Source organism: Bacteroides sp. K03 (assembly GCF_019734355.1).
Classification (GTDB): Bacteria; Bacteroidota; Bacteroidia; order Bacteroidales; family Bacteroidaceae; genus Bacteroides; species Bacteroides nordii.
The window spans coordinates 1-52,765 of the sequence record NZ_JAASHC010000038.1 but is presented as its reverse complement, the minus strand read 5'-3'; the positions used below and the strand labels follow the sequence as shown (position 1 = coordinate 52,765).

General features: G+C 44.2%; 49 protein-coding genes. 20 read left to right on the top strand and 29 right to left on the bottom strand.

Annotated features, from left to right (window positions below):
• Nucleotides 1–83 precede the first annotated feature (83 nt).
• The 4 genes from HCG69_RS18685 to HCG69_RS18670 form a co-directional block, all read right to left on the bottom strand.
• Complete coding sequence (locus HCG69_RS18685; protein ID WP_221651281.1) at nt 84–1,556, bottom strand: hypothetical protein; 1,473 nt, start codon at nt 1,554–1,556, stop codon at nt 84–86.
• 29 nt (nt 1,557–1,585) lie between these two features.
• Nucleotides 1,586–3,517: a hypothetical protein gene (locus tag HCG69_RS18680; protein ID WP_221651280.1), complete on the bottom strand. Its 1,932-nt coding sequence runs from the start codon at nt 3,515–3,517 to the stop codon at nt 1,586–1,588.
• A 16-nt stretch (nt 3,518–3,533) separates the two neighbouring features.
• A complete protein-coding gene (locus HCG69_RS18675) occupies nt 3,534–4,205 on the bottom strand; it encodes a hypothetical protein (RefSeq protein ID WP_007486928.1) in 672 nt (223 codons plus the stop codon).
• Nucleotides 4,206–4,487: 282 nt separating this feature from the next.
• Entirely contained in the window at nt 4,488–5,174 is a 687-nt protein-coding gene (locus HCG69_RS18670; RefSeq protein ID WP_221651279.1) for a helix-turn-helix domain-containing protein, read from the bottom strand.
• A 116-nt stretch (nt 5,175–5,290) separates the two neighbouring features.
• Here HCG69_RS18670 and HCG69_RS18665 point away from each other — a divergent pair, with 116 nt between their 5' ends.
• From HCG69_RS18665 to HCG69_RS18620, 10 genes are all read left to right on the top strand, one after another.
• Nucleotides 5,291–5,485, top strand: coding sequence for a hypothetical protein (locus HCG69_RS18665; protein ID WP_221651278.1), 195 nt, complete (start codon nt 5,291–5,293; stop codon nt 5,483–5,485).
• A gap of 17 nt (nt 5,486–5,502) precedes the next feature.
• Nucleotides 5,503–6,393, top strand: coding sequence for a hypothetical protein (locus HCG69_RS18660; protein ID WP_221651277.1), 891 nt, complete (start codon nt 5,503–5,505; stop codon nt 6,391–6,393).
• The gene (locus tag HCG69_RS18655) at nt 6,329–6,931 is read left to right on the top strand and encodes a DUF6633 family protein (protein WP_221651276.1); all 603 of its coding nucleotides are present in this window, start codon (nt 6,329–6,331) and stop codon (nt 6,929–6,931) included. Before HCG69_RS18660 ends, HCG69_RS18655 begins: the two co-directional genes overlap by 65 nt.
• 146 nt (nt 6,932–7,077) lie before the next feature.
• Complete coding sequence (locus HCG69_RS18650) at nt 7,078–7,539, top strand: hypothetical protein (protein WP_221651275.1); 462 nt, start codon at nt 7,078–7,080, stop codon at nt 7,537–7,539.
• Nucleotides 7,540–7,979: 440 nt separating this feature from the next.
• Nucleotides 7,980–8,906, top strand: a complete 927-nt coding sequence (locus tag HCG69_RS18645; RefSeq protein ID WP_221651274.1) for an Rpn family recombination-promoting nuclease/putative transposase — start codon at nt 7,980–7,982, stop codon at nt 8,904–8,906.
• Between the two features lie 542 nt (nt 8,907–9,448).
• Nucleotides 9,449–12,874, top strand: a complete 3,426-nt coding sequence (locus tag HCG69_RS18640; RefSeq protein WP_221651273.1) for a T9SS type A sorting domain-containing protein — start codon at nt 9,449–9,451, stop codon at nt 12,872–12,874.
• Between the two features lie 421 nt (nt 12,875–13,295).
• Nucleotides 13,296–13,775, top strand: a complete 480-nt coding sequence (locus tag HCG69_RS18635) for an HU family DNA-binding protein (protein ID WP_221651272.1) — start codon at nt 13,296–13,298, stop codon at nt 13,773–13,775.
• Nucleotides 13,776–13,781: 6 nt separating this feature from the next.
• A complete protein-coding gene (locus HCG69_RS18630; RefSeq protein ID WP_221651271.1) occupies nt 13,782–14,132 on the top strand; it encodes a hypothetical protein in 351 nt (116 codons plus the stop codon).
• Nucleotides 14,133–14,176: 44 nt separating this feature from the next.
• Nucleotides 14,177–14,641: an N-acetylmuramoyl-L-alanine amidase gene (locus HCG69_RS18625; protein WP_221651270.1), complete on the top strand. Its 465-nt coding sequence runs from the start codon at nt 14,177–14,179 to the stop codon at nt 14,639–14,641.
• On the top strand, nt 14,611–15,096 hold the full coding sequence (locus HCG69_RS18620; protein ID WP_221651269.1) for a hypothetical protein: 486 nt from the start codon (nt 14,611–14,613) through the stop codon (nt 15,094–15,096). Before HCG69_RS18625 ends, HCG69_RS18620 begins: the two co-directional genes overlap by 31 nt.
• 106 nt (nt 15,097–15,202) lie before the next feature.
• Here HCG69_RS18620 and glmM read toward each other — a convergent pair whose 3' ends face one another.
• The 11 genes from glmM to HCG69_RS18565 all read right to left on the bottom strand — a co-directional run bounded on the left by glmM (nt 15,203) and on the right by HCG69_RS18565 (nt 26,865).
• Nucleotides 15,203–16,591, bottom strand: a complete 1,389-nt coding sequence (glmM, locus tag HCG69_RS18615) for a phosphoglucosamine mutase (RefSeq protein ID WP_221651268.1) — start codon at nt 16,589–16,591, stop codon at nt 15,203–15,205.
• Nucleotides 16,592–16,637: 46 nt separating this feature from the next.
• Nucleotides 16,638–17,348 carry a DUF4827 domain-containing protein gene (locus tag HCG69_RS18610; RefSeq protein ID WP_221651267.1) on the bottom strand — a complete coding sequence of 237 codons (711 nt, stop codon included), beginning with the start codon at nt 17,346–17,348 and terminating at the stop codon, nt 16,638–16,640.
• A 222-nt stretch (nt 17,349–17,570) separates the two neighbouring features.
• On the bottom strand, nt 17,571–18,608 hold the full coding sequence (locus HCG69_RS18605; RefSeq protein ID WP_221651266.1) for a bifunctional oligoribonuclease/PAP phosphatase NrnA: 1,038 nt from the start codon (nt 18,606–18,608) through the stop codon (nt 17,571–17,573).
• Nucleotides 18,609–18,769: 161 nt separating this feature from the next.
• Nucleotides 18,770–20,878: a ComEC/Rec2 family competence protein gene (locus HCG69_RS18600; RefSeq protein ID WP_221651265.1), complete on the bottom strand. Its 2,109-nt coding sequence runs from the start codon at nt 20,876–20,878 to the stop codon at nt 18,770–18,772.
• A 3-nt stretch (nt 20,879–20,881) separates the two neighbouring features.
• Complete coding sequence (rpe, locus tag HCG69_RS18595; protein WP_221651264.1) at nt 20,882–21,532, bottom strand: ribulose-phosphate 3-epimerase; 651 nt, start codon at nt 21,530–21,532, stop codon at nt 20,882–20,884.
• 68 nt (nt 21,533–21,600) lie between these two features.
• Entirely contained in the window at nt 21,601–21,774 is a 174-nt protein-coding gene (locus HCG69_RS18590; protein ID WP_002562562.1) for a hypothetical protein, read from the bottom strand.
• A 78-nt stretch (nt 21,775–21,852) separates the two neighbouring features.
• Complete coding sequence (locus tag HCG69_RS18585) at nt 21,853–22,446, bottom strand: RNA polymerase sigma factor (protein ID WP_002562563.1); 594 nt, start codon at nt 22,444–22,446, stop codon at nt 21,853–21,855.
• Between the two features lie 367 nt (nt 22,447–22,813).
• Entirely contained in the window at nt 22,814–23,782 is a 969-nt protein-coding gene (gene fmt, locus HCG69_RS18580; protein WP_221651263.1) for a methionyl-tRNA formyltransferase, read from the bottom strand.
• 150 nt (nt 23,783–23,932) lie between these two features.
• Nucleotides 23,933–25,723 (bottom strand): chloride channel protein, encoded by a 1,791-nt coding sequence (locus HCG69_RS18575; protein ID WP_221651262.1) that lies wholly within the window; start codon nt 25,721–25,723, stop codon nt 23,933–23,935.
• Between the two features lie 8 nt (nt 25,724–25,731).
• On the bottom strand, nt 25,732–26,301 hold the full coding sequence (locus HCG69_RS18570) for a sugar transferase (protein ID WP_221651261.1): 570 nt from the start codon (nt 26,299–26,301) through the stop codon (nt 25,732–25,734).
• Nucleotides 26,302–26,865 carry an L-threonylcarbamoyladenylate synthase gene (locus HCG69_RS18565; protein ID WP_221651260.1) on the bottom strand — a complete coding sequence of 188 codons (564 nt, stop codon included), beginning with the start codon at nt 26,863–26,865 and terminating at the stop codon, nt 26,302–26,304.
• A 79-nt stretch (nt 26,866–26,944) separates the two neighbouring features.
• Between HCG69_RS18565 and HCG69_RS18560 the strand changes: the two genes are divergently transcribed.
• The 9 genes from HCG69_RS18560 to dnaG all read left to right on the top strand — a co-directional run bounded on the left by HCG69_RS18560 (nt 26,945) and on the right by dnaG (nt 39,788).
• A complete protein-coding gene (locus HCG69_RS18560) occupies nt 26,945–27,394 on the top strand; it encodes a thioesterase family protein (protein WP_221651259.1) in 450 nt (149 codons plus the stop codon).
• Between the two features lie 787 nt (nt 27,395–28,181).
• Nucleotides 28,182–29,900, top strand: coding sequence for a single-stranded-DNA-specific exonuclease RecJ (recJ, locus tag HCG69_RS18555; RefSeq protein WP_221651258.1), 1,719 nt, complete (start codon nt 28,182–28,184; stop codon nt 29,898–29,900).
• A 127-nt stretch (nt 29,901–30,027) separates the two neighbouring features.
• On the top strand, nt 30,028–31,929 hold the full coding sequence (locus HCG69_RS18550) for an ATP-dependent DNA helicase RecQ (protein ID WP_221651257.1): 1,902 nt from the start codon (nt 30,028–30,030) through the stop codon (nt 31,927–31,929).
• A 174-nt stretch (nt 31,930–32,103) separates the two neighbouring features.
• Nucleotides 32,104–33,063 carry a tetratricopeptide repeat protein gene (locus HCG69_RS18545; protein ID WP_221651256.1) on the top strand — a complete coding sequence of 320 codons (960 nt, stop codon included), beginning with the start codon at nt 32,104–32,106 and terminating at the stop codon, nt 33,061–33,063.
• A 548-nt stretch (nt 33,064–33,611) separates the two neighbouring features.
• Nucleotides 33,612–34,460, top strand: a complete 849-nt coding sequence (locus HCG69_RS18540) for a prephenate dehydratase (RefSeq protein WP_221651255.1) — start codon at nt 33,612–33,614, stop codon at nt 34,458–34,460.
• Entirely contained in the window at nt 34,435–35,619 is a 1,185-nt protein-coding gene (locus tag HCG69_RS18535; protein WP_221651254.1) for a pyridoxal phosphate-dependent aminotransferase, read from the top strand. The genes HCG69_RS18540 and HCG69_RS18535 overlap by 26 nt, the downstream gene beginning before the upstream one ends.
• Nucleotides 35,620–35,721: 102 nt before the next feature.
• The gene (locus tag HCG69_RS18530; RefSeq protein WP_221651253.1) at nt 35,722–36,783 is read left to right on the top strand and encodes a bifunctional 3-deoxy-7-phosphoheptulonate synthase/chorismate mutase type II; all 1,062 of its coding nucleotides are present in this window, start codon (nt 35,722–35,724) and stop codon (nt 36,781–36,783) included.
• Nucleotides 36,784–36,887: 104 nt separating this feature from the next.
• The gene (locus tag HCG69_RS18525) at nt 36,888–37,661 is read left to right on the top strand and encodes a prephenate dehydrogenase/arogenate dehydrogenase family protein (protein WP_221651252.1); all 774 of its coding nucleotides are present in this window, start codon (nt 36,888–36,890) and stop codon (nt 37,659–37,661) included.
• A gap of 111 nt (nt 37,662–37,772) precedes the next feature.
• Nucleotides 37,773–39,788, top strand: a complete 2,016-nt coding sequence (gene dnaG / locus HCG69_RS18520) for a DNA primase (RefSeq protein WP_221651251.1) — start codon at nt 37,773–37,775, stop codon at nt 39,786–39,788.
• Between the two features lie 95 nt (nt 39,789–39,883).
• On the opposite strand, the gene folE is transcribed toward dnaG, so the two are convergent.
• The 14 genes from folE to HCG69_RS18450 all read right to left on the bottom strand — a co-directional run bounded on the left by folE (nt 39,884) and on the right by HCG69_RS18450 (nt 51,713).
• Complete coding sequence (gene folE / locus HCG69_RS18515; protein WP_002562578.1) at nt 39,884–40,465, bottom strand: GTP cyclohydrolase I FolE; 582 nt, start codon at nt 40,463–40,465, stop codon at nt 39,884–39,886.
• A gap of 7 nt (nt 40,466–40,472) precedes the next feature.
• Nucleotides 40,473–40,919 carry an SPOR domain-containing protein gene (locus tag HCG69_RS18510; protein ID WP_221651250.1) on the bottom strand — a complete coding sequence of 149 codons (447 nt, stop codon included), beginning with the start codon at nt 40,917–40,919 and terminating at the stop codon, nt 40,473–40,475.
• A gap of 219 nt (nt 40,920–41,138) precedes the next feature.
• Complete coding sequence (gene tpiA, locus HCG69_RS18505) at nt 41,139–41,894, bottom strand: triose-phosphate isomerase (RefSeq protein ID WP_221651249.1); 756 nt, start codon at nt 41,892–41,894, stop codon at nt 41,139–41,141.
• A 65-nt stretch (nt 41,895–41,959) separates the two neighbouring features.
• Complete coding sequence (locus HCG69_RS18500) at nt 41,960–43,408, bottom strand: BT_3928 family protein (protein ID WP_221651248.1); 1,449 nt, start codon at nt 43,406–43,408, stop codon at nt 41,960–41,962.
• A complete protein-coding gene (locus tag HCG69_RS18495; protein WP_007486889.1) occupies nt 43,398–43,940 on the bottom strand; it encodes a DUF1599 domain-containing protein in 543 nt (180 codons plus the stop codon). The genes HCG69_RS18500 and HCG69_RS18495 overlap by 11 nt, the downstream gene beginning before the upstream one ends.
• Nucleotides 43,941–44,049: 109 nt before the next feature.
• Nucleotides 44,050–44,931, bottom strand: a complete 882-nt coding sequence (locus tag HCG69_RS18490; RefSeq protein ID WP_221651247.1) for a M23 family metallopeptidase — start codon at nt 44,929–44,931, stop codon at nt 44,050–44,052.
• Between the two features lie 18 nt (nt 44,932–44,949).
• Entirely contained in the window at nt 44,950–45,414 is a 465-nt protein-coding gene (ndk, locus tag HCG69_RS18485) for a nucleoside-diphosphate kinase (protein WP_221651246.1), read from the bottom strand.
• Nucleotides 45,415–45,634: 220 nt separating this feature from the next.
• Complete coding sequence (gene recG, locus HCG69_RS18480; RefSeq protein WP_221651245.1) at nt 45,635–47,731, bottom strand: ATP-dependent DNA helicase RecG; 2,097 nt, start codon at nt 47,729–47,731, stop codon at nt 45,635–45,637.
• On the bottom strand, nt 47,724–48,386 hold the full coding sequence (locus HCG69_RS18475; protein WP_221651244.1) for a 2-C-methyl-D-erythritol 4-phosphate cytidylyltransferase: 663 nt from the start codon (nt 48,384–48,386) through the stop codon (nt 47,724–47,726). Before HCG69_RS18475 ends, recG begins: the two co-directional genes overlap by 8 nt.
• A 4-nt stretch (nt 48,387–48,390) precedes the next feature.
• Nucleotides 48,391–48,942, bottom strand: a complete 552-nt coding sequence (locus tag HCG69_RS18470; RefSeq protein ID WP_221651243.1) for a DJ-1 family glyoxalase III — start codon at nt 48,940–48,942, stop codon at nt 48,391–48,393.
• A 68-nt stretch (nt 48,943–49,010) separates the two neighbouring features.
• The gene (locus HCG69_RS18465) at nt 49,011–49,850 is read right to left on the bottom strand and encodes a TonB family protein (protein WP_221651283.1); all 840 of its coding nucleotides are present in this window, start codon (nt 49,848–49,850) and stop codon (nt 49,011–49,013) included.
• Nucleotides 49,850–50,269 (bottom strand): biopolymer transporter ExbD, encoded by a 420-nt coding sequence (locus tag HCG69_RS18460; protein WP_221651242.1) that lies wholly within the window; start codon nt 50,267–50,269, stop codon nt 49,850–49,852. Before HCG69_RS18460 ends, HCG69_RS18465 begins: the two co-directional genes overlap by 1 nt.
• A gap of 8 nt (nt 50,270–50,277) precedes the next feature.
• Complete coding sequence (locus HCG69_RS18455; protein WP_221651241.1) at nt 50,278–51,000, bottom strand: MotA/TolQ/ExbB proton channel family protein; 723 nt, start codon at nt 50,998–51,000, stop codon at nt 50,278–50,280.
• Nucleotides 51,000–51,713: a pyridoxine 5'-phosphate synthase gene (locus HCG69_RS18450; RefSeq protein WP_221651282.1), complete on the bottom strand. Its 714-nt coding sequence runs from the start codon at nt 51,711–51,713 to the stop codon at nt 51,000–51,002. Before HCG69_RS18450 ends, HCG69_RS18455 begins: the two co-directional genes overlap by 1 nt.
• Nucleotides 51,714–51,816: 103 nt before the next feature.
• Between HCG69_RS18450 and HCG69_RS18445 the strand changes: the two genes are divergently transcribed.
• Complete coding sequence (locus HCG69_RS18445) at nt 51,817–52,689, top strand: NAD kinase (protein WP_221651240.1); 873 nt, start codon at nt 51,817–51,819, stop codon at nt 52,687–52,689.
• Nucleotides 52,690–52,765 lie beyond the last annotated feature (76 nt).

The window sequence follows — 52,765 nt, the reverse complement described above, 5'->3', positions numbered from 1 at the left end:
CGCCCAGCGGCAAGGGGCGGGACCACCCGTCCCGACGAGCGTTGGTTTTCAGTGTTTACAAACATAGTAACTATTATGTTTGTTTATATTCTTACCACGGTACATTTCTCTTCTTTGAATTGTGGCATGGCCTCTCCTACGCGTGCATTGATATACGTCGGATCACACACCACATATTTGGTTCCGTCAACCGTCAGATAGTCTCCTTTCACATCCGATTTGAACCGGACAGCCGTAGCCAAATGCCCCGGATAATGCAGCAGAACGACATCAAGTCCCATCAATTCACGCACTAAAATTGAAAAGAGGATGGCTCTGTCCTCACAGTCACTGGATGGATAAAAGATCGTTTCATCTCCAAAAAGAGGGCGTTCATATCCAAACTGCTCTTCGTCCGTTGCGTATTTAAAAGCTGTCTGCACCAGATTCAGGATCCGGTTCGCTATTTCAGACTCTGATCTTCCTGAAAACTCTTTCTTCAAGGCCAGATACAGATCCTTTTTCACCTCTTCGCTCAACGAGGCCCGCGCATACGTATCCCAGTTGCTATTGAGCGGATAGGTGTTATAGAAGTCTATCAGGTTTTTATTGGTTCGTACATCTACCTTTATCATCGGATAGGCCTCGGAGGTCAGCATACGCTGTCCGGTAAGGTGAACTGCCAACCGGGGTTTCTCATTGATGGCAACAGAGAACAGTTGCTCTTTTGGAAAAGCATGGTCGAAGACAAAGACATCTTCTTTCACAGACGAGTCAATAAGGTAATACTTCACTCCTCCCATACGCAGGAAACCATACCGGTAAATATCAGATTCGGAAGGTAACAGCAATACTAACTTCTTATCCATAGAACGTGCTATGCGCACTTTATATCCCGATTGCGTAAGAATGAACATCTGCATGACAACTGCTTCATTGGATTTTACCGAACCAAAATAGCTCTCCGTCAATTGCTGTAACAGTTTCACGTATGCCCAATCACACAAAGCGAGTTGTTGCCGAAGCTCGAGACAGTCATTTACAAGCACATTATAATCGCTTGCCGACAAGCGTTTCCAGGCATTGGCTACCGCTTTCTCGTCCGCTGACGACAACGTATACTTTTGCCCGGCAGACAGGTGTACTTTGCAGGGTGTATGATAGAAAGCGAATGAAAACAGTTCTCCCGTTAACTTTTCGGGCAGGGGAATGGGCTCTACCGGTTCAGGAGCAGGGCGCGGAGCGGGCAATGACACTACCTCCGCATAAGGCAATTCCCGAGGCGGAATAGTACCGGTTTCGGGTTTCTTCACCTGAGGCTTTGGCGGCTCCGGCCTCACCGGAACCGGATCGGGAGGCAGCACTTCCGCCGCTTGCCAGGGTTCCTGCATGAATTTCCCGTATTCGGCATTTGCCCGGTCACGGAAGTTTGCATATTCTTCCCGGGCCTCCCGGGCAAATCCCTGATATTCGCTTTGGACCTGCTTCCGGTATTCATCGAGTGAATCCTGGGCACAGGCAGCAGTAGCCATGCAAAACACAATCAAAAGCTGCGACAATCGTTTTATTTTTATCATCCTTCTATAAACGGTTCGGCGGTTTATCATCAGTTTCCTCCCAGACGGAAGCGGTTAAGAAATTTATCGAGCGATGCATCATCACTTTTCTCCGGAATCCAGGCACGGACACGTATCATGGGGTATTCTCCCCGCATATCGAGCATTAACATCAGATAGCCCGTATCGGCATAGTTGTCCGAGAAATAGCTCTGTTTTATCTGAATACCGTAGGACTCTCCGTCAATCACTCCATTGGTATTTATCTTCTTGATGGCATTGTCTTCAAACACGAGATGGATAAAGTCTTTACTGGCAAAACTCCGTTGCAGTTTGTCAATATATTCTCCTTTGGTATAGCGATTGTAGCGCACAGTGGGAGCTTTACCGCCCGGCAAGGGATCGGCTCCTTCCTGAAAGAATCCCTTACCTACCGCCTGGCATACCACACCGGTGATGATAATGGCATCGTCCGAGAAGATGCTTTTTATGTAATCAATCCGCTTCAGGGCATAAGCCGTCTGATAATCTTCCATAAAGCTCATAATGGCATACCGGGAGGCTTCGCCCCATTTGGAGGCAGCTTTGAAGATGTCGTCTTCGGCGCGTTTGGTAAGTGTGAAGGCTACAGAAGCAATCTTATGTTCTTTGTTGAATCGGAAGGCGACATCTTCCATAAAGGAGTTGCCACGCCCTTTGAACTTGAAGTTCAGTGGCAGCGACTTACCTATTATATAAGGGCCGCCACTATCATAAAAGGTATATACAGGTTCTCCCACTACGGATACGTTGCCGATACTCAACATCTGGTCAAACAGTTCATAGCCTTCGGAAGTAAAAAGCGCCCGTACTTCGCCGAGGGTCCCGTTCCGTACAGCCGTTTCTACCTGTTTCATGATACCTGCAAAGTCGGCACTGTTTGCCAATGGTTTCAGTTTGAGGTGCACCACGTCCGGTGCCACGATGGGAGGGGCAATGGAGGCTACAGCAGCTTTGGAGGCGGCATTCACCCGGGCCTCCAACATTCTGACCTGTGCCGAAACAACCGGCTTGTTCTTATCGTCTTTCACCGGCAGGCTGACGGAGGCATTAGGGAAGTTCTGCGGATCGACCGTCTCCAACACTGCCCGCAGTTCGGGGTCGAAGTTCTTTGCCTGGTTCTCGAACTTATAGTCGTAACGCAAACGCAGTTCGCGTTGGGGCAGACGTTCGAAGTTGAGTATCGCCATGCCTTTGTGAACTTTGCACGGACCTACGTAGCGTTCGCCGTTGAAGTAGTGGAAGTCCAGATCGGACACTTCCTGATCCATGTATGAGAAGTGCAGGCAGAGGTCATACCGGTCAATGGGATTATCGGTTTCCGTACACTCCCCTATCCCGACTTTGAGCGTATTGAAGATATTGTTTATTTTAGTATCCAGCCACACTTTCAGATTGGTACGTTTCCCATCTATCTCTTGATACACAGATTTAGGATGGGCTATGAGCAGGGTCAGTGCCCAGTTATAATAACGCAAGGCCACATCAATCTGCAACCTCTTCTCTCCCTCCATGCCCGATGCAATGAAGTCGAGTATCTTGTTTTCGCGTTCCTTGAAGATCCCTTCGAGTTCGGCCACCTTTACATAACGAAACACACAGACTTCATCGGGATTGCTTTCGTCGATAATCTGCCCTACGTTGGGTAAAGTTCCAAAAGAGAAGGAACGCACCCGGCTGTCAATGTTGCGTTGGTAATCGGTCCGGTCTCCGCTGTCAATCTGTGACTCGCTCTCGGAGAACGAGGCACTGACGGATACGGAGATCTGGCTGACCAGGTTTTCGAGTGCTGCACGGTCCGCCTCTTCGTAGGAAGAAGCACAGGCTTTGCCGCACTTGTAAGACGAATCGTCCTGATAGCGCTTCATCTTTTCGGAAACACTCTGCCCTTTCACTGCTACAGGTAGCCAGCAAATGATCAGTACATAGAGAAGATACTTCATGAATAGGGGCTTTGAGTTAGTTGGCAGGAGTCTCTTTCTTGAATCCGTCTTTGATAAACTTTGACATGCTGTCCGCCACCTCCTGCGACAGTTTGGCTTCGGCCGCCGCATGCTGCAAAGCTTTGATGCGTGCCTGAGAAGCCCTGTCTGCATCCAGCCAGAAGTAAACACGTACTTCATACTTTCCGTCTTTCATGGGGCGGTAGATGGTATATGACTGACGCAGATCGCCGTCAAACTCCTGCATCACCATGGTTTCATAGGTGGCCACAAAAGCTTCTGCCTGTTCATCGGAGATGGACTTTGAAGAGTCGTTGATACGTCCTTTTACAATGGCTTTGTTCATGTCGGCATATTGGGTACGTGCATCCGAACGTGCCATACGCCCTCCCAATGTGATGTTTTTCACGGCTTGTGCGTTTCCTACATATTCTTCGCCTGTGCCACCATAATTATCAGTTTTCAGCAGATGATGCATGATAATGATCTCCAGCGGTTCTGCACTGTCCGTCATCCATCCTTCTTTCTTTAAAGCCTTGGCTCTTGCTTTTCCGGCTTTCTCCGCTGCTTTGGTTTGTGCTTTGGTGGGCACCTGGGTTTGTGCCTGGGCTTGTGCATAGGCAGGCATCGCGCCACATGTGACAATAGCAAACATCCATGTTGCCAACAAAAACTGAATCTTCCTCATAGGTCTTTTGTCTGTTTTTATCCTCCGTGAATTTCCCGGAAAAGAGGTAATCCTTAACTATAAGCGGGGAAACTATATGCCCTCAAAAAGAGGTATATCGCTCTGTTTTGCATGTATTATATACTTACAGCAAAAGTACTACATAAGACCTGAAAAGAGAAAGGGATTGATAACGTTTTTTAGCGTCTGTTTAAATTGGTGTTTATTGGGTAGAAAAAGCTGTTTATTTGGTAAAATAAGGCACATGAAAATAATACGGCCATTATCTGATCCTGGGTTATATTATTCTGCTTCCCCCTTCAGCAGCTCTATTTTATATTCAAGCTTGCCTATTTCACGAGACAACTCCATGATCATTTCGTCTTTGCGACGCACTTCTTCCCTCAGGCGGGCGCACTCTGCTGCCTCCGGGCTGACAGGGTTGGGCTCGCATTCCTTATAATAAGAACCGGCATCTTCGGCAATCCGGTTCGTTGGCTCTGCTTCGAGTTCGATTTTCTCCGGATCGGGAGACGTTACAACTTCATCGCTCTTTGAGTACGCCTTCCAGATAGTTTTGCCCAACAGAGCTGCACCGGTCAGGCCAAGAAAACCCGGGACCAAAGCTGCGCCCCCTACTACCGCCGCTGCCATCCCTCCGGCAAGAGCGCCACCAAGACCGCCCAGTGCCATGCCAGCTGTAGAATGCCCAGTCTTAGCAGCTTGCCGTATCACCTCTACCTTCATGTCATGTAGTGCAGCCAGCACCTCAGGAGTCAATTTGGTATAAAGCAACAAGTCTGCAGGGATGTGAAATACTCCTGTCAGTTTTTGCACGGTATCCAGATCGGGCATACTGTTTCCGTTCTCATAATTGGAGATCGTATTGGGCTTTACCCCTAACTCTCCGGCCAAGTCCGCCTGCGTCATTTGGTTCTTCTTTCGGAGAAGCACAAGATTCTGAGCTAAGAAAATCAAGGTTTCCGACATTTTCTTTGTTTTAATCAATTAACTTGTGTTACTTTGTAAACCAGAAGGGTTTTCAGCCTATTAGCTCTCCCTTCCAAACGACAAAGATAACCATTAATTCCTAAAGCACAAACATCATGAAGAAAAAAGTCAAGCAGCAAGAACTTCTCCCCCTCCCCTCGAAAGGCTGGAAAGAACGCGTGGCCCAAGAAGCCGGAGTGTCCGTAAAGACCGTTTACAACACCCTGAGCGGGCGTATCATCGGCCCTAAATCTCACTTAGTCATAGATGCCTACCGCAAAATATGCAAAGAAAGAGACACCATGAACTAACTAAAACACAACCCATTATGGAAATAAGAAGATATCTCAACACCCGCATCTGGGGTGAAAGCTGGTTTGAACCACTCACAGCCACCGAAAAGCTCATCTGGATCTATCTACTCACCAATCCCGCTACAAACATGTTAGGGATTTACGGACTCACCGTACGCCGCATCGGTTACGATTGCAACACCAGTGCCCAAATTGTACGCCGTTGCATCAAGAATCTTGAAGAGCTCAAACTAATCATCATGATCCATGAACACATCATCATCACCCACTGGCTTACACAAAATGCCATGAACCCCTCCATGAAACTCTCCGCACTGAAAGATTTCGACAACCTGCCCGACAAAGTGCGTGCAGCACTGCCGGTTACAGTACTAAACAACATTCAGAAAATGAGAACCGACACCGGACAGCCTGTCCCACACACTCCCCCTCATTCACCCTCCCCGACACCGGAAAAGGAAGAGGAAACCCAAAAAGAACAGGAACAGGCAAGCAAAACAAGAACAGTAAACGAAAACATCCCCCAACCACTCGCTCTGGCTTATAAACAGTCCGTCGGTAATCAGTCGTGGATGGAGCTCCTCTGCATGAATCACCACCTGGACCCGGATAGATTGCATGAGTGGCTGGAAAAATTCTGCCGTAAGCTCCAAAACGAAGGCAACAACGACAAGTCCGTCTGTGACTTCCGCCAGCACTTTGCCAACTGGCTCCGCCAACAACTGGAAAAACAAAACAAATACCCCCAAAGCCATGAAACCCCTGCTACAACAAACCGTGAAGAAAGCCGACAGCGAAGGCTTGATACAATTACTGCACTCGGCACTACCGTCAGCAACGATGCCCGCCGACGAATCGAACAGCTCAAGGCTACAGGCATTCTACCTGAAATACCCGAAACCTGAGCAGTTCTTTACTGCTTACAATCCCGACCTGCAAACCCGCCTGTTATCCGGAGGACTCACCCCTGCCGATCTTGCCGTACGCCCTGCCAACCCTACACTGGTATTACTGACACGGCTATACACACGTACAGCTCCGCTGGAGTGGTTAAAAATACAACTCGGAAGCCTCAACGACTTCACTGAAGTACGCACCAAACTCACCACCGGACAGCTGCACGAAACTGCCCAACTCATCCTCGCCGCCTACCCCATGCTTACCGCCGGAGATATCTGCCTCTACATAGCCCGTTTCAAGATCGGACAATACGGACAATTTTACGGTGCCATCGATCCTATGAAAATCATGTCCGGGCTTCGTCAGTACACAGACCAGCGAAACCAGGAGATAGAACGCAGCAAAAGGAACGAAACGCGGACAATCCTAAGAAATAACCCAACAAAAGGCATCACTTACGAAGCCTATCTCGAAGTGCAGCGGCGTGCCCAAGAAGGAGACGAAGACGCCCTACAAGCCCTCAGGAGGCCCTCACCTGAATAGCGTTTCCTCCCCGGAGCCGGACACCCTCCTCCCCGGAGCCGAGAACATTCCTCCCCGGAGCCGAGCAAAGCCCTCCCCAGAGCCGGGCAAAGCACACGTATCGACAGAAAAACGATCATATACATAAAACTTAACACCACACACGTATGTACTACACCATCCGATTTCAACTCAAACCCTTTCTGGCGGAATACCTGTACGGACACTTCGCCAACGTCACCGACAAAGGCGTCATCCACCTGCCACCCCGTAGTTACCTCAGCAACAGCCTGCACGAATTGCTCGGCAAACGCCCCTGTAACGCGCCGGCACGAGAGGCCGGAAATCTTTGCCTGCGCCTTCCCAATCCACACCGGGGAAAGTCGGCCACAAGTTATAATTATCTCACCCAAAGCAATATCCGTATCTTTGAAAGCCGCGTACAACACCTTTTTCACGCCGAGCTCTTTGACCGCATGCTCACCGACCGTCGCCAACAAGGTATCTCGTACGCCGAATCCGTACGATGCTTCATAGAGCGTTATCACATAGAGTCCATCAGCGAGGAAGGGCTGCTCAAAGCCTTCTGGCGCTGGCGGAAAGAAGTACAACGCAACCCATACGCATAGCACAGCACATTATTCAAATCAGTATGATAATGAGCTAATATGCCAATGTGCCAATGTGCCAATTGGCTGCGCTGTATACCGCATGGCATTGGCATATTGGCACATTGGCATATTGGCTAATTATTCATACCTGATAAGACATGAGCAAAACTTCCACAGAGTTTAAATCTTTATTGAAACACAGATAAACGCAGATTTTCGCAAAGGGAAACAAATCTAAGATAAAGAAATACAGTCTTTTAATCTGGGGTCATCTGTGTTAATCCGCGTTTCATCAGATAAATAATACTCGGTGGAACTCTGTGCGACTCTATGGTGAAAACACATTGGCTTATTAACAAATTATTTATCAACAAAGAAATGCGTCCGGTCCGCATTGTTTTTCAAAGTAAAAGCCATACCTTTGTTTTGCTCTAAATAAAGAAGGAAGGAGAATCATTATGGAAAGTTATTTGGAAGATAGATACATACGCTTTGACTGGGCCATTAAACGCCTACTACGTCAAAAGGCAAACTTTGGTGTTCTCGAAGGTTTCCTCACCGTATTCCTAAAGGAAAAAGTGACTATCATGGAAATACTCGAAAGCGAAAGTAACCAACTGACTGCTGACGATAAATTCAACCGCGTAGACATCAAAGCGCGCAACAGTAAAGACGAAATCATCATCATCGAGATACAAAACACGCGCGAACTTTACTATCTGGAACGCATTCTGTACGGAGTGGCCAAAGCCATCACCGAGCATATCTCGCTGGGCGAGGCATACTATCATGTAAAGAAGATCTATTCCATCAGCATTCTGTACTTCGACATAGGCATCGGCAGTGACTATCTGTATTACGGACAAAATAACTTTATCGGTGTACACACCGGCGACAAGCTGCAAGTCAACGTCAAGGAAAAGAATGCGATTGTGACACGTATGCCTGCCGATATTTTCCCGGAATATGTTCTTATCCGCGTCAATGAGTTCGACCAGGCAGCCGTTACGCCTCTGGAGGAATGGATGAGCTACCTGAAAAGCGGAGTGATACGTCCTGATACCAAAGCTCCCGGCCTGGAAGAAGCACGTGAGAAATTGAAATACTACTCCATGACGCCACAGGAACGCTTGGCTTATGACGAACATCTGAATGCAGTGATGATTCAGAATGATGTCATCGATTCAGCCAAATTGGAAGGTAGAATGGAAGGAAGAATGGAAGGAAGAGAGGAAGGAAGACAGGAAGGAAGACAGGAAGGCTTGGAAGAAGGGGCAGAAAAAGAGCGTCTTTCTAATGCCCGAAAGATGAAAAATAAAGGATTGGATTACGCAACGATTACTGATATCACCGGTTTGACTTCCGAAGAGATAGCCAATCTATAAAGACGGGAAAAAGACCTGTTTTATCATAAGCCTTGCAAACTGCGAGAATATCAACCCGTAGCTTGCAAGGCTTTTAAGTTCATTCATATTTGCCTCATTTCCGCACAATTTAATAAACCAAAACGCATACCACATTATCACACAGCTTCCCCTGCCAACGAGGAAAGCCGATGTATCACCCTACGCAGTCAGCCACCAATCCTCAACTGTCAACAAAATAATCGGTCCGAATATCTCTTTACTTTACTATATATTTATATCTTTGCAGACAGGAATACGAAGCGTCACATTCCTACCTTATTAAAAAACATTATTGAAGCGTTATGCTCTTTCTTGCAATCGGAAACCTAGGAAATTTTCAAATGCATACAAAGAATGGCATAGTAGTTTCTCACGTTCATGCGTGGGTCTGCTGTCTGTTTATGTATGTATGCATGGGTTTTCCTAGGACCTCCGATTACTATAAATAGCACGCAGTTCCACGCTTTATTTATTTTAACGCTTTTATAGGAACTGGAGAAGCACAAACAATACTTTATATTATGAAACAAAGCTTACTATTAGTGGGTCTGATGTGCCTGGTAACCGTCTGTACATGGGCCAAAGACATGACCGTACTAATTACAGACAGCAAAGACCTGCCCATTCCAGGGCTGCAAGCAACCATCGGCGGAATCGGTTCCGACGGAGCAGGAGATTACACCACAGACGCAAACGGCAAGTTTGTAGTCAAGCGTAGCAGTTTGAACTTCCTGCAAATGCAGATACAAGGGGTGAATGAAAACCTGGAACTCGTATGGAATGGCGACAATGCCCCCGTTGTTGTAAAACTCGAAGGCTATTACTGGCTCACTCTGGCATTGAAAGGACTGGAACCCGAACAGTATTCCCTGTTCACAGGCATAGACCTCTTTCCCGACAAAAACTCCCTTTACGAAAAGACGCATATTGATGTAAAATGGACGGACAGCGGTACCTTCAGCTTTCTCTACAAGGGCGAACAGCTGTATTGGGAACTTACCGGGAACGTTTCGGGAGTGACCTCCGTCAGCACAATAGACGTAAAAGAGCTGACTGACGGCCGAATGGAAGTAAACAACCCGCTGGCCGGAAAACAAAAAATGACAGTAGCCATCAAAGACGAAGCCAATGCGTTATGCCCCGGACTAATAACCATCTCATCCGGCTCACAGCAATCTTACGAACAGGTCATCACCGCCCAGGCAACCGATATCTATCTACCCAAAGGCAGCTATAAAATCAGCGCAAGAGTAACAGGCAAAGATGTCTACTACATCCCCATCTACCGGGAACTTATCTTAGCAGATATTCCTATCGAGCAAACGTTCAGCTACGAAACGGGCAAGAAAGTCACCGTCCGCGTACTCGATATGGACGGGCTTCCGGCGAAAGAGGCAATCGTGAGCCAACTGATTCCCTCCGACAACTACTGGAACGGGCAAAAGACGAATGCAAAGGGAGAAGTGGCGTATATAGCAACAGCCGGCACTTATACTTACCGCGTATTGGCAGTGATCGGGACAGACGAACAGGGTTATAGCCCTCTCGAAGGAGAAATGGTAGTAGGTAACCAGGATATGATACAGGAGATCTCTTACAAAGATAGGTACTTCCGCATCAGTCTGAACATTACCCCCGGCAGTTTCATGACAGCCCCCGACCAACTGAGTGTAATGATAGCAGGCAATACTGTAACGTACAATGAACAGACCAAACTCTATTCCACCGTTTTAAGAAAATCGGACGACGATTCATTTTATACATATGAAGTCCATTATCCGGACATGTTTATCAGAGAGGGAAAAATACACGTCAGTCAACACGAAACGATCTCCATCTCCTTTGACGATTATCGTAAAGTGACGTTTACATCGAGTGACATCGAAAAATATGCACTGTCGGATATTTCCGTCAATGCGATCGAACAAGGGATGGTATACGGTTACGAAGCAGATCACGGATATTACCTGCCGGATGGTACATATGAAATATCGGCAACAATCATCGACCGGGCCACGCAAGAGTCGTTCCCCGGTATCAGCAAACAACAGTTTACGGTAGCCGGAGAAGACATGACTATGATCTACATACTCAACGAAAACGATTACCATCAGGTCACCATCAACGTGATCGACAGAACCGGTAACCCGATGGCGGGAGCAGGCGTTGCAATAAGTACGAGAGACAATACGAATATGTATACGGCAGACGAGCAAGGAGTAATCAAGCTGCATCTACCCGATGGTGCGTATACATGCAAAGTGAATCTCACAGATTACGTAACACAGCAACGCTCGTTTGAGGTAGCCGGAGCAAATATACAGTTCGACCTCTCTTTTGAAAACTACAAGAAACTGACATTCAAAGTAAACGGTGACCTGTTGGAGAAATTCAGAGGAGAATATGGATATGGTATCCCAAAACTCACCTTAGTTAACCATGCAATAGCAGACCAATATACGCTTACCTTATTCAACGGAAATCCCACAGACGGATTCACCGGATCTTATTATCTGCCCGCCGGCGATTACACTTATAGCCTTGAGATGGTACAGAACCAACGTATAAATACATCCGCAACGTTAGTGAAACTGGATACGGATAAAACTGAAACAATCACATTATCGACTGCGGACTACCAGAAAGTGGCGTTGAACGTAGTTGATGAAAACGGCACAACATGGCCACTGATAGCAGACAACTCCTCCATTCGCATCTGCCACAGCACGCATAAGGACAAAGACGCATACATCTATTTGCTTTATGCAAATACAGATGGTAACTTTATCAATATTTATCTGCCTCACGGAGAGTATATTGCCAAATTCAAAGACGATTATTCTTACACTGCAAGCATATCAACTGCAGAATTCATCGTTGCAGACCAACCGCAAACTGTAACTTTAACACACAAAGAGGCGAAAGAAGCGTCACTCACCATTAAGGTAAAAGAGATGCCCGGACGCAACAGATATTGTGAGGTAATATTTTATAATGGCGGAATCTCCGCCGGGAGATACGGAATTGAGACGGAAGGCAGCGCAGGCGAAACAACGGTTAAACTTCCCGAAGGAACCTATACTTATCGCACAGACGTACCCGAAGGCAAAGAAATATCCGGCACCATCACACTCCCTGCCAGCAAGGAATTGGTGCTCGACTACAGCACCTACCAACGCCTATACGTGGATGTTCAGGACGAAAACAGGCAACACATAGACGAGAGCATTGAAATTGTCGTATACCAGGACGACAAGCTCATTTACTCTGACAACAGTAGTAACATATCCGCCTTCTTCCCGGCAGGAGTCTATCAGGTACGAGCCTGGTGTGAGGGATACAAAGCCGTCAGCCAATCCGTAACAATAGGCGAAGAGAGTCAGAGCATCATCCTGACGCTCCCCAAAGAGACAGCCAACACCTACACCGTTTATTTCCAGTTAGGTGATTGCTATGATTATCAATACATGCCGGAAGGCGCCACCGTCAACCTCGAAGGTTACGGAAAACTACCAACATTAGACGATGGGCAGGTTACCTTTACGGATGTCATAGCAGGAGATGTTTCTTACACCATTTCCGCCCCGGGATATACACCATTGAAAGGTGTGGTGAACGTCTCCGCCGAAAAGGCAAAAGACTATGGTTATGTACCGGTATTTGCACTCCTGCAGCCTGTACCCACCGGAATCGGAGAAACGCCGATAGCAACAAAAGATTTCAACATATGGATGGCCAACGATTATCTGCATATCAACGCTAACAGCACCTCCACCGATCTGTGGACTCTGCAATTAGTATCTTTGAATGGTAGCCTTGTCTACACAAACAAGCAACGCCTGGAAACAGAAAACAGCATTTATATCGGAAATAACCCTAAAGGCATCTATCTGTTCGTACTCAGCAACGGTAAGCAACGAATAGCTTACAAAGTGATAAAGAACTAAGTATTAAAGGGAGAGTTGAGAAAGGAGAAGGGGCTGCGCTGTGGCAGTACACCTCCCTTCTAAATTCTCAATTTTCCCTTCTCCATTCTTCCCTCCTCTCCCTCTTTAATGCCATTCAATACCTCCCTTCTTATTCAGTTGAGAGTTAGCTGCTCTATTATCTGCATAGTACTTCTCCCTTTAATTATCACCGCCCTTATGATCCATTCTGTCCGACTCGTTACCCGCACGGGGAAACGCAGTGTGCCTCAGCAACAATTAATCCACACAACAATCTAAATATCAACAAGTTACATGCAAACAAATGGTATCATCACCCGTCCTTCTTACTCCCCTCAAACATGCTTATATTTGTAGTGTTATTAATAACAGAGAACACAAAGTATCACGATTGTATCACTAAAAAAGAAAGGAGCTTATCATGGCTATCTTATTCAAAAAAGTAACAAGACTATCCGATCTCAGTGACAAGAACTCGCCTAAAAAGACGTATCCGCAGATCACCTATCAGTACAGCAACTCGGCTACGCTGAACGAAATCGCCAAAGAAATCAGCAGCAATGCCGGTGTCAGTGAAGGAGAAACAATCAGTGTGTTGAAAGACTTCCGCACACTGCTGAAAAAACTGCTGCTGACAGGCCGCACAGTGAACATCGACGGATTGGGCTACTTCTTCCTCGCCGCACAAAGCAAGGGAACAGACCTCCCGGAAGACTTCACAGCTGCCGACATCAGAGGGCTACGTATCTGTTTTCGCGCCGATAGCGAAATCCGCCTGAGTACTTCGACCAGCACACGTACCGACGGGCTGGTATTGAAAGATGTAGACCGTATCAACGCCGAAAAACCCGACGGTGACAGCGGTGGTGGCGAAGGCGAAGGTGAAGATCCCAGCGTATAGCCCATTATGACCAGTTCTGACATTCTGGCTTTCATCTCCGCCCTGGGCGGGATGGAAGCCATCAAATGGGGCTTGAATTGGTTGGTGAACCGAAAGACGGAAGCACGCAGAAGCGAGGCTGGAGTAAACAGCCTTGAAAATGAAAACCACCGTCAACAGGTGAACTGGCTCGAAGAGCGGATAGTGCAACGGGATACGCGCATAGATACCCTGTACAACGAATTGCACAAAGAACAAACCGAAAAGCAAGAGTGGATAAACCGCTGTCACGAAGCAGAAATAACTTGCAAGGAACTGGAAGCAAAACGCTGCTTTATCCGGGGATGCCCCAACCGGCAACCACCATCGGAATATTAACCCTCCCCATTCTTTAGTACAAACCTTTTAATAGCACAAAACGCATGAGAACAATAGACTCTATCATCATCCACTGCTCCGCTACACGTAGCGGAGTGGACTTTACAGCAGCCGACATAGGCCAATGGCACTGCCGACGCGGATTCAAAGAGATAGGTTACCACTGTGTCATCCGCCTGGATGGAACCATTGAAAAGGGCCGTTCCATAGAAAAAGAGGGTGCTCACTGCTACGGTTGGAACCGGCAAAGTATCGGAATATGCTACGTAGGTGGTCTGAACACCAACGGACAACCCACAGACACAAGAACACCGACACAAAAACAAGCCATGAAGCAACTCATCACCGAACTGCAACAGCAGTATCCTGCCATACGCTACGTCATCGGGCATCGCGATACATCGCCCGATCTGAATGGAAACGGACACATCGAACCTGAAGAGTACATCAAAGCCTGTCCGTGTTTTGACGTACGAAAGTGGCTGAAGGAAACGGAGGTAATGGTATGAAAACGGCACAACGTATCGGTGTGTTATTGCTACTCGCAGCAGTATCGGGATGTGGCAGTCGGAAAGCGCTTACCCGGACGCATTACGCAGAGCGTGACTCCATCATGGCAATCACACAGAAAGAGGTGAGAAACACCCGCCAATGCACCGACAAACAGACCGAAGTCATCGAGACGTTCAGCGAGGCGACAACACTAATGATACGAAAAGACACGACAGGCTTAAAACTCACCCGCACAGTGACCTCCCGAAAAAAGCAGCACACGAAAAGCAGCCGGCAACAAGAACAATGGCAACAGACGGACACTACACAGTACCTCCGGAAACAAATCCGGACAGAAGAGAACGAAAAGGAAACTCAAAAGCGTAGCGGGTCTGTAGTACCGTACGTCATCGTCCTGGCAGGAATTCTGGTGCTGCTATTACTATTCAGGAGAAGATATCGCTACTTCTGACAAGCCGAAACAACACGAGCACAAAGAAAGAGAGGCTGCTGCAAATATTACTTTGCAACAGCCTCCGCTTATTTACACTTCAAGTTATAATCTTAGAAAAGAATTATCATTTAGCCAGTTCGTTGATTACATCCATAATCTTTTGTCCGATTTCCTCGGCAGCTTCCATCGTTGAAGCCTCGCTATACACACGGATTATCGGCTCTGTATTGCTCTTACGCAAATGTACCCACTTATCGGCAAAATCAATCTTTACACCGTCGATGTCATTGATTTCTTCATTCTTATAGATCTCTTTCACTTTGGAAAGGATGGCATCTACATCAATTTCCGGGGTAAGATCCACACGGTTCTTTGCTATAAAATAAGGAGGATAAGTAGCACGCAACTCACTCACCTTCTTTCCTTCATGAGCCAGATGACTCAGGAAAAGGGCAATACCTACCAAAGCATCGCGCCCATAATGGCTGGCAGGATAAATCACTCCACCGTTACCTTCACCACCAATCACGGCATTGGTAGCTTTCATCTTAGTCACCACATTTACTTCGCCCACAGCCGAAGCACTGTATTCCATTCCATATTTGCGAGTCACATCGCGCAATGCACGGGTAGAACTCAAATTAGAAACTGTATTACCCGGAGTATGTTTCAATACATAATCGGCTACAGTCACCAGCGTATATTCTTCACCATACATCACACCGTTCTCACAAATCATAGCCAGGCGGTCAACATCAGGGTCTACCACAAAAGCCACGTCTGCCTTACCACCTTTCATAAGGTTCATTATATCACCCAGATTTTTCTCAAGCGGTTCGGGGTTATGGGCAAAATTACCAGTAGGTTCACAATAAAGCTTCTCTACATGCTTTACGCCAAGGCGTTCGAGCAATTCGGGAAGAATAATACCTCCTACAGAATTCACACAATCAATAGCCACGCGGAAATCAGCTTTCCTGATAGCTTCCACGTCCACCAGATCAAGTGCTAAAACACTGTCAATATGTTTTTGATTGTAAGTAAGATCTTTACGATAAGAACCAAGATGATCTACATCTGCAAAGTCAAACTCTTCAGCTTCGGCAATACGAAGCACTTCGTTGCCTTCGGCTGCATTCAGAAATTCACCATGTTCGTTAAGCAATTTCAGCGCATTCCATTGCTTGGGATTGTGCGAAGCTGTCAGAATGATACCACCACAAGCACCTTCCATCGTCACAGCCAGCTCTGTTGTAGGAGTAGAAGCAAGATCAATATCCACTACATCCCAGCCCATACCCATAAGGGTGCCGACTACCACGTTCTTCACCATTTCGCCAGAGATACGTGCATCACGGCCTACTACAATTTTATTACTTGTAGATTTGCATGTTCTACGAATCAGCGTAGCATACGCCGATGTGAATTTCACAATGTCAAGCGGGTTCAATCCCTCGCCTGCACCTCCGCCGATCGTTCCGCGGATTCCAGAGATAGATTTGATTAGAGTCATAAGGATTTAAATATCGGTAATTAAAGTTAGTTCTATCAGTGTAGTATCAATAGATAGAGAATCTATGTATATCATAGAAATAAGGAAATACTTTCTGCTGTGCATAAGAGTGTCCACTCTTCGACGGCACAATCAGTCTGACATGTGCTCCATCTTTAATATACTGTAAAGCCATCAACCAGCCGGCAGGAACTGAGGTTCCATACTGACCGCCAATCGTTACGTCCCAATAATATTCGGAATCAAGCCCCGGCTCCTGAATAAACTGCCCGTATATACTTGTTCCGCTTATCGTATAACGAAACCCTGTAGGATAATTATTCATAGGCGGATAATATTGATTATCCACATTAGAAACAGAAGTTGGTTCTCCGGTTAAAATATCGACTTCTTTAAAGCGGGTAAGGATCAGGTTACCGGTTTCAAACGGAAGAGCAGCTTCAAGACTGGGATAAGGTTCAGATGCAGCACGCGGAGTCCCGTAACGTTGTACAATCTGCATATAAATACCATTAGAGAAGGCAACATACTGATTCTTGCCCGGATACTGAACCGGATACCCGTCTTCACATTCTGTAATCGTATCCTTTTCGAATTCCTCTACGGTAATTACTTCAATATTATTCTTTTTAATAAAGTCATTGACACCGTCTCTCTCTTCTTCGAGCATCTCAGCATAGGTTTTCGTGTCATCACATGCCTGAAAAAAGGCTCCAAGAGCCAACAGGGAAATAAATAATAATATAAGTTTCTTCATTCGTCTGTATCTTAACTATATGGTCCGTACAAATGTACCGTAATTTAGTTGAAAATTGAGAGTTAAAAGTTGAAAGTTCAAGTCTTTTAACTTATTTAGTTATTTAATTGACAGTTGACGGTTTACAATTGACAGTTGACAGTTGACAGTTGACAATTGACAATTGACAATTAGCTGCGCTATCACACTACATAGTAGCTATCAACTGTCAACTGTCAATTGTCAACTGTTAACTGTCAACTGCTCTGAGTATTTTTCCAAAGCCCGTTCAAATACTTCCTTTGCCTCATCTATCGTACCATAGAATTCACCACCCGAAGCATTCAGATGGCCACCGCCATTAAAGAATTCGGCAGCCACTTTGTTACAGGGAAACGTTCCTACAGAGCGTAAAGATATCTTAATCATCCTGGTTTCCGTATCTTCACGCAGAAAACAAGAAAAGCAGACATTCTTAATGGAAAGAGGTATATTGACAAAGCCTTCGCTATCACCTTTAATATAATCAAACTGGCTTTGTTCATCTCTTGTCAAAGAAATCAATGCCGAATTATACTCACGATAAACTTTCATATTCGACAAAACATACCCCATCAGCCTCAGACGGCTCTCCGAGTAAGTGTTGTATACTTTTCTATAGATATCATCCTTATCAATCCCTTTCGACAGAAGCTCACTAATAATGAAGTATATTTCACGATTATTGGAATTATAAGTGAACCCTCCGGTATCTGTCATCATACCGGTATAAATACATTCGGCTCCTTCCAGAGAGATATCACTGAAGTATCCCATACGACAGATTAACCGGAATATAAGTTCGGAGGTAGAAGATATTTCCGGATGTGAGATAATAATCTGACAGAATTCTTCGGGGTACAGATGATGATCGATCATTATTTTACGGGCAGGTGAAGCGGCTACAGCATCTCCCATTTTCTCGATCCGTTTCAAAGCATTAAAGTCCAGACAGCAAATCACATCTGCCTCAGCTATCAGCTTATCAGCAAATTCCTTGTAACGGTCGTACAACAAGATATCCTTGCTACCCGGCATCCATCTCAGAAAATCGGGAAAGGCATTGGGTACAATCACGTTTACAGTCTTATCCTGTGAATCCAGAAAATGGGCAAGCCCCAAAGAAGATCCTATTGCATCGCCATCAGGAGATACATGGGATACAATCACTATTTTATCAGCACGTTCAAACCATTTTGTGAAATGATCTATCTTAGCTTGTTCTATTACTTTAGTCAGCATAATAATTATGTGTCAATACGCCAATGGGCAATGTGCCGATGACCAGACACGCTTGTTTATGGATTAATATTCTATTTGCTTATCATTCTTAAATTTGGCACATGGCATATCAGCACAATTGCCATATTACCGTCCGGCAAAATTACGATAATTCTTCGTACTTAAAGCAAAAACTCAGTAGAACCTTCATCTGAGAGTGATATAAAATGAACTCCTTGCTGCTGACACTCCATTTTATATGCCTGTAAACGACGGTAAGAAAGAGAGGCATCAAGAATCACATTATGAATGACAAACAAGTCGGTCAATTCACGCAAATGTCCGTCATAGCCTTTGCATACGTAAAGATAATCAATAGATAACGGCTGTAGGGTCGTTTTGTTTCGCCAGTAATTATCATTCAACACACAAACCCTGCAACCGGAAAAGGAAAGAAGGTGATGATCGTAAACCAATGCAGGGCAGGTATAATCGGCAGTAACAGGTTGAGGAGGCTTCAATCCCTGGCGGCTCCATCGCTTTGAAACAGCCTTGTACAACCGGGACTCATCCGGCAAACTATCGGCATAAGCCAACCAGGAAGATCCGCTGGACGCAACACAATGAACCACCGGACAATTGCGGACATTATAAAACACAATGCTTTGCCGGGGACGGTCGATGACTCTCATCGACACATGATAAATACAAACAAGAAATATACAGGAAAGACAGATAACAAGACGCTTTCCCGTACGTGAAAACAGATACCATCCTCCCAAAATCAAAACCAGATAGAATCCGAAAACCTCCGGAATATATACCCATACCCCATCAACAGATGCCCACGGAAGCTGCTCTATCCAACGGACACAATGGTTCAACGCCCCAACCAGCCCTCTCAGTGCTGTCGCTGCAAATTCCTGTAGAAAAGGCAGAGGATTCAATAACAACATAATGACGGCTATATACATTATAAGTGACACCAACGGTATCACCAATAAGTTGGTCAGCAGAAAATGGGTAGAGAAGCGGGAAAAGTAGAGGAGCACCAGTGGAGCTGTGCCAATCTGCGCAGCAATAGAAACGCTCATCAATCCCCGAATGTACCGTCCGACGCGGAAATCCGACACAGGAATCAATCCGTATATACGAGGTTGCATCAATAGAATAGCGGCTACTGCACAAAACGAGAGTTGGAAACCCACATCAAATAGCCAGGATGGTCGACAAAGCAACATAAAGAAAGCCGCTATCAGAAGAATATTCAGCGAAAAACTGGTTCGCCCGGACAACCCTGCCAAAGCAAACAAAGAAAACATAACTACCGACCGGACTACCGAAGCAGACAGCCCTGTAAAAAAGGCAAAGGCCCAAAGAAATAAAAGAATCAGTAAAGTACGTAGCAAAGCCACCATCCGCCATCGCTCAGGCAGCCACCGCAAACAGAAACAAAGCAGCAAATATAGAAAACCTATATGTAAACCGGATAAAGCAAGTACATGACTTGCACCGGATATGGAATAAGTTTCGCGGATATCTTCACTTAGCTCCTCTTTATAACCGATGGTGAGGGCTGAAAGCACAGCAAAATCATCTCCCCGAAATCCAAGGCGACGATAAACGGACAAAACAGACTCCCGGCAATCCATTGCTTGCTGACGAAATGAGCGCATGGTACCCCGTGAAATCACCTTCCAGTTATCTGCGTAAGCAAATCCAATAGCAGTCACCTGTCTGCGGGACAAGAAACGGGCATAGTCAAACTCGTCCGGATTGCCATTATTCACCGGAGGAGAAAGTTTGGTATAAACCAATAGTTCATCCCCACTACGCAAGTGTTCGCTCAAAGAATCTTTAGTGAAATAAAGGAGAGCTTTATGATCCAAAGCAAGCCGCCCGGAAACAGAATCAATCTGTTCTATCAACAGTACGCGGCAAAGCACACTTCTCTCTTTCGCCTGCGGTTGCTCCGTAACAATCAGCCTATAGGCCGTCTCTTTTTGTGGAAACACAGATCCAGCTTGGCGTAATTCCCGGTTCATCAATCCGACACCCAAAGTAAAACAAAAGAGAAGGAGGCAGCTCCCAAAGAGCCAACGCCTGGAGTAACGTTTCCGGTTAAAGAAGAAAATCAGCCCTCCGAAAGACAGAAGGAAAAGTAAAGAAACGCCAGAGGCAATCCCTTCGGACTGCCTCTGGAAAAAAAGTTCATCGCCACAATAAATGCCCACAACTAAAGGGCATAACAGGCGTAAAAAAGGATAGCGATGCAGCCAGGCAAAGAGCATTAATTATAGCTCTTTCAGCTGGTGGATCATCTCTTCAGGGTTTTCGGCGGCAAATACTGCGTTTCCTGCCACCAATACATCGGCACCGGCAGCCACCAGACGTGCACCGGTTTCAAGATTTACCCCACCATCTACTTCAATCAAAGCTTTTGAGCCCGTACGTTCTATCAATGCACGTAGCTCACGAACCTTCTCTACGGAATGTTCAATAAATTTCTGCCCCCCGAAACCAGGGTTAACACTCATAATGAGCACCATGTATACATCACGAATAATATCCTGAAGCATTGCGACGGGCGTGGCTGGATTTATGGTCACTGCCGGCTGCATACCTGCTTCCCGGATTTGCTGCACCACCCTGTGGAGGTGCGGACATGCTTCATAATGCACATTCATCACATGAGATCCTAACGCTTTCACCTCCTGAATAAATTTCTCCGGTTGTACAATCATCAGATGTACATCAAGTGGTTTCTCACTTAGCTTAGCCACATACTTCAATACCGGAAATCCAAAAGAGATATTAGGCACAAATACGCCATCCATAATATCAATATGAACCCAGTCGGCTTCGCTACGGTTTAACATTTCAACATCTTTCGCCAAATAAGCAAAATCTGCAGAGAGAATAGAAGGAGATATCATTGGTTTCATGAGCTTGTTTTTATTACAAATTTAATACAATGATACAAAAGTAGAGGGAATAAACGGAAGTAACAAATTTATCCCAAAATAATCCCTTGTAACCCTTGTGGCAATTGTTGTTCCACATAATAGTTACCGGCAAAAGAACGTAGAAAAGCCAGCGTTTGTTCACTGACCCGGGGCCTCTTACTTTCCACCGAGTTCTTTTCTTTGGGACACTGTTGATGAGAGGGAGTAGTTTTTTTATTCATAGGCCTTATACACTAAAAGGTTTGTTTCCTTTAGAACGTAGGAAACAAACCTTTTAGTATATAACAAGTTAGTTAAATTTAATCAACGGTAAGAACGACTCCGTTCTTTTCGGCCATGCGACGAAGGTTAAGGATAGCATAACGCATACGCCCCAGTGAAGTATTGATACTTACACCTGTCTGCTCTGCTATCTCCTTGAAACTGAGATCCTGGTAGAAACGCATATATACCACTTCGCGTTGTTCATCTGGCAGGAATTCCATCAAACGGCGTACGTCAGATAATATCTGCCGATTTACAATCGTATTCTCTATCGTCCCTTCTGCCAGACCGATATTATTCAGAATGTTCACTTCCGGCTCATCACAAGACACCAGATTCTCCGATTTCTCCTGACGGAAAGAGTCTATAATCAAGTTATGGGCAATACGCCGCAACCAAGCAGAGAACTTACCATTTTCATTGTAACGTCCCTGACGGATAGTAATAATTGCCTTCATAAAAGTTTCTTGAAAGATGTCTTCTGTCATCTCGGAGTTGCGTACAATATAATAAATATAAGAGTACAACTTGTCCTTATACCTATTTAGAAGTACATTAAATGCCTGATTCTCTCCTTCGGCATAGAGAGAGACTAACGTTTCGTCAGCCTTGTTGTTCCATGTGTTCATTACGTATGCGATTAGATATAATTAGCGTAACGTGTTTCTATAGGCATTCACATTTAAAGAGTTAATAATGGGCAAAGAAAAGGAATCTTAGTGAAAGAGCCAAAAGAAAAGAGAAATATTTTTAATGGGAACCATATTATTAACTCATTGACGTGCAGTTTCTACTGCGGAATACTCATTAATGAGGGGATTTACGATTAGACGATTAGATGATTTACGATTAGACGATGTACGATTGAAGTTACCTTTTAATAGCCTGTTTCAGTAATGTAAAGCAGACTAATCCCAATCGTACATCGTAAATCGTCTAATCGTAAATCATCTAATCATCTAATCGTAAATCCCTTCATTATTGTTCTATTACAAGTCACTTCATCCTCATATCCCCGGTAATTTTGTAACCACGCAACAGTTCTTCTGTCCTAAGCCGTTTCTTGCCGGGGAACTGCAAAGCAAGAATGCCTATAAAACCATCCGTAACAGCTACTTTGAGAGATTTCTTTCCGTCTGTCACGATTGTACCCGGAAGCAATTGATGAGTTTCGGATCGCTTTTCACTCTCAAAAATCTTCACTACAACAGGTTCGCCCGAAGGATTTATGAGTTCAGTCCATGCTGCCGGATAAGGGGAAAGGCCACGAATGAAATCATAGATACGTTTTACAGGCTGATTCCAGTCAATCCTACAGGTTTCTTTAAAGATTTTAGGAGCTGGACGTAATTCTCCTACTACAGCCATTTCTTCCTGTGGAATAGGTTTCACAGTACCCGCTAAAATGGCATCTACTGTCTCTATAACAAGCCTGCCACCTAACATCATTAGTTTATCATGCACGACTTCTACATTATCCGTATCTGCAATCGGAACGCGAACTTGTTGGATGACTTCTCCCGTGTCGATTTCGTGCTTCAGGAAGAAAGTGGTAATACCTGTTTCCGTATCGCCGTTGATAACCGCCCAATTGATAGGAGCAGCACCACGATATTGGGGAAGCAGAGAAGCATGCAGGTTAAATGTTCCCAAACGGGGCATATTCCAGACAACTTCAGGCAGCATACGGAAAGCAACTACGATTTGCAGGTCGGCTTTCCATTCACGCAAAGCTTGCACAAAGCTTTCATCCTTCAGTTTCTCCGGCTGCAACAAAGGCAGATTATGGTCTAATGCAAACTGTTTGACAGGGGAGAACTGGATTTTATGACCACGACCTGCCGGTTTATCGGGCATGGTAATCACACCAACCACATTGTAACCACCTTCGACGAGGCAACGCAAACCCTCCACTGCAAAATCGGGAGTTCCCATATAAACGATTCTTAAATCTTCTTTCTTCATAAATAATAATGTGACAATACGACAATATGCCAATTGAGAGTATTAAATAATATGACAATACAACAATGTGACAATAGCCCAGTTATATTACAACTCTATTATAACGCAGCCAATTGGCACACTGGCATATTGGCACATTGAATAATTATTCTAGTCCTCCGAGAAATGTACCAACACCTGCCGGTATGAATTAAATATCTTTGATTTCGAGACGAAGCCCAGATACTTGCCTTCTTCGTTCACCACAGGCAGATTCCAGGCCTTTGTATCATCAAAGGTCTGCATCACCTGTTCCATACCATCCGTATCAAACAGTTTGGCAGGGGCCGATGTCATCAGTTTATTCACCGTGAAACGATGATAAAGTTCTTGCCGGAACATGATGTTACGAATATCGTCCAGCAAGACAATGCCGAGCAATATGCCACTCTTATCTGTTACAGGAAAGATATTACGATGTGAAGCAGCAATGGCTTTAACCAACTCGCCCAAGTCCATCTCCGGATGGACTGTTACGAAATCATTCTCCACCACATTCTCCATCTTCATCAGCGTCAGTACAGCCCTGTCCTTATGATGGGTCAACAACTGCCCCCTCTTTGCCAAACGCATGGAATAGATACTGTGCGGTTCGAAAACAATGATAGTCAGATAGGAACTGACGGAGACAATCATCAATGGCAGAAAGAGGTCATAACCACCCGTCAGCTCGGCGATGAGAAATACTCCCGTCAACGGGGCATGCATCACTCCGCTCATCACGCCAGCCATCCCCATAAGTGCAAAGTTCTTCTCGGGCAGATAGGCTGAGAATGCAAAGTCATTGCTGAAGTGTGAAAAGACAAATCCTGCAATACAACCTAAGTAGAGCGAAGGTGCGAAGATACCACCGCACCCCCCTCCTCCGTTCGTTGCACTGGAGGCAAAGACTTTCAACAGGATAATCAGTATCAGGTAGACTTGCAGCAGATTGCCGTATCCATAGAACAGGGAGTTGTTCATCACCGTATCCCAGTCGGCATTACTCGTACCGTTCAGCAAGAGGTTGATCGTATCGTAACCTTCGCCATAAAGCGGTGGGAAAAGGAAGATGAGTACACTCAGCATCACCCCTCCCAGGGCCAGTTTCTTATAAGGATTGTTGAGTTTGCCAAAGACGCCTTCCACCGAATTCATGGCACGGGTGAAATACAACGAGATTAACCCACAGAAGATGCCCAGCAGAATAACGAAAGGGATACGTTCCAGTTCAAACGCCTGATCGAGGTGGAATTTGAACATCGCTTCCGTGCCGGTGGTGATATAAGAGACCGTAGCAGCCGTCACTGCGGAGATGAGCAGGGGCAGTAGTGAGGACATCGTCAGATCGATCATGAGTACCTCCAGCGTGAATACCAACCCGGCAATAGGCGCTTTGAAGATACCGGCAATGGCACCGGCAGCACCACATCCCACAAGCAGCATCAGCGTGCGGTGTTCCATCTTAAACACGCTTCCCAGATTGGAACCGATGGCCGATCCCGTCAGCACAATAGGTGCCTCCGCTCCAACCGACCCACCAAAGCCGATGGTAATGGCGCTGGCAATGGTAGACGACCACACATTGTGCCGTTTGATGCGTCCCTGCCTCCGGGAGATGGCATACAGTATCTTGGTAACTCCATGGCTGATATCATCTTTCACAATGTTCCGCACAAACCATCCGGCCAGAAAGATACCTACTACCGGATATACCAGATAGAGGTAATTCACCCCCGTTGCACTAAAGTTGTCGGTAAGGAAATTCTGTATCGAGTGGATCAGGAACTTCAATATCAATGCAGCAATCGCTGTGAAAATACCCACCAGAAAACTAAGGATAAGAATGAATTGCTTTTCCTTAATATTGTTTTCACGCCAATGAATAAAATGCTGTAGCAGACTAATCTTTTCTTTTTCCATATTTCTGTCTAAATGCCTTTGCCGATCCACACTTCTCTGACGGTTGCCAATAGAATTTTCACGTCGAGCCAAAAGCTATAGTGTTCTAAATAATAAAGGTCGTAACGGGAACGTTCAATCATTTTCTCTATCGTGTTAGCATACCCGAATTTCACCATTCCTAAAGAGGTAATCCCTGGCTTCAGGTTAAATATCCGTTTATAGTCCGGGGTCTTCTCCAATATTTGTTGTACAAACCAAGCACGTTCGGGGCGTGGTCCGACAATGGACATATCTCCCTTCAAAACATTCCAGAACTGCGGCAATTCATCCAAATGATGTTTACGCAGTGTCCGGCCAAAAGCTGTCACCCGCTGATCATCAGAAACAGCAAGCAACGGTGTCCCATCTTCCGCACCTGTCACCATGGTACGAAATTTCACCATCCGAAAGGGGACACCTCCCTTTCCCAACCGCTCTTGCTGGTAAAAAACGCTACCCACTCCCTGCATGCGAATGCGGATAGCAATATAGAGCAGTAATGGGCAACATAGCAACAGCACCAACGCTGCCACCATATAATCCACCAACTGCTTCATCTATTCACGGATAATCTTTATCACTCCGCCTTTATCAAGTTTAATAATGCTCGATGGTTTGGGACGACTGATGTCATCCTGGCGAAAGCCTACAATATAATCTACCTGTGATTTAACGTCATCACTTATTTCACTGAAATTGGCCGGCGAAGGCTGTCCGCTGATGTTGGCCGATGTCGACACAATTGCCTTGCGGAATTGCTGGCAAAGACGACGGGAAAAGTCCTCACTGGTCACACGGATACCTACGCTGCCATCTTCGGCAAGCAGGTTCGGAGCCAGATTGCGGGCCCCCGAATAAATTATAGTAAGTGGTTTGTCGGCCAGTTCTATTAGGTCCCATGCCACTTCGGGCACATCCTGCACATAAAAATCCACCTTTACGGATGAGTCAACCAGAACCAACATCGCTTTACTGTCTGCACGCTTCTTGATTTCGTACACACGGTGCACCGCATCAGGATTGGTCGCATCGCAACCCAATCCCCAAATCGTATCGGTAGGATAAAGGATAACCCCCCCCTCCTGCATCACCTGACAGGCTTTTTTAATATCTTCTATCATTTCTTGATTTATATCTGATAAGAGTAACGCGCAAAAATACTACTTTTGCATGGTAATAACAAAGTTTAAGAGAAAACAAATGGAAGAAATTAAGTTTCGCCACACCCTGCCTATACAACTACGATTCAATGACGTAGACAAATTCGGTCATGTCAACAACACGGTTTACTTCTCATTCTATGATCTTGGCAAAACAGAATATTTTGCCTCTGTCTGCCCCGGAGTGGACTGGGAAAAGGATGGAATTGTCGTTGTCCATATAGAGGCCGACTTCCTGGCTCAAATCTTTGCATCGGACCACATTGCCGTACAAACGGCTGTTTCGGAGATCGGGACAAAAAGTTTTCACCTCATTCAGCGGGTGATCGATGTAGAAACCGGAGAGGTAAAGTGCATCTGCACATCCGTGATGGTAGCATTCGATTTAGATAAGCACGAATCGAAAGCGCTCACCGAAGAGTGGATAGATGCGATTTGCAAATATGAGGGCAGAGATGTGAGGAAAAGGAGACAGGAAAACAAGGATTAAAGGGCAGCATTTGTCAGTATTTTAATACACTAATTTCTGATAAGCAAGAGATAGGTAGAGTAAAAACGTGGAAATAGAGGTGGAAAGCATCCTTTTCAACCCACTGTTTATCAATACATTGCAAAGTATATTCCTCGGCTCCGGGGAGGAGACTGCTCCCCGGAGCCGAAGGGTGCGCTCCCCGGAGCCGAGGACGTTGCTCCCCGGAGCCGGGACAACCGAAAGTTTGCCGGGGGTTAGAAAAGCAGAGTTGGCAACGGAAGGCGTTTACTCTGATGTAATAAATATTCAACTAACGCACCTTTATCATAGGATGTCTATTCTTGTATGGTAATGAATATGTTTCACCACAGAGTAACACAGAATTCCACAGAGTAGTATTTATCTGATGAAACGCGGATTAACACAGATGAACCCAGATTAAAAGACTGTAGTTCTTTATCATACATTTATTTCCCTTTGCGAAAATCTGCGTTTATCTACGTTTCAATAAAGATTTAAACTCGGTGGAACTCAGTGTTACTCTATGGTGAATTTTGTTCATGTCTATTCAGATTTAAATACTTATCGGCATAGCGTAGCCAATTTGTCACATTATCCACCCTCCCAAGCGAGAAATACCCCGTTCCTTTTGTAAACATCCTTTTCATACCGAAGTAATCCCTCTGAAATATTTTCATCTGATTACAGCCATGCTTCATCTTTTTTTCGTACTTTTACAGCTTCTTGGGGGAAAATGTCATTCTCTCCCATCCTGAGATACGAAAAAGAAAAAACAATATATAAAATGAATCACAAATGGAATTATCAACCCATCACATCAGAACAGGCAGAGATAAGCCAGACATTGGTTCAGGAATTAGGCATTAGCCCTATCCTGGGACGGCTCCTGGTGCAGCGGGGAATCACACGGGTACATGATGCCCGGAAATTCTTCCGTCCGCAACTGCCCGACCTGCATGACCCATTCCTGATGAAGGACATGGACATAGCAGTGGAACGTCTGAACAAGGCGATGGGAAAGAAAGAGCGCATTCTGATTTATGGAGATTATGACGTAGACGGTACCACAGCTGTGGCACTGGTCTATAAGTTCATCCAGCAGTTTTATTCAAACCTGGACTATTACATTCCTGACCGTTACAACGAAGGTTACGGCATTTCACGAAAAGGAGTAGACTATGCTGCCGAAACTGGTGTAGGCTTGATTATCGTGCTCGACTGCGGCATAAAAGCCGTAGATGAAATAGCATATGCCCGCGAACGAGGAATTGATTTTATCATCTGTGACCACCATGTACCGGACGATATACTGCCACCCGCCGTAGCTATCCTCAATGCCAAACGTTTGGATAACACCTATCCTTATGAACACCTCTCAGGCTGCGGTGTCGGCTTCAAGTTTATGCAGGCATTTGCTATCAACAATGGCATTGAATTTCACCACCTTATTCCTCTGCTCGATCTTGTGGCCGTCAGCATAGCTTCGGACATTGTGCCCATTATGGGGGAAAACCGTATTCTGGCGCACCACGGTCTAAAACAACTGAACAGCAATCCCAGCATAGGAATGAAAGCCATCATTGATGTATGCGGATTAGCAGAAAAGGATATCACCGTGAGCGATATTGTGTTCAAAATAGGCCCTCGTATCAATGCTTCCGGACGTATTCAGAATGGAAAAGAAGCAGTGGATCTGTTGACAGAGAAAGATTTTTCCGTAGCTCTTGAAAAAGCCAATCAGATAAATCAGTACAACGAAACCCGTAAAGATCTGGATAAGAGTATGACCGAAGAGGCCAACCAGATTGTAGCCAATCTTGAAGGACTGGCAGACCGCCGTTCTATCGTCATCTACAATGAAGAATGGCACAAAGGCGTGATCGGAATTGTGGCTTCCCGGCTGACGGAAATATATTACCGCCCGGCCGTAGTATTGACACGTACAGATGATATGGCAACGGGGTCTGCCCGCTCAGTTTCTGGTTTTGACGTATATAAAGCCATAGAACATTGCCGTGACTTGCTCGAGAACTTCGGCGGACACACGTATGCCGCAGGATTGTCAATGAAAGTGGAAAATGTACCGGCGTTTACCGAGCGTTTTGAAACATTCGTATCACAACACATCCTGCCGGAACAAACCAGTGCCGTAATAGATATCGATGCTGAAATAGACTTCAGAGACATCACTCCGAAATTCTTTAGCGATCTGAAGAAATTCAATCCCTTCGGCCCGGATAATCAGAAACCCATATTCTGCACGCACCATGTCTACGACTACGGTACAAGTAAAGTGGTGGGACGCGACCAGGAACATATCAAACTCGAGTTGGTAGATAACAAATCGAACAACGTAATGAACGGTATCGCTTTTGGTCAAAGTTCACACGTACGCTATATCAAGACAAAGCGTTCATTCGACATCTGCTACACAATCGAAGAAAACACGCACAAGCGTGGCGAAGTACAGTTGCAGATTGAGGATATTAAACCCATTGAATGATTTACGATTAGACAATTTACGATTTACGATTGAAATTACTCTTAATTCGCTAAGATTACTCAATCGTAAATTGTAAATTGTCTAATCGTAAATCGTAAATCATTCAATCGTCTAATCGTAAATCAAAATGGCGTTTTACCGCGATATACTCAAACAATACTGGGGTTATGACTCCTTCCGTGGTGTACAGGAAGAGATTATCAATAGTATTGGCGAAGGGCGTGATACACTGGGATTAATGCCTACCGGTGGTGGGAAATCCATTACATTCCAGGTCCCGGCACTCGCCAAAGAGGGCTTGTGTATCGTTATCACTCCACTCATCGCCCTGATGAAGGATCAGGTGCAGAATCTCCGTCAAAGAGGTATCAAAGCTATAGCCATCTACTCGGGCATGACACGGCAGGAAATTCTTATTGCGCTGGAGAACTGTATCTTCGGCGATTATAAATTCCTCTATATATCACCGGAACGACTGGACACGGACATCTTCAAACAGAAACTCCGTGCCATGAAGATAAGTATGATTACAGTAGACGAAAGCCATTGTATCTCCCAATGGGGATATGACTTCCGGCCTGCCTATCTGAAAATAGCCGATATACGCGAACTGTTGCCCGGAGTAGCCGTACTGGCATTGACTGCCACAGCTACGCCGGAAGTGGTAAAAGACATCCAAAGCCGGTTGAAGTTTAAGGAAGAAAATGTTTTCCGGATGAGCTTCGAGCGAAAGAATCTTGCCTATATTGTACGCAAGGTAGATAATAAAACCGCCGAACTACTACACATTCTTCGCCGAATGCCGGGAAGTGCCATCATCTACGTTCGTAGCCGCCGCCGTACCAAAGAAACCACCGAATTACTTTTAAACGAAGGTATCACCGCCGATTTTTATCACGCCGGACTCGACAATGCTGTCAAAGATATCCGCCAGAAACGCTGGCAAAGCGGCGAATGTCGTGTGATGGTAGCAACCAATGCTTTCGGAATGGGTATTGACAAACCCGATGTCCGCCTGGTAATCCATCTCGATCTACCGGATTCTCCAGAAGCTTATTTTCAGGAAGCAGGACGTGCCGGGCGCGACGGAGAAAAGGCATACGCTGTTATTCTTTATGCCCCATCGGACAAAACGACCCTCCATAAACGAGTCCCCGATACCTTTCCTGATAAAGATTACATCATCAAAGTGTATGAACATCTGCAATACTATTATCAGATGGCAATGGGAGACGGACTCGATTGTACAAAGGAATTCAATCTGGAGGAATTCTGCCGCAAGTTCAAGCATTTTCCGGTTCCGGCAGATAGTGCTTTGAAAATACTAACCCAGGCAGGATATATAGAATATACCGATGAGCAGGACAATGCTTCACGTATCCTCTTTACCATCCGTCGCGATGAGTTGTACAAACTTCGCGAAATGGGTAAAGAGGCAGAAGCTTTGATGCAAACCGTCCTTCGTTCTTATACCGGAATCTTCACGGATTACGCTTACATCAGCGAAACAGCACTTAGTCTGCGTACCGGATTGACACGTTCGCAGATATACAATCTACTAATGATGCTGTCCAAACGCCGTATTATAGACTACATTCCCCGCAAAAAAACACCTTATATAATATATACACGCGAACGGATAGAACTTAACCGCCTGCATATTCCGCCATCCGTGTACGAAGAACGCAAAAAACGATACGTAACCCGCATCGAGGCAATGGTAGAATATGTCACCTCTGAAACAGCCTGCCGCAGCCGTATGCTTCTCCGCTATTTTGGCGAGAAAAACGAACATAATTGCGGTCAATGCGACGTATGCCTCAGCGGGAAAGCCAGTAAAGGTTTGTCAGACAATGCCTTCGAGGAAGTAAAAGAGAAACTACTGGATTTACTGAAAGAGGGTCCTCTGACTCCCGCAGAAGTCAGCAAACGAATAAAAGAAGATAAAGATCTACTGGCACAAGTCATTCAATATCTATCAGAAGAGGGAACAGTAAAAACAGAGGATGGAATATTAGATATCAGTTAAAGCTCGAGCGCGAAACTCCACACGCCTCAATGCCGGAAATCGGATAAGAATTACTACATTTGCACTTTGTAAGGCAATAATAAGGTTATAGGGTTATAAAGTTATAACTTATAATACTATAATCTGCAAGCTATAACCTTACAACTTTATAACTTTATAATAACTCTATAAATTATGCCGAACTTCTTTAAATCTTTCTTTTCGGGAAAGTCCGAAAGCCCGGAAAGCGAAAAGCAGAAAGCTGCACAAAAGAACTTTGAGATATTCAAATATGACGGATTGCGTGCTCAACGTATGGGCAGACCGGACTATGCCATAAAATGCTTCACCGAAGCCCTCGCCATCGAGGAAGACTTCGAAACATTGGGATACCTCAGCCAACTCTACATACAATCTGCCGAACTGGACAAAGCCCGTGAAATACTGAATCGTATGGTGGAACTTGAACCCGAGCTGACCAGTACTTATCTTACCATAGCCAACGTATGCTATATGCAAGAGGAGTATCAAGCTATGGAAACTGCCGCCAATAAGGCCATCCAGATAGAAGAAGGTAATGCCATGGCCCATTATCTGCTTGGCAAAGCCACCCAGGGAATGAACAATGACCTCATGACTATTGCCCACCTGACGAAGGCCATTGTATTAAAAGAGGACTTTACCGAAGCACGTCTGTTGCGCGCCGAAGCCTTGCTAAAGATGAATCAGCTCAAGGAATCTGCTGAGGATATAGCCGCAATTCTGTCTCAGAATCCGGATGAAGAGGCAGCTATCTTGCTGCATGGCAAACTAAAAGAAGCAGAAGGAGCTCCCGAAGAGGCAGAAACTGACTATTTGAAAGTCACCGAAATGAATCCGTTCAACGAACAGGCATATCTCTACCTGGGTCAACTCTTTATCACTCAGAAAAAACTAACCGAAGCTATCAGCCTCTTCGACGAAGCCATAGAACTGAACCCGAATTTCGGAGCAGCCTATCACGAACGCGGCCGTGCCAAATTGCTGAATGGCGACAAAAATGGTTCAATAGAAGATATGAAGAAAGCACTTGAAATCAATCCCAAAGAGGGAGAAAATCTGAACGGACAGTTTAATAACCAGCCAGCCCCATCAACCAATGTATTGGGATTATAGTGTGCTTTCCTGACCGGAAATGAATCAATTCACCACAGAGGACGCAGAGGACACAGAGCTTTATTTATCTGATGAAACGCAGATGAACGCAGATTTTCGCAAAAGGAAACAATTATAAAATAAAGATCTACAGTCTTTTAACCTGCGCTTATCTGTGTTAATCTGCGTTAATCTGCGTTTCAATAAAGATTTAAAACTCTGTGTCCTCTGTGGTGAAACATCGGATTAACACTAACCAAAACACAGCGAATCATGGCAAACTCTTAATATTATCCTGTACAATGCAAAAAAAAGTCACTTTTTGCTTGCATTTAAAAGAAAAGTATTACATTTGTCCCCGAATTAAAACAAAAGCAACTGTTAGTATGAACGTATTTAACTTTACATATTACTTCTTTTTTTACTTTTACTTTAGCCAGAAAGTAGAGCGGGAGTTTGTATGTATCAAGTGACAGTGATGCTTAAGGACTGAAAGGAAAGAATCAATAATATGAATCCCGCTCCATTATGGATGCGGGATTTTTTTATATAATACACATTAAGAAGGAATGAAAAAGATAGCAATTCAAGGAACACTCGGCTCGTATCACGATATCGCCGCTCACAAGTACTTCGAAGGAGAAGATATAGAGTTAATCTGCTGCACTACTTTTGAAGACGTGTTTAAGGCCATCCGCAAAGACAGCCAGGTAATCGGTATGTTAGCTATTGAAAATACCATAGCAGGAAGCCTGCTACACAACAATGAATTATTGCGTCAAAGTGGTACACAGATTATCGGCGAACATAAACTGCGTATTTCACATTGCTTCGTCTGCCTGCCCGAGGAAGATTGGAGTGACATCACAGAGGTCAACTCCCACCCTATCGCACTCATGCAGTGCCGCGAATTCCTGCAACAACACCCCAACATCAAAGTGGTAGAAGGCGAAGATACCGCCCGTAGCGCCGAAATGATAAAAGAGGGAGACCTGAAAGGACATGCTGCCATCTGCTCCAAAGTAGCCGCCGAACGTTATGGAATGAAAATTCTACAGGAAAGCATCGAGACAAACAAACACAACTTCACCCGCTTCCTTATAGTAGCCGATCCCTGGCAAGTAGACGAACTCAGCCGTTACCACTCAGTAATTATTAATAAGGCAAGCATGGTATTCACTTTGCCACACACAGAAGGCAGTCTGTCACAAGTGCTCTCTATCCTGTCATTCTACAACATCAACCTGACTAAAATACAATCACTCCCTATCATCGGAAGAGAATGGGAATATCAGTTTTACGTAGATGTATCGTTCAATGACTATCTGAGATATAAACAATCAATCACCGCGATCACTCCACTAACCAAAGAACTTAAAATATTAGGCGAATATGCAGAAGGTAAATCAAACATATAACATTGCTCCCGCCAATCGGCTGGCCAGCGTAAGCGAATACTACTTCTCTAAAAAACTGAAGGAAGTAGCGCAGATGAATGCAGAAGGCAAAGATATAATCAGCCTGGGGATCGGAAGTCCTGATATGCCTCCCTCGGAAGAGACTATCCAAACACTGTGCAACGAAGCACAAAACCCGAACGGACACGGTTACCAACCTTACGTAGGTATCCCGGAATTGCGTAAAGGTTTTGCCGGCTGGTATAAAAAATGGTACAACGTTGAACTCGATCCCGCTACGGAAATACAGCCACTGATAGGTTCAAAAGAGGGTATCCTGCACGTAACCCTGGCTTTCGTTAATCCGGGTGAACAGGTGTTGGTGCCCAATCCGGGATATCCTACCTATACTTCACTCAGCAAAATCCTGGGTGCAGAAGTCATAAATTACAATCTGAAAGAAGATGCTGGCTGGATGCCCGACTTCGACGAACTGGAAAAGATGGATCTGAGTCGCGTAAAACTGATGTGGACCAACTATCCTAACATGCCGACAGGAGCCAATGCTACAATGGAACTGTATGAACGTTTGGTCGATTTCGCCCGCCGTAAAAGCATTGTTATAGTAAACGACAACCCTTACAGCTTCATTCTGAACGACCGTCCTTTGAGTATTCTCAGCGTACCGGGAGCTAAAGATTGTTGCATCGAATTCAACTCCATGAGTAAGAGCCACAATATGCCGGGCTGGCGTATCGGTATGCTGGCATCTAATGCACAATTTGTACAGTGGATACTGAAAGTGAAGAGCAATATAGACAGCGGAATGTTCCGTGCCATGCAACTGGCTGCTGCCAAAGCCCTGGAAGCCGATACCGAATGGTACGAAGGGAACAACCACAACTATCGTAACCGCCGCCACCTGGCAGGAAAAATCATGCAAACACTGGGATGTACTTATGACGACCAACAAGTGGGCATGTTCCTCTGGGGAAAAATACCCGATACATATGCCGATGTGGAAGAGCTGACAGAAAAAATACTTCACGAGGCGCGTGTATTTATCACTCCGGGATTCATCTTCGGAAGTAACGGAGCAAGATACATTCGTATCTCTCTTTGCTGCAAAGATGCAAAACTGGCAGAAGCGCTGGAACGAATTAAAATGATATGCCAATAAGGCAATTATAATAGAGAATAATAGAAAAATAAATAATAACCCAATTAAAGCGCCAGCCAATTGGCACATCAGTACATTGGCATATTGGCACATTATTCAATTATGGAACTCGAATCAATTTTACTGCCGGGTGTCGAAGCAAAAAGACCCGTCGTCATTGCCGGCCCATGTAGTGCAGAGACAGAAGAACAAGTAATGACTACCGCCAAAGAATTGGCAGCCAAAGGAATGAAAATATTTCGTGCCGGAATCTGGAAACCCCGTACCAAACCGGGTGGTTTCGAAGGTGTAGGCGTTGACGGATTGGCATGGTTGAAAGAAGTAAAAAAAGAAACAGGCATGTATGTATCTACCGAAGTAGCTACAGCCAAACATGTATACGAATGTCTGAAAGCAGGTATTGACATATTGTGGATAGGTGCCCGTACTACTGCCAACCCGTTTGCCGTACAGGAAATAGCCGATGCACTGAAAGGTGTGGATATACCTGTATTGATAAAGAATCCGGTGAATCCTGATCTTGAACTCTGGATTGGTGCTTTGGAACGTATCAATAATGCAGGTCTGAAACGCCTGGGTGCTATTCACCGTGGCTTCAGCAGCTATGACAAAAAACTCTACCGCAACTTGCCGCAATGGCATATCCCCATTGAGCTGCGCCGCCGTCTACCGGAATTGCCTATCTTCTGCGACCCAAGTCACATTGGAGGTAAACGCGAACTGATAGCTCCGCTCTGCCAACAAGCAATGGACCTCAACTTCGACGGACTAATTGTAGAAAGCCACTGCAATCCGGATTGTGCCTGGAGTGATGCTTCACAACAAGTTACACCAGACGTATTGGATTATATCCTGAACTTGCTCGTAATCCGTAAAGAGACTCAGACTACAGAAAACCTGAGCCAGCTTCGTAAACAGATTGACGAATGTGACGATAACATCATTCAGGAACTGGCAAAACGTATGCGCGTAGCCCGCGAAATTGGCACGTACAAAAAAGAGCACGATATCACGATACTTCAAAGAGGACGTTACAATGAAATTCTTGAGAAACGCGGTGCACAAGGTGAACAATGCGGTATGGACGGGGAATTCATGAAAAGAATATTCGAAGCGATACACGAAGAATCGGTTCGTCAACAAATGGAAATTATTAATAAATGATTAGTGAGTGATTAGCGGGATAGTGATTAATGATTAGCAGCTAATGATTAATCACTACTCCCCCCTTACTAATCACTAATCACTAATCGCTAATCACTAATCACATGCGAATTTTAATTCTCGGAGCCGGCAAGATGGGCTCTTTTTTCACTGATATACTGAGTTTTCAGCACGAGACGGCCGTGTTTGACGTCAACCCACATCAGTTGCGTTTTGTTTATAACACCTATCGTTTCACTACTCTGGAAGAGATTAAAGACTTTGAACCGGAACTGGTTATCAACGCAGCAACAGTGAAGTATACGCTGGATGCTTTTCGTAAAATCCTGCCTACACTACCTAAAGACTGTATACTTAGTGATATTGCTTCCGTAAAAACCGGACTGAAAAAATTCTATGAAGAGAGCGGTTTCCGCTATGTATCTACCCACCCGATGTTTGGTCCTACCTTCGCCAGCCTCAGCAATCTGAGTAGCGAAAGTGCTATTATCATCAGCGAAAGCGACCATTTGGGAAAAGTATTCTTCAAGGATCTGTACAACAGTCTTCGACTGAATATTTTTGAATATACATTCGATGAACACGATGAGACAGTGGCTTATTCACTTTCCATACCATTTGTTTCAACATTTGTGTTTGCTGCTGTCATGAAGCATCAGGAAGCCCCGGGAACCACTTTCAAGAAACATATGGCTATTGCCAAAGGACTTTTGAGTGAAGACGATTACCTATTGCAAGAGATTCTTTTCAATCCCCGTACTCCGGCACAAGTAGCCAATATACGGACAGAACTGAAAAATCTTCTGGAGATAATAGAAAATAAAGATGCCGAAGGCATGAAAAAGTATCTGACTAAAATACGGGAAAAGATCAAATAAACCTGTAAAAGAGATCTTAGAGAAAAATTAATCAGCCCTTATCAAATAAGTTTTTGATAAGGGCTAATTTTATAGTAACTTTGTATCCGCTAAAAAAACAAAGGAGAATCCATGATAGATCAGGCAACCATAGACCGTATACTCGATGCTGCACAAATTGTTGATGTAGTATCCGAATTCGTCACACTACGTAAACGGGGTGTGAACTATGTAGGCTTGTGCCCGTTCCATAATGAAAAAACCCCCTCTTTCAGCGTTTCACCCTCAAAAGGACTGTGCAAATGCTTCAGCTGCGGAAAAGGTGGTAATTCAGTGCATTTCGTCATGGAACACGAACAAATGTCGTACTACGAAGCACTAAAATACCTGGCTAAGAAGTATAACATCGAAATAAAAGAACGGGAACTGACCAATGAAGAGAAGCAGGCGCAAAGTACACGTGAAAGTATGTTTATCGTTAATAACTTCGCCCGCGACTATTTCCAGAATATATTGAAGAACCATGTAGATGGGAGAAGCATTGGTATGGCTTACTTCCGCCAGCGTGGATTTCGGGATGATATCATTGAAAAGTTTCAGCTTGGTTTCAGTACCGAGAGTCATGATGCATTGGTACAGGAAGCCATACGCAAAGGATTTAAAAAGGAATACCTTGTCAAAACCGGGCTTTGTTACGAAACAGATGACGGGCGTCTGCGCGACCGCTTCTGGGGACGTGTAATGTTTCCCGTACATACACTTTCGGGAAAAGTCGTAGCTTTTGGAGGGCGCGTACTCAGTACAGAGAACAAAAAGCTCGCCAAGTATGTCAACTCTCCGGAGTCCGAAATCTATCATAAAAGTAATGAACTCTACGGTATCTATTTTGCAAAACAAGCCATTGTAAAACAAGACCGCTGTTTTCTTGTAGAGGGATATACAGACGTTATCTCCATGCACCAGTCAGGAGTGGAAAATGTTGTTGCTTCATCAGGAACTTCATTGACTCCCGGGCAAATCCGTTTGATCCATCGCTTTACCAACAACATTACCGTGCTTTATGATGGTGACATGGCCGGTATCAAGGCTTCCATCCGCGGTATTGATATGTTGCTGGAAGAAGGAATGAATATCAAGGTCTGCCTTCTGCCCGATGGTGACGACCCTGACTCTTTTGCCCGGAAACACAATGCTACAGAATTTCAGGCGTTCATCAAGGAACATGAAACCGACTTCATCCGTTTCAAGACCAATCTATTGCTGGAAGATGCCGGTAAAGATCCGATCAAACGGGCAGAACTCATCAATAACATCGTACAAAGTATCTCAGTGATTCCGGAAGCAATTGTGCGTGATGTGTATATCAAAGAGTGCGGACAATTGTTGCGGGTAGAAGATAAACTACTCGTTTCGGAAGTTGCCAAACGAAGAGAAATACAAGCCGAGAAAGAGAATAAACCGATACTCAACACTAACAATTCATCCGGCGCTCCGGCAGAAATGCAAAATGGAGATTTCCCTCCTCCCTTCCCACCTGACGAACTGGAAGATTCTTATCAGTCTTACATCCCCCAGGAAGGAAAAGAAGGCCAGGAGTTTTATCGGTACGAACGATTGATTCTTCAGGCAATAGTGCGTTATGGGGAAAAGATAATGTGCAACATGGAGGATGAAGAGGGACAGGAAACTCCGGTCAGTGTGATTGAATACATCGTTCATGACTTAAAAGAAGATGAACTCGCATTTCATAATCCTTTACATCGCCGTATCCTGACAGAGGCAGCATCCCATATCCATAATCCCGGATTTATAGCCGAACGCTATTTTATAGCCCACTCCGATCCGGAAATCAGTTCCATTGCTACCGAACTGGCAAGTGACCGGTATCAACTGAGTAAATTTCACTCCAAAACACAGAAAATAGTTACAGACGAGGAACGCCTCTTTGAACTGGTTCCTACATTGATGATAAACTTTAAGAATGCAATTGTAGCAGCAGAGTTAAAACACATCATGTATGCCCTGCAAGATCCTGCCAATGAAGACGATGATGAGAAATGCGCCGCCCTTATGCAACGCTACAAAGAAATGAAAGAAATTCAAAGTCTAATGGCAAAAAGACTTGGAGATAGAGTGGTGCTAAGATAGGGATTAGTGCAGTAATGATTAGTGATTAGTACCATGCGGTATAATAGCGCAGCCACTAATCACTAATCACTAATCACTACCCCGCTAATCACTGCTTACCTGTTTATCAGATTCATAAATTCTTCCCGGGTTTTAGCCTGATTAAAAGCTCCGGTAAAATCAGATGTAGTTGTTATTGAATTTTGTTTCTCTACACCACGCATTTGCATACACATATGTTGGGCTTCTACCACAACCATCACTCCCAATGGGTTGAGAGTTTCCTGGATACATTCTTTAATTTGCAATGTCATACGCTCCTGCACCTGCAGGCGATGAGAGAAGATATCGACTACACGGGCAATCTTACTCAACCCCGTGATGTAGCCATTAGGGATATAAGCCACATGTGCCTTTCCATAAAACGGAAGCATATGGTGCTCGCAGAGAGAAAAGAAATCAATGTCTTTCACTATCACCATCTGACTATATTCTTCCTTGAACTTAGCAGAACGAAGAACTTCATGAGGATCCAGATGATACCCTTTAGTTAAACTGAGCATGGCTTTGGCTACACGCTCGGGAGTTTTCAAAAGCCCCTCCCTTTCGGCATCTTCACCCAATAAAGTAATAATACTGCGATAGTGACTTTTCAGATCCTCCAAAGCCGGAGAGACAATTTCTTCTTTTCCTAACATAATGAAATTATAAAGGGATATTTATTTGATCTTTAACAATAGAAACTTCCTTGAATACGCCGGTTGCTTTCAATTTACGCATCATGGCGTCTGCTTCTTCAATACTACGGAAATCTCCGACACGGCATAGCCAGCGGGGAGGATTAAAAGGGGTATAAACAGGCAATTCCGGAAAGAACTCTTTTATCTTCGCTGCCACATTATGGGCCTCCGTCTTTGCCTGACGGGTATTATTACCGGCATACGTCTGCACACGAAAACCAGAAGTTTTAATTACTTTCTGCTCTCCGGTAGCAGTATGCTCCATCCCCAGCAATGCCTCAATACGAGGATCCTGGTGGATAGTCACCTTACCCTGTCCGGGAACATTTCGCTCCAGGCTCTTCACTATATTCTGGGCTTGCATTGCACCGGCAAAAGCAAACAACAACAAAAGTAAACCAAGTTTTCTCATAAAAGCAAGTAATAAAGGAAGTTATGAGTTATAAAGCCATAGAGTTATAGGGTTATAAAGCTATAGAAGTTACAGGAATTATAAGGGGGTATAGAGTGGTAAGATTATTAAGTTATAGAAAACCATAATAAGTCATTATCAACTTAAAGTCCGAAGCATACACCACTCTATAACTTTATAACCTTATAACTCTACACCCCTCCCCATAGCTCTTTATTCTTATTTGAATGCGTCAATGATACCCTTGAAGTCAGCAACTTTCAAAGCAGCACCACCGATCAATCCACCGTCAACATCCGGATTAGAGAATAATTCTTTAGCATTAGAAGGCTTACAACTACCACCGTACAGAATGGAAGTATTATCAGCGATCTCTTTACCATATTTCTCAGCAACAACCGAACGGATAAATGCATGAATTTCCTGTGCCTGAGCAGGAGTAGCAGTTTTACCTGTACCGATAGCCCAAACCGGCTCATACGCCAGGACGATCTTAGCAAAATCTTCTGCAGACAGATCAAATACAGAAGCCAACTGAGCAGCAACTACTTCATTTTGTTTGTCCGCCTCACGTTCTTCCAACACTTCACCAATACAGAAGATCGGAGTCAGACCGTTAGCCAAAGCCAATTTCACTTTCTCTTTCAAGATTTCAACAGTTTCACCATAGTAAGCACGGCGTTCTGAGTGACCTAAGATTACATACTTTGCACCTGTAGAAGCAACCATAGCAGCTGAAACTTCACCTGTATAAGCACCTTCAACCTTGTCTGCACAGTTTTCTGCACCTACACCGATAATAGCAGCATCTACAATAGGAGTAACAGAAGCAAGGTGAATAAACGGAGTGCAAATTACTACATCACAATTAGGTTTATCAACTGTTAATGCTTCATTCAATTCTTTTGCAAGAGCAATACCCTCCTGGAGGGTTTTGTTCATTTTCCAGTTTCCTGCAACAATGTTCTTTCTCATTTTGTTTTTTTATTAAAAGGGTTAATATATTTACGATTAAACAATTTACAATTAGACGATTGAAGTTAGCCAGAGTGACCCGGTTTATCTGAATACCCCGTTTCATCAGTTTTATCAACCAGATTCTGATTTATCAAATTATTCTCCTCAGCATGATCAGCACCATCATCGCCTGTCGAACCTCCCCGTGCGGGAAGCACCTTTAACAATTCGGCATTTCTTTTTCTCAGCGCTTCTCCTTTCTTTTCTCTACGTTTTACAACCAGAATATCCAGTCCTAACACAAGTAGCAACGGTATAGCAAACCACAGAAATACATATCCGATAGTATGCACATCACTTACCTTCTTCAGCTTACCCACTTCCAGTTTTTCCAACTTATCGGTCAACGCATATTCATCCGGTAAATCGGCATCATTCCACTTATTCAGAATTGTACCATTCTTTATCAGTACCAACCCCGGATTGGAACGAATGATTGTTTTCAGTGTGATATCATCCACCAGGCAGAACGGATACTCTGCACCGGTCTTATCACGCCAAAGTTCTATCTCTTCTTCCGGTGAAGAAGTCAGGCAATAAAAGCCGTAACCATTTTCAACCGAATAATCATATATCTCATTAATAAGGTCTATATTACTATCATCCGCCTCTTCTATCCGGTGCGCCACCAACAAAAAAGTATAACCGATATCAGTCAGCACCTTATCAGTGATATCCTCACCCGTACTCTGTTCCAATAATGAGAAATCGTGAATAGATGGTTCATATCCCTTCTCTTTCAGAACCGTACGTGTATCTACAAACGTCCAGGTACTATCCGGGTAATTCTCAAGTGCAAACTCCTTCTTCTCACCATTCTTTTCCAGAACAAAAGTAGTTTCATAAACATTTGGCTTTGCTCCGTCCGGTATTTCCATCCCTGCAGGAATATTATTTCCTATCCTATAGGGACGAAAGTCCAGAATAGGCAAATGTGCGAGACAATAAAATGAAAGAGCAAACACAAATAATACAGTATACAGCGACACCAGCCACTCTGTCTTTGCCGAAATGAAACGTATAATCTGTTTCTTCCACCGGAATGTAGAATAAGCTGCAATCAGCAACACAATATTCTTGCCGAAAGTTTCCCAGTTAGTCAATACCCATGCATCACCAAAACAGCCACAGTCCGAAACCGGATTTTTCAATGCCAGATAAAGAGTCAGCGGAGTCATGAACAGCATGATGAGCAAAGCAAGAATTGTGGTCGTTGTTTTCCGTATACCAAAAAACATGCAAACCCCTACCGAAAACTCTACAGCTGACAAGATAACTGCTGCCAACAAAGGGAAGAAAGAAGGAAACCACGATATCATGCCAAAAGCTTCCAGATAGTCTTGTATCTTATACTGTGATCCCAGCGGATCAACAGCTTTCACAAATCCGGAGAATATAAACGCTGCTGCCAACAAGAAGCGACAGGCATTCGTCCACGCCTTTTGAATGATATGTAAATTCTTAGTCTTCAAATTCTATTTTAATTAAACCAAAAACGGAATAATTAATCATATCCATATAGTTTGCATCAATCCCCTCAGACACCAATGTGTTACCTGACAAACTCTCAATCTGCTTGGTACGATAAATCTTCATTAGAATCAAATCGGTATAGGAGCTGACACGCATACTTCGCCACGCTTCATCGTAATCATGATTTTTAGCAAGCATTAGTTCCAAAGCTTCCTTTGCATATTTATCATAAAGAACCATTGCTTCCTCATTACTGATATCAGCAGAATCGGCATAACCAAGTTCTAGCTGTATCAATCCGATAATACCATAATTGACAATCGCAATGAACTCTGAACGAATGCCTTCGTCAATTAACGACACGCCTTTTGTTTCAATACTACGAATCCGGTTGGCCTTAATGAAAATCTGGTCAGTAACAGAAGCCGGACGTAGAATGCGCCACGCAGGACCGTAATCGTGCAGCTTCTTGGAAAATAGGTCACGGCACAAAGCGGTGACATGCTCAAATTGTTGCTTGGTATCTTTCATTTCCTTACAAATAGAGCGCAAAGGTAACAATAATCGAAGAAAAAAGAAAAAAATAGCCGGGCAATCATACATTGTCCGGCTACTTGCACTATAAATAAATCTATTTCTCTTATGAACAGCGTAAAACTTGTCCTGGACGCAGAATCGTCTTAGTAGTAATACGATTTAACTTACAAAGTGTACTAATAGAAACGCCACGCAATTTTGCAATACGAGACAAAGTATCTCCACTCTTTACCTTATGATATCTGATGGCTCCGTCACTTGCCAGCTGAGCATCATGAGCACCAGTTTTGCTACTTGCACCACCTTTAGACCTTCTGAATGTATATGTATCTGCTACGATATCCTGTTTCGGGAAGTCAAACATATAAATCGGATTAATAGCAATACCCAGGAAACGGGTTTCAAAATGAAGATGTGAACCGGTAGAACGTCCGGTATTACCACCCAGCCCAATCACCTCGCCGGCTTTTACCAATTGATTCTCTTCAACCAATTGCTTGGACAAATGTCCATACACAGTCTCTAACCCATTATCATGACGAATAACTACATATTTACCATATCCACGACGTTCGTATTTAACAATACGTACTTTTCCGTCAAAAGCAGCTACGATTGTATCACCAATATTCACTTTAAGGTCAAGTCCATTATGCATTCTTCTCCAACGAGGACCGAAAGGTGAAGTAATACGTGTACTTGGAGTAGGCATATGGAAACCAGTCAGGTCAATGGTGTAAGTTTCGGGAATGATAACATCCTTTCCGTAAGCATGTACATACTGATTACTCCAGTTCGGATAAAGACTTAATGCGGGATATTCAGCTTGTTCGGCACGAATCTGCTTTTGCAATGCCAAAGAATCTACTGTTTTTAATTTCTTGTCAATTGGGGCCTGTCGGGCGATCAAGTCCTGAGAAAAAGAGTTCAGGCTGACCATAGCCACTGCGGCAATCATTACGGTTTTAATACAATTGAAATTCATTCGTTTTCGTCAATTCAATTAATATTCGTCATTTGCATACAGATAGTCAAACGTCACCTGTTTGTAATCGAATATCTCTTCTGGTTTAAAGAATCTGGTTAATTCGGCTGCCGCGGTCTCAGGTGAATCAGAAGCATGAACTATATTTTCTTGAAAGCTCATACTGTAATCTCCACGAATAGTTCCCGGTGCTGCCAGACGCCCGTTAGTAGGACCAGCCAACGTACGGACAGTTTGAATTGCGTCCACCCCCTCGAAGCAACAAACGACAACAGGAGCTGTCATCATAGAATCTTTCACACGCTGAAAGAAAGGCTTTGCACTCAGGTGGGCATAATGTTCACTTAATACTTCGTCTGTCAACTTCATCATCTTCATACCAGCCAAACGTAAACCTTTACGTTCAAAACGATGAAGTATTTCACCGATTAACGCCCGCTGAACGGTACATGGTTTCAAGATAACTAACGTTTTTTCAATCATAAGATGACTTCTTTCAAAGTGTTAAATGGCACATTTATTATAAAATTCTTCCAAAGATAGTATTTCCCGACGAAAAACAAGGTGCTTCCTTAACTTTTTTTCATAGTCAGAAAAGCAAATAGTAAGGAAAATAGGTTCTAAAGTCCTATAAATAGGAGATATAATAAGAAATATGTTTTGCAGCATATTTTGCAAATAAGCTGTATGTTTAACCGTTTTTTCAACTTATAGAAGCCCAGTTAACGTTCGTCTTACGAAGTGCTTTAAGCTGTTGCCACAATACCTCATTTTCCGGATTACGAGCTTCCGGATCAGTATCAACAATTTCTTGTGCAACATTACGGACATACTGTAGCAGCTGACCATCCCGGGCAATATCGGCTATCTTCAAATCAAAAGCAATACCACTTTGCTGGGTACCCTCCAAATCTCCCGGACCACGCAATTTCAAATCAGCCTCCGCTATTTCAAAACCGTCATTAGTACGTACCATGATTTCAAGTCGTTTGCGGGTTTCTTCAGTAAGTTTATAATTTGTCACCAGAATACAATAAGACTGTTCGGCCCCACGCCCCACACGACCACGAAGCTGATGGAGTTGTGATAATCCGAAACGCTCAGCATTCTCAATAATCATAACAGAAGCATTGGGTACATTTACTCCCACTTCAATAACAGTAGTGGCCACCATTATCTGTGCTTCTCCCGACACAAAAAGCTGCATCTGTCCGTCCTTCTCGACAGGTTTCATTTTCCCGTGAACTTTACAGACTTTACATTCAGGAAACTCTTCACAAATCTGCAGATAACCTTCTTCCAGATTCTTCAAATCAATCTTTTCACTCTCTTTTATAAGTGGATAAACAATATAAATCTGACGTCCTTCGGCAATCTGTTTATGAACAGACCGATAAAGGCTTTCCCGTCTGTTATCAAACTGATGAACAGTAGAAATAGGCTTCCTGCCAGGAGGCAGTTCATCAATAATGGAAACATCAAGATCTCCATACAAGGTCATTGCCAACGTACGGGGAATCGGGGTAGCCGTCATCACAAGTACATGAGGAGGCTGTACATTTTTACTCCACAAACGGGCACGTTGTGCTACACCGAAACGATGTTGCTCATCGATAACCACAAAACCAAGAGATGAGAAATTGACAGTATCCTCAATAACGGCGTGAGTACCGATCAGTATATTAACGTCTCCTGTGAGCAAACCGGAAAGAATAGCCTCCCGCTTTTTACCTTTCACCGAGCCAGTCAGTAACTCCACACGAATATCCATACCAAAAAGGAGCTCCTTTATCGTCTCATAATGCTGATTGGCAAGTATTTCCGTAGGAGCCATCATACATGCCTGATAACCATTATCAAGCGCCATCAACATACTCATCAACGCCACCAGTGTCTTTCCACTTCCCACATCACCCTGTAGCAGACGATTCATTTGCCGCCCGGACCCAACATCCTGACGAATTTCTTTCAACACACGTTTCTGTGCGCCAGTAAGTTCAAAAGGAAGGTTACGGGAATAAAACGTATTGAATACTTCGCCGACAACTTCAAAAACATATCCCCGGTATCTCCGCTGGCGATCTTTGGCATAACGTAGAATATTGAGTTGTACATAAAAAAGCTCTTCAAACTTCAAACGATACTGTGCCTTACGCAGAAGTTCCGGATTGACAGGAAAATGAATATTACGCAAAGCCTCTGTCAACGGCATCAAATGATGATCAGTAAGTATTTTAGGAGATAAAGTTTCAGGAAGCGGCTCCTGTATTTGCTGAAGCACAACCGCCATCATCTTGGCTATTGCATGAGAATTGAGGAAGCTACGCTTCATCTTCTCCGTTGTATTATAATAAGGCTGCAATCCAGTAGCAGTAAGCTTTAATTCGGATGGCTTATCCATATCGGGATGCGCTACATTGATGCGCCCGCCAAAAACTGTCGGCTTGCCAAATACAATATATTCTTCGTGAACTTTATATTTACCTATAATAAATTTGATTCCTTGAAACCACACCAGATCTACTACCCCTGTTCCATCAGAGAAATGCGCCACTAATCTGCGCTGACGCCCTTCACCAAAGGTTTCAAAGCCCAGTATCTGCCCTTTCAATTGAATATAGGGCATATTTCCATCTATCTCATGAATATAATAGATACGACTACGGTCAACATATTTATAAGGAAAATAGTAAATAAGATCGTGCACGGAATATATCTCCAACTCTTTGTTGAGTACACCCGCCTTCTGTGGCCCTACGCCGGATATATATTTTATGTCACGTGTAGCTAAATCAAACATTCACCAGAGCACTACTTATTTTCAAATCAAAGGGAGTGGTAATTTTTATATTTTCCCGATTCCCTTCTGCCAGACAAACAGGAACTCCCATTGCTTCCACAACGGAAGCATCATCGGTAAAAAAAGGAGTATACTCCTGTGCATAAGCTTGTTTCAAAAGTTCTGCATCAAATACCTGCGGAGTCTGAACTAATTTATAATCATTACGGTTTACCGTCTCACTACCTGTTTCTGTTATATGACGCACTGTCTCTACCACATCAATTACTGGTATTACTGCTTTTTTTATGGCAGCCAGTTCATAGCAACGTTTTATAACTTCCGGAGAAACGAACGGACGTACTCCATCATGTACTCCCACCAATCCGGAGTTGACACAGGCCAGACCATTCTTCACAGAATGAAAACGGGTCTCACCTCCGTCAGCAACAATATGTTCAATAACAAATGAATGTTTTGCACAGAGTTCCTGCCAGTAAGTTTGCTGCTCTTTGGGCAATACAAGAATGATTTTCATCGTTCCGTCAAAACGGTGAAAAGCTTCAATGGTATGCATTAACACAGGTTTTCCGCCAATAGGAAGAAATTGTTTGGGAAGATCACTCCCCATACGTAATCCCTTACCACCGGCAACAATCAAGACAGTATGAGTCATAGCATCAGCGTCTTACACACATTGCCTCTACCAACTCTTCTACTTTCTCTTTACCTTCGAGTTTTTCTACAATAGCCAATGCAAAGTCCATAGCAGCACCCGGTCCCATACCTGTAATAATGTTGCCATCTACTACAACCGGTTCATTAACACATTCAGCTCCGTCAAGATATTGCTCAAAGCTAGGATAGCAGGTCGCCTTGCGCCCTTTCAACAGGCCGAGTTTACCAAGTACCATAGGTGCTGCACAAATAGCTGCAATCGGTTTGTTCTTCTCTGCAAAGTTCAGAATCAGTTTGCGCAACCCCTCATGCTTGTCAAGAGTAGCCGCACCGGGCATACCGCCAGGTAACAATAACAGATCAGCATCAAAAAAGTCACAGTTCACGAAGTTAACATCGCAAAGTACCGAAATATCATGTGCACCAACAACGATCTCATCTGGAGTCACAGATACAATTTCTACATTCAATCCGGCACGTCTTAGCGTGTCAATAGCGGTGAAGGCTTCAATCTCTTCAAACCCGTCTGCGAAAAAAGCATATACAGTTCCCATACTCTAAATAATATGCCAACACCAATCAGTTATCCACCAATTGGCTGGCGCGTTAATTGGTTAATTATTTATCTCAAATTAAAGTAATACGTTATAGTACCTGTCTGGTTATTCACACCCTCCACAGCATTAAAGCGAGCTCTTCTTGCAGCGTCTTCCGCCGCTTTGCGTAATGCAGTGTTTACTGTGTTCGTCTGACGATTGATACTGGTAGCAATCACATGTCCTGCCGGATTCACAGTAATAGAAACTACTACACGACCTTCTTCCTGAACATTGTACACAGGACGAGGTAAACCTCCCTCTCCTATAGAACGTCCACCAAGATCAAATGTACCATAACCACCTGTACCGGTTTTAGCTCCGGACGGCGAATTACCATCTTTACTGCCTTCTACACCTGTACCGCTGCTGGCTGTCCCTTTACTTCCATCCATCTGAGCACCTTTACCAAAAGCTCCCGATACCCGTTTTGCTGCAGCTTCGGCAGCAGCTTTCCGTTCCCGTTCCGCTTTTTCTTCAGCAAGTTTTTTTGCTTCTGCTGCTTTCTCTGCAGCAGTCTTCTCAGGCTTCTTCACCACTTCAGGCTTTTCCTTTTTAGGCTCAGCTTTAGGCTTTATGACAACCGTCTCCTCTTCTGTTTGCGTTATCATCTCCTGCTCCACAGTTTCCTGCGGCTCTACCACTTCTGGTACGTCCTCCGGAGGAAGAATATCTACATCTACCATTGTGGAAGGATCATAATTCCCTAACGAAGCATCTACATCTCCCATCATTACGGGTACACCGCCTTCATCCTGATTATTGGGGAGAGTGAAACTCACCAGAATCAAAAGAGCAATAATAGCTACATGCACCAACAATGCACCCAACATTCCTATGTATTCACCCTTTTTCTTTCCGTCCATCATTTATTTGTTTCGGGCGGGCGTGTAGCCAGCACCATTTTAAAATGATTCTCATTCGCTATATTCAGTACTTTCACAATCTCACGGTAAGGCACTGTTTCGTCTGCATAAAGCGCTACATACATTTCCGGTTCTCTCTCAGCACAACTTTGCAGAAAAGGAGTCAGTTCGTCCAACGTTAAAGAATGTTCCTTCTCACTACCGAAAGCCGCATAAAAATTCAGATCCTTACCGATAATCACCCGTGTCAGAGGCTTCGCTGAAGTCTGCTGTTTTCCTTGCGGGAGCAACACTTTAATAGCGTTCGGAGATACTACAGTAGAAGTAATCATAAAAAAGATCAACAACAGAAATATAACATCTGTCATGGATGCCATACTAAAGTTAGGAGATATTTTAGCTCTTCGTTTTAATGCCATATTAATAATTATTTCTGAGCAGGTTCATTGAGTAAGTCCATGAAAGCCATAGTCTTTGATTCCATCTTGTTTACCACACGATCTACCAGCATCACAAGGTAATTGTAAGCAAACATAGCAATAATACCAACAATCAAACCACCCACTGTAGTTATCATTGCTTCATAAATTCCTCCAGAGAGCAATGTTATATCAATATTCCCGCTACCCGCATTAGCCATATTATAGAAAGCACGTACCATACCGGTTACCGTACCCAAAAAACCCAACATCGGAGCACCACCTGCAATTGTAGCCATTACAGGTAATCCTTTTTCCAGTTTAGCCACTTCGATATTTCCTACATTCTCTATAGCTGCCTGTACATCATTTACCGGCCGACCCAGACGACTTATACCTTTCTCAATCATACGGGCAGAAGGAGTATTTACAGTACGGCAATAATTTATGGCTGACTTAATTTCTCCGCTATGAATATAATCTTTTATTTTATCCATAAACATCGGATCTTCCTTGTTCGCTTTTCGAATAGCATACATACGTTCAAACAGGATATAGAAACATCCTACTGAAAGTACAGCCAGTACAATCATAATCCAGCCACCTTTCACAGCCATATCAAGCATATTCATCTCTGCCGGAGCATCTACAGGAGTAAGTACCGGATTGGCTGTTGCCAGAGAATCAGCCATACTTGCAGCCCCTTGGGCCAATAACAGAAGTGCATTCATTAGCGAAGACAATTTTTATATTCCTGGATAGTACGTTCGAGTCCCAGATAGAGCGCATCACTTATCAATGCATGTCCAATAGAAACTTCGTCCAGCCAGGGAATGTTTTTATAAAAGAAATTCAAATTCACCAAACTAAGATCATGTCCGGCATTTAGCCCAATTCCCAGTTTACGTGCCACCTTAGCAGCTTCAACAAAAGGAGCAACAGCAGCCTCCGGATCTTTAGAAAAAGCAGTAGCATAAGGTTCTGTATAGAGTTCTACCCTATCAGCACCAGCCTTGGCTGCATATTCAATCATCTCCGCATCAGCGGATACAAATACAGAAGTACGAATCCCGGCAGTATTAAACGCATCAAGCACCTCTGCCAGAAAATCAAAGTTAACCTTTGTATCCCAACCGGAATTGGAAGTAATCTGAGAAGGAGAGTCAGGAACCAAAGTTACCTGATGAGGCTTTACCTTCAACACAAGATCAATGAACTCAGGAGAAGGATAACCTTCAATATTAAACTCTGTTCGTAATAGCGGACGTAAATCATATACATCAGCCATACGGATATGTCGTTCATCAGGTCGGGGATGAACAGTTATTCCGTCCGCTCCAAAAGCCTCACAGTCCAGTGCTACCTTTACCACATTAGGTACATCTCCACCACGAGCATTCCTCAGGGTAGCCACCTTATTTATATTCACACTTAATCTAGTCATCATTACATGGATTGTTTGCTGCAAAAATACAAATATTAGTAACACCATAACAGCAATCCCGAAAAAAAATGCCAAATTTGCATCCTAACTAATGATGTTACATATGAAATTTGCTATCTTCGGAAATACGTATCAGGCTAAAAAATCATCACACGCAGAAACATTGTTCCGTATTCTGGAAGAACACGGAGCTGAAATATTCCTGTGTAGAGAATTCTATCATTTTCTGGTATCGGATATGAAATTAAACATCCATCCTGCCGGATTGTTTGATGGCAATAACTTTTCAGCCGATATGGTTATCAGCATTGGTGGTGACGGAACTTTTCTGAAAGCAGCCAGCAGAGTTGGTGACAAGAATATTCCGATTTTGGGAATCAATACCGGACGTTTGGGATTTCTTGCTGATATATCTCCGGCAGAAATAGAAAAAACCTTTAATGAAATATACACAGGGCAGTATAGCGTAGAAGAACGTAGTGTACTTCAACTGATATGCGATGATAAACACCTACAATGTTCTCCATTTGCACTTAATGAAATTGCAATATTAAAACGCGATAGTTCATCAATGATCAGCATACGAACAGCGATAAACGGAGCTTTCCTCACTACGTATCAGGCAGATGGATTAATAATTTCAACACCTACAGGTTCTACGGCCTACTCACTCAGCGTAGGGGGGCCTATCATTGTACCGCATTCCAAAACAATAGCCATTACTCCTGTAGCTCCACACAGTCTTAACGTACGTCCAATTGTTATTTGTGATGATTGGGAGTTAACCCTTGATGTAGAAAGTCGTAGCCACAATTTCCTCGTAGCCATAGACGGACGAAGCGAAACATGTAAAGAAACAACACGATTAACAATCCGAAAAGCTCCTTACGCTATCAAAGTAGTAAAACGCTACGACCATATCTTTTTCGACACCTTACGATCTAAACTGATGTGGGGAGCCGATAACAGAATATAGTGCTTCCCGCACGGGTAGTTTTCTCCAGGCGGTGTTTACTTTGGTTCACCACAGAGTGGCACAGAGTTTCACAGGG

Excerpts from the sequence above, each read along its gene's own strand:
- HCG69_RS18445 (WP_221651240.1), top strand. The coding sequence starts at position 51,817 with ATGAAATTTGCTATCTTCGGAAATACGTATCAGGCTAAAAAATCATCA.
- HCG69_RS18675 (WP_007486928.1), bottom strand. The coding sequence starts at position 4,205 with ATGAGGAAGATTCAGTTTTTGTTGGCAACATGGATGTTTGCTATTGTC.
- glmM (WP_221651268.1), bottom strand. The coding sequence starts at position 16,591 with ATGACTCTAATCAAATCTATCTCTGGAATCCGCGGAACGATCGGCGGA.
- HCG69_RS18610 (WP_221651267.1), bottom strand. The coding sequence starts at position 17,348 with ATGAAGAAACTTATATTATTATTTATTTCCCTGTTGGCTCTTGGAGCC.
- HCG69_RS18470 (WP_221651243.1), bottom strand. The coding sequence starts at position 48,942 with ATGGGAACTGTATATGCTTTTTTCGCAGACGGGTTTGAAGAGATTGAA.
- dnaG (WP_221651251.1), top strand. The coding sequence starts at position 37,773 with ATGATAGATCAGGCAACCATAGACCGTATACTCGATGCTGCACAAATT.
- HCG69_RS18525 (WP_221651252.1), top strand. The coding sequence starts at position 36,888 with ATGCGAATTTTAATTCTCGGAGCCGGCAAGATGGGCTCTTTTTTCACT.
- HCG69_RS18465 (WP_221651283.1), bottom strand. The coding sequence starts at position 49,850 with ATGGACGGAAAGAAAAAGGGTGAATACATAGGAATGTTGGGTGCATTG.
- HCG69_RS18530 (WP_221651253.1), top strand. The coding sequence starts at position 35,722 with ATGGAACTCGAATCAATTTTACTGCCGGGTGTCGAAGCAAAAAGACCC.
- HCG69_RS18550 (WP_221651257.1), top strand. The coding sequence starts at position 30,028 with ATGGCGTTTTACCGCGATATACTCAAACAATACTGGGGTTATGACTCC.
- HCG69_RS18455 (WP_221651241.1), bottom strand. The coding sequence starts at position 51,000 with ATGAATGCACTTCTGTTATTGGCCCAAGGGGCTGCAAGTATGGCTGAT.
- HCG69_RS18450 (WP_221651282.1), bottom strand. The coding sequence starts at position 51,713 with ATGACTAGATTAAGTGTGAATATAAATAAGGTGGCTACCCTGAGGAAT.
- HCG69_RS18685 (WP_221651281.1), bottom strand. The coding sequence starts at position 1,556 with ATGATAAAAATAAAACGATTGTCGCAGCTTTTGATTGTGTTTTGCATG.
- HCG69_RS18560 (WP_221651259.1), top strand. The coding sequence starts at position 26,945 with ATGGAAGAAATTAAGTTTCGCCACACCCTGCCTATACAACTACGATTC.
- recJ (WP_221651258.1), top strand. The coding sequence starts at position 28,182 with ATGAATCACAAATGGAATTATCAACCCATCACATCAGAACAGGCAGAG.
- HCG69_RS18655 (WP_221651276.1), top strand. The coding sequence starts at position 6,329 with ATGCCCGCCGACGAATCGAACAGCTCAAGGCTACAGGCATTCTACCTG.
- HCG69_RS18585 (WP_002562563.1), bottom strand. The coding sequence starts at position 22,446 with ATGAACACATGGAACAACAAGGCTGACGAAACGTTAGTCTCTCTCTAT.
- HCG69_RS18510 (WP_221651250.1), bottom strand. The coding sequence starts at position 40,919 with ATGAGAAAACTTGGTTTACTTTTGTTGTTGTTTGCTTTTGCCGGTGCA.
- HCG69_RS18600 (WP_221651265.1), bottom strand. The coding sequence starts at position 20,878 with ATGCTCTTTGCCTGGCTGCATCGCTATCCTTTTTTACGCCTGTTATGC.
- folE (WP_002562578.1), bottom strand. The coding sequence starts at position 40,465 with ATGTTAGGAAAAGAAGAAATTGTCTCTCCGGCTTTGGAGGATCTGAAA.
- ndk (WP_221651246.1), bottom strand. The coding sequence starts at position 45,414 with ATGATTGAAAAAACGTTAGTTATCTTGAAACCATGTACCGTTCAGCGG.
- HCG69_RS18605 (WP_221651266.1), bottom strand. The coding sequence starts at position 18,608 with ATGCTGACTAAAGTAATAGAACAAGCTAAGATAGATCATTTCACAAAA.
- HCG69_RS18570 (WP_221651261.1), bottom strand. The coding sequence starts at position 26,301 with ATGAAGCAGTTGGTGGATTATATGGTGGCAGCGTTGGTGCTGTTGCTA.
- HCG69_RS18575 (WP_221651262.1), bottom strand. The coding sequence starts at position 25,723 with ATGGAAAAAGAAAAGATTAGTCTGCTACAGCATTTTATTCATTGGCGT.
- recG (WP_221651245.1), bottom strand. The coding sequence starts at position 47,731 with ATGTTTGATTTAGCTACACGTGACATAAAATATATATCCGGCGTAGGG.
- HCG69_RS18660 (WP_221651277.1), top strand. The coding sequence starts at position 5,503 with ATGGAAATAAGAAGATATCTCAACACCCGCATCTGGGGTGAAAGCTGG.
- HCG69_RS18540 (WP_221651255.1), top strand. The coding sequence starts at position 33,612 with ATGAAAAAGATAGCAATTCAAGGAACACTCGGCTCGTATCACGATATC.
- rpe (WP_221651264.1), bottom strand. The coding sequence starts at position 21,532 with ATGAAACCAATGATATCTCCTTCTATTCTCTCTGCAGATTTTGCTTAT.
- HCG69_RS18635 (WP_221651272.1), top strand. The coding sequence starts at position 13,296 with ATGGCTATCTTATTCAAAAAAGTAACAAGACTATCCGATCTCAGTGAC.
- HCG69_RS18535 (WP_221651254.1), top strand. The coding sequence starts at position 34,435 with ATGCAGAAGGTAAATCAAACATATAACATTGCTCCCGCCAATCGGCTG.
- HCG69_RS18590 (WP_002562562.1), bottom strand. The coding sequence starts at position 21,774 with ATGAATAAAAAAACTACTCCCTCTCATCAACAGTGTCCCAAAGAAAAG.
- tpiA (WP_221651249.1), bottom strand. The coding sequence starts at position 41,894 with ATGAGAAAGAACATTGTTGCAGGAAACTGGAAAATGAACAAAACCCTC.
- HCG69_RS18625 (WP_221651270.1), top strand. The coding sequence starts at position 14,177 with ATGAGAACAATAGACTCTATCATCATCCACTGCTCCGCTACACGTAGC.
- HCG69_RS18630 (WP_221651271.1), top strand. The coding sequence starts at position 13,782 with ATGACCAGTTCTGACATTCTGGCTTTCATCTCCGCCCTGGGCGGGATG.
- HCG69_RS18475 (WP_221651244.1), bottom strand. The coding sequence starts at position 48,386 with ATGACTCATACTGTCTTGATTGTTGCCGGTGGTAAGGGATTACGTATG.
- HCG69_RS18495 (WP_007486889.1), bottom strand. The coding sequence starts at position 43,940 with ATGAAAGATACCAAGCAACAATTTGAGCATGTCACCGCTTTGTGCCGT.
- HCG69_RS18565 (WP_221651260.1), bottom strand. The coding sequence starts at position 26,865 with ATGATAGAAGATATTAAAAAAGCCTGTCAGGTGATGCAGGAGGGGGGG.
- HCG69_RS18460 (WP_221651242.1), bottom strand. The coding sequence starts at position 50,269 with ATGGCATTAAAACGAAGAGCTAAAATATCTCCTAACTTTAGTATGGCA.
- HCG69_RS18490 (WP_221651247.1), bottom strand. The coding sequence starts at position 44,931 with ATGAATTTCAATTGTATTAAAACCGTAATGATTGCCGCAGTGGCTATG.
- HCG69_RS18545 (WP_221651256.1), top strand. The coding sequence starts at position 32,104 with ATGCCGAACTTCTTTAAATCTTTCTTTTCGGGAAAGTCCGAAAGCCCG.
- HCG69_RS18640 (WP_221651273.1), top strand. The coding sequence starts at position 9,449 with ATGAAACAAAGCTTACTATTAGTGGGTCTGATGTGCCTGGTAACCGTC.
- HCG69_RS18665 (WP_221651278.1), top strand. The coding sequence starts at position 5,291 with ATGAAGAAAAAAGTCAAGCAGCAAGAACTTCTCCCCCTCCCCTCGAAA.
- fmt (WP_221651263.1), bottom strand. The coding sequence starts at position 23,782 with ATGAAGAAAGAAGATTTAAGAATCGTTTATATGGGAACTCCCGATTTT.
- HCG69_RS18670 (WP_221651279.1), bottom strand. The coding sequence starts at position 5,174 with ATGTCGGAAACCTTGATTTTCTTAGCTCAGAATCTTGTGCTTCTCCGA.
- HCG69_RS18650 (WP_221651275.1), top strand. The coding sequence starts at position 7,078 with ATGTACTACACCATCCGATTTCAACTCAAACCCTTTCTGGCGGAATAC.
- HCG69_RS18680 (WP_221651280.1), bottom strand. The coding sequence starts at position 3,517 with ATGAAGTATCTTCTCTATGTACTGATCATTTGCTGGCTACCTGTAGCA.
- HCG69_RS18645 (WP_221651274.1), top strand. The coding sequence starts at position 7,980 with ATGGAAAGTTATTTGGAAGATAGATACATACGCTTTGACTGGGCCATT.